Below are 57,671 nucleotides of genomic sequence, written 5' to 3'. Positions count from 1 at the left end.
ATTAAAGCTTTATATGATAAGTCTTTACCAGAGCAGAAGAGTTTGGATTGGTCTAAAATAAAGAAAAAGAGGATTGTTGAGTGTAGAGAAAGACTGGTTTCAATGAGTTTAAAACCAGATAAAATCTTAGTAAATTCTCAATATTATTTACAGCAGATACAAGGGGCTATGCCAGAATGTTACTGTCGGGAAGGTGTCTTTGATAGATTAATAAAAGCAGCGGATAAATTACCTGCAGGTTATAAATTAGTTATTTTTGATGCTTGGAGATCGGATGAATTACAGCTAAGTCTATTTAATAAGTATAAAACAGAACTTAGAAAAGAAATGCCTGAGAAAAGTGAACAGGAATTAACTCAAATTACAGAGCAGTTTGTTTCTTTACCTTCAAAAGATCCAACTCAACCTTCGCCTCATAATACTGGTGGAGCAGTAGATCTTACCATTGTAGATGATAGAGGTAAGCCACTTGAAATGGGGACAAGATTTGATGAAACTAAAGAAGAATCTATTACATATTATTATGAACGGATTATTCAACAAGAAAAAGAATTGTCAAGCAAGGAAAGGAAAATTTTACAGAATAGGCGTCTACTTTATAACGTAATGACAGAAGTAGGATTTACCAATTATCCAAAAGAGTGGTGGCACTATGATTATGGAAATCAAAATTGGGCTTGGATGAATGAACAACCACATGCTATTTATGGAATGACAAAACCTTTTTTTCGTTGGAACTAAAATTAATATTTTTAATCACTAGCGTTGCATTGTAAAATATAAGAAATTACTAGTTTTAAATTAGCTCATTAAACTTAATATAGTTATATTTGTAACCAAAATTTTAAGTGCAATTTAGCTAATAAGATTAAACTTTTTTAGCTAAATCAGCAGTTAATCATCTAAAATCAACATTTAGAAAATATTTCGGAAAAAGGTTAAACTAGTCCAAGAAGATAAGGTTATTTTTTCAGTTTATAAGTTACTTAACTAATGCTCTCAATTAAAGTTATTACTAACTATCATAAATATTGAGTATTTTATTTTTCGAGTTAATTTGAGTAATGAACCACTAAATTTAGTCTTTTTCTTGATCAATTTTAATAAAATGAATAAAATTAATGCACTATAGATTTGAGTAAATACTGCATTTTTATTATGTCCAAAGAACCTTTTAATTTTTAAATGTTGTTTAATCCACTTGAAAAATAGCTCTATTTGCCAACGATCTTTATATAAAGCAGAAATATCTTGAGCATCTAAATCGAAACGATTGATCACAATTTTAATAACTTTTGGATTGTTATTTCTATCTTTAACCTTAATTTTAATTAGTCTTAATTCTTGTTCCATTTTGGTTACTGAAACTTCAGAACCTAAAATGACATCAGCATCTAGCAAGATGTTGTTTTGCTCATCTGATTTATTTAGTGGTATTTTTCTAATATATTTAATTTTAGCATTAGATTTGAGTTTAGTAACAAAATAAATATCTTTTGCAATAAGCTCATCAAACTTTTGATAATCTAAATAGGCTCTATCAAAAATATAAGTGTAACTAGGGTTGAAAGTTAAATTATTTAATATTTCTTTATCATGAATAACTGCATTACTGATAATTATATTTTCTGGAGCTTCTGTATTTAAATCATAAAGAGTATGCAGTTTTATGCCACCTTTAGAACTTCTAAATTTCGCCCAAGGAAATAACGATAAACAGCAACTAACTGTTGAAGAATCAATTAATTTAACAGAACCAATCTCTTTTAAAGCTTTTCTATATCCAGTTTGAGATTTAAGACGTTCAAATAGATGTTGAAAAATATCATAAAATATTTTGTAGTCTCTATCTTCATTTTTTCTAGATATTTGTGATTTACTAATTTCTGGTATAACTTCATTAAGTTTATTATTCCCTTTTAGTTCTGAAACAAAATCTTCTAAACTATCTTTTTCAGTAAGATGATAATAAAGTAAGCATAGTAAATGTTTTTTAGTTTTGAGTTTATGTACTTTATAATCAGAATCGTATTTATCTACCAGATTGTCTAAAAAGTTATTACCTATTATATCTATGAATTTGTATAATAATATGGTATACTCACTAGTACATTTCATTTTTTAGCTCCTTTGTTTAATGAATTGTGCTGTGAGGGCACTCATTCATTTAAGCAGAGGAGCTTTCATTTTGCAAAGGTAAATTTATCTAAAAAAACGATGCAACGCTAGTGTTAAGCACTTAACTATTTAAGTTAGCCAATTAAATCTATTCCATATTTTTGTGATAATTTTTCAACTAATTCATTTTTACAATTACAATAATTATTGCATTTACAGAAATTATTGTTATTATTAATATCGTTTATTAAACTTTCTTTTAAAGAATTATATTTCTTTTTTTTAGAGTCTTTTGTATTTGAAAATTTATTTTTGAAAAAAGCTTCTACTAATTTAAAAATAAAAAACAATAATATTATAAACAGAATATAATCTTTGTAAGAAAGAGTAAATGGTTTATTGTCTAGTGGAATAAAGCTAAAGTAGTTATTTAAAAGATGGTCAGAATATCGATTGAGATAAAATGAACTAACAAAGAAATTAATGAAAACCCATGATGATAAATTTGGTTTTTTGGATTTTAATTCATCTAGTTCTTTTTTTAGTTTTATTAGCCTTCTTTTCTTTTTTTGGATGATTGGATTAAGTTTGCGCTCTATTTTTTCTTTCATTGTATTATCCTCCCTTAATGTGAATTTTGATATAATATTATTTTTCAATAAATGATTTTATTACTTATATAGAAGAAATCAAAGAGGATTTAATCATCTAGACTTCGGGCCAACTCCCACAACCTTAACGGAGACATCACTATAAAAGTCAATAGTCATGTCTCCTATAAAAAACTTATGACAGTTTCCATTCCATTTTCAATGGTGATCTACAACCTGCAACAACCGCAGGACCCGGTAGATCACCATTTTTCATTCCATTTCAACCGTTAATAAGTTTTCTTGCAATAGATAAATCAAGTGAATAATTAGAAATTAAAATCTTGTTTATTCACTTTTAGAACTTGCTAAATTAATTACTTGTTTTATTTTTTATATTTAAAATATTCATACATTGGGATATAAATTGCATAAATATATTAGTGAAGGGATAAAAATATCTTTTAGAAAGGAGGAACAGTTTAATTTTATTATTTTTGGTTGAAGAAATTTTTAATAATTAATGGGATTATATAATAAGGGGGGAAGAAACTTTATGAGTCAAATCAAAAAAGGTTCATGGGTTCAAATTGAACAAACATTATTAGAACCAGGTGAAAGAGCTCCTCAAATTCCTAAAGAAACACAAGAAGTTCCTTTAAAGTTATGGGTTAAGGGCTATCTAACAAAAGATGCTCAACCAGGTGATAAAGTGACTATAAAAACAATTATAGGTAGAAGTTTAACGGGAAAATTAGTTGCTGAAAATCCTAGATATACTCATGATTTTGGAAAGCCAATAACTCAGTTATTATCAGTTAGAGAAGAATTTAATCAATTGTTTGAAGGAGATGATGAATAATGGGTGGTATGAGTTATACTGATTTAATGAATAAAAAAAATGAAATAATGAAAAAATCTCTTGGTATTGATTATCAAAAATTTGAAGGGGAAGGCATTACTTTTGATTATGATGAAATGATGAATCAAGTTTCTTACTCTTTTGATAAGGTAAGAGAAATTCAAGAAGAAACGAAGGTTGGTAATACTCCACTTTATGAATTAGAAAGTATTAATAAGGCTGTAAAAGCTTTATCCCCTCCTGGAAAAGGAGCAAGAATATTTTTAAAGGATGAAGCATCTAATCCATCAGGTAGTTATAAGGCTAGGAGAGCATTTGTTTCTATATATCATGCTGAAAAGGAAGGGTATAACGGGGTAGCGGCAGCAACTAGTGGAAATTATGGGGCAGCTGTAGCTTCACAGGCAAATATGAGAGATTTAAAGTCTATCATTGTGCAAGAGGTTTATGATAGCAGAGATTATGGTCAACCAGAAATATTAGAAAAAGGAAGAAAGTGTGAAACATATGGTGCTGAGGTTTTACAATTAACTGTTGGACCAGAGCTTTTTTATACTTTTCTTAATATTTTAGATGAGACAGGTTATTTTAGTGCTTCATTATATACTCCGTTTGCTATTGCAGGAGTAGAGACTTTAGGTTACGAAATTGCAGAAGAAGTAAGAGAAGTTGCTGGAAAAGATCCTGATGCAGTTGTAATTACAAATGCTGGTGGTGGGAATTTAACAGGAACGGCTCGTGGATTAATTAAAGCTGGAGCTGAAGATACTGAAATAATTGCTTCTAGCGTTGATTTAAGTGGATTGCATATGGCAAGTGATGAAGATTTTAATAAAAAATCATTTACTACTGGTCATACAGGTTTTGGAATTCCATTTGCTACTTCTCCAGATCGTTCTGATGTACCTAGAAATGCTGCTAGGCCTTTAAGATATATGGATAGATATGTAACTATTTCTCAAGGAGAAGTTTTTTATATCACTGAAGCTTTATCTCAATTAGAAGGTATGGAGCGTGGTCCCGCAGGTAATACTTCATTAGCTACAGCTTTTTCTATTGCTCAAGAAATGGATGAAGATGAAATTGTTGTAGTTCAGGAGACTGAATATACAGGAGCTGGAAAACATGTTACAGCACAATTATCTTTTGCTGAAGAAGAAAATAATATAGAAATAAAAAAAGGCAATCCTAAAGAACAGGTTCCTGGAGAAAATATAATTATTCCTAATTCGTTTAAACAAGTTAAAGCAAAAGACTTAAATTTAAAAGAATTAAAAGAATCTTATATTAAATATGCTACAAAGGAAGTTAAAGAAAGAAAATTAAGTAAAAACGAATTAATGTTTTTAGCTGAAGAAATAAATGATGCTAAATTAGTAGAAGAAATTTTGTCTGATTTAGAAGAATAATGACTAATGTTTGTTAGATAAAGGTTTATCTAACAAACATTTAATTAAGAGGGGGGATTAATAGTGGGGGATGAGAATAGTTTTTTAGATATTAAAGATGAACAAAAGCTAGATTTTTATGGTGGAAAAATATTTTCTTTTTTACCTTTTATAGTATTTTTAATTGTAGCTATATCAATTTCAGTTATGAAGGCTCCTGATACTAAAGGTATGTGGGTTGGAGCAGTTTTAGGTATTATGATTGCATTTTTCTTTGCTAAAGATAAAGATAAGTATTCACAAACAATTATTGACGGAATGGCAAGTCCAACAGCCATTGTACCAGTTGCAGCTTGGATTTTTGCAGGATTATTTGGCCATTTACTTCAGTCAACTCAACTTGTGGATGGTATTATTTGGGCAGCTTATAATATTGGTTTACAGGGAAGATTATTTGTAATAGTATCTTTTTTAGCTAGTACGTTATTTGCTACTGCTGCTGGAACTGGTTTTGGAACAATAATAGCAGGAATATCAGTTTTATATCCTGCTGGAGTTTTATTAGGAGCTAAGCCAGTAGTTTTAGCAGGAGCTATAGTAGGAGGAGGAGCTTTTGGAGATAATCTTGCTCCTTTATCAGATACTACAATTTGTTCTGCAGCATCTCAAAATACAGATATAGGTGGGGTAGTACGAAGTCGATTTAAATATTCTTCCTTAGCAGGTATAATTACAATAATAATTTTAGCTTTATTTGGTGGGGGAGGATCTACGGCACATGAAATCCCACAAAATCTTTTAGATCAGTATATGGAACCTAAAGGATTGTTAATGATTATTCCTGCTTTATTAGTTATATATTTAGCACTTAAGGAGTGGCACTTAATTTCTGCAATTACTATAGGATCAACATTAGCAATTGTTGAAGCTTTAGCATTAAATTTAATTACTTTTAATCAATTATTTACTATCCAAGATGGAAGTGTTACTGGAATATTAGTAGATGGAATTGGTGGTATGGTAGCTATTGCTATCTTAGCTATGTTGATTATGTCTACAGTTAGAATAATGGTTACTGGTGGAGGTATTGAATTATTATTAGAGGGAGCTAAAAAGATTGTAAATTCTGTAACAGCAGTTGAAGTTAGTATAGGAGCATTAATTACAGGAGTTACGGCAGTTATGGGAATAAATGCTCCACCAATTCTTGCAGTTGGAAGTGCATATGCTAAGCCATTAGGTGAAAAATATGAACTACATCCATATAGAAGAGCAAATATTTTAGATGGTTTGGCATGTACTTTGGTATATTCATTACCTTGGACTCCTGCTTTATTGCTTGTGCAATCACTTGTAAAGGAAGCAAGTGCTAAGTTTGGAGCAGAACACATTCCTACTTTAAGTACAATGGAAATTTTCCCATGGATTACTTACTGTTGGGTAATGTTTATTGTAATGTTTGTTGCTATTTTCTCAGGATGGGGTAGAGAGTATATAGGACCAGATGGAGAGCCTATAAAAACACCTCCATCTGAAATAAGTACATAATTGACTAGATTATAGAATATAAGAAATAACAGCAATATTTTTTAAGCTAAGTAGAATGAAGTTTAAATAGGAAATCAGATTGTAAGGAGTTAATTTAATTAATCTTGAGTGTAGTGGTTAATAAATTATTATTATATTTATAGGCTAGGTTTACATATAAAAATTAGTAGGAGGTGATTAAATCAAGAAGTGGTTATATGTAAGAATTCTCAAGACGCCAGGGTAGCATTTGAAATGTTTGATTAGGTTATTAATCTTGGTCTATAGGTTACTAATAGATATTTACAACGAGTTTAGATTTTTTAATTAAGTTTGGGAATAGAATGACGAGTTATCGACAAAACGTCGCCTAATCGAAAGTTAACGACATCCAGTTTCAGGTGGTTTATTTAATTTGATATTTCTTCCATTTATATTTATTTGGTTCCCATTGTTTAAAAAATTCTTCTTCGTTAATGATATGATTATATATAGGAAGTAAGAACAATTTAATTTTTTCTATTACTGTTGAGAAAGTCAGTTCTTCTCCACCAATTCTTCTTAGAAAGGCAGTCCAAAGTTTTCTTTGTCTATCTCCTTCTATGAATTTTTACAGGATCTTTTTCTAGAGGAGCACCTCGTTTTTGTATAGTTGTAGTAATTGCTTCTTGTAGAACTCTTCCATCAAATGGTTTTGAATTTGCAATAGTATAAATATCGTAAAAATCTTTCATTCTACTATTTATTAGTGATAGACTAAGCATAGATTCAAATTTTTCTGCAATGACTGACTCTAAAGAATAAGCATTTATTTTTGGTCTTTTTAAATCTAATAAACCTGGATAATCTAGTTTTTGAGGATTAGGAACAATTGCATCGCCAAAGCCAATATCTAGTTGTAATTTCTTTCTGGCACTTCCTAGATAAGAAGTTATATTAATTCTTATTCCTTCATATTCGGCTCCTTCAGTTATTACTTCTGCTGTTATAGATTGAGGATCAAATTCCACTCCATCATTACATTTAATCTGACAAATCTTTTGAAAAACATTTTTAATATCTGCTGGATCATTAGAAATATTTTGTGCTAAGAAATCTATATCTTTTGTTGGTCTAGTTTTAAAGTCTGTAGATGATAAAATTAAAATACCACCTTTTAGGAAAAAATTTGACTTATATTTTGATTTTGAAAGCCTATATAATAATCTTTCATGAAAATAAAGTAGTAAAATTTGATTAAAATTTATTCCTTCACTTTTAGCAATATTTAATAATCTATCTTTAATTGAAGCTTCTATATTTTTAGTCATACTAAAATCTCCAGATAATTTTGCATTAAATTTTGTATTCCAGTAATTTCTGCATATTTAAGAAGTTGATTAATGTTTTTATCTTTTCTTTTTAGATATTCATTTAAAGCATCTTTAGCTACATCCATTCCAATTTTATTTCTAAATCTGATACAATCACACACTGTTTTTTCTAGATCATATATTTTGATGGTGTTATTGTTGATTTTAATTTCTTTTATTCCAGTTTTAAATTGTTTTTCTGAAAAATAAAAAACTTTAATTGGGGGATAATCCGGAAGAGCAGGTTTATGGGCATCTCTATGAATAGCTACATAATGTTCCCAAGGATTATAAGTAGTTAATTTATAATATGATAGGGCAGAAATAAGACAAAAAACTCCATTAGGAATAATCTTATTTACTTTAACTAATTCTTCTGTTTCATTAAACCTTCCATTATCCCAATAGTATAAACCTCTTTTTATTTTATTAATTACATTTTTTTCTTCTAATTGATATAGATATGATGTATGAATTCCAGCATTGATTATATCTTTAGTTCTTGCATAGCCACCATTTTTTTTGAATATCTTTTTGATTTTCTCATATTTTTCATGCAATTTAATTACCTCTTGTTATGACTCTCCGCATCTATTATTAAGTGCGGATATTTTTAACATACATTAATCTTATCATTGTATAAAGTAATAAGCAAATATTATTTTCAGATTAAAAATATTGGCGTCACCTTGTCGCCATTATGTCGTCAGACTAAAGGGCAATATTTTATCTTAGTTTGATTATTATTAAATTTTTAGCGTGACTATAGGCTTTATTGGACTTATATATGTTAGTTGTATTAGAAAAAACCTCCCGGGGAGGATTCCAAAATTCGTTCAAGTCCTGCTTCCCGTGCCATTTCTATTTTTTGTCCCCTTTTTTTGAAGGGGATTTTTTAGTTTTTGAAAGTGAAAATTTTACCGAAGATAGCCAAGAAAGCCTTTTTCATGAAGATATGAAAGTAGATGAATTGGCGAAAAGATAATCTATGATTATCTTTAGTAAATAAAAAATTAGTATTACACATACTAAATCCTGAAAGAAGAAAGGTAGGTGAGAAAATGAATAAAACTTATATAATATCTACTCCTGGCTCTCAGCAAGGAGTAGCTGATACTTTAGCTCGAAAAAGCGGGAGAATTTATTCAAAAGTTGTTTCGACTGTGTTTAAATTAAAGCAAAAGAAAGATATTTGGTTAAGCAAAAATGATATGGAAAAGTTAATAAAACTATATTCGGAAGATTTTGGGCTACATTCACAGACTAAACAAGGCATTGTTCAACAATATTATGATAACCTAAAATCATATTTTAAATCTAGAGATAAAATTGAGAATAGCAAGCCTCCATATCGAACTAAAAAATATAATAAAGTAATCTATAAACGAGCAGCGATAAAATTAAAAGAAAATGGAGTCCTAAGACTATCCAATGGTAGAAAGGGGAAAGCATTTAAAATTGAAGTACCCTCTTTGACTAAAGAACCCAAGTATGCAGAATTCATTTATAACTCAAATTTAGATAAACACCAGCTTCATATAGTAATAGATATAGAAAACGATAAAAGAAAGTATAAATCTGATAAAGTGCTAGCAGTAGATTTAGGAGTAATTCATCCGAAACAAGATTAATGATGTATTGCAAAAATATACATCATCCTTGATTGGCTCTTGTTTAGAAGAAAAAGTGAGCACGATAGTAATTGGAGATGTGAAAGGAATTAGAGAGAATATAGACTATAATTCAAAAGCAAATCAAAAAATCCATCAATGGCTGGCTAGAAAGATTTATAATTTAATAGAATATAAAGCTCAATCAATAGGAATAGAAGTTAAGCTCCAAGATGAAGCATATACCAGTCAGACCTGTCCTAAATGTGGTAATCGATATAAACCTAAAAATCGCAATTATAAATGCAAAGAGTGTGGATTTGAGTATCATCGAGATGGAGTAGGAGCAATTAATATTTGGAAGAAGTATCTTTAGAAAGATAATCTTTCTCAAGTAGAAGGCGGATTGACATCGCCCACAGGTATTAGGTATGAGCCTAATCTGTGTTGTCCTAGCAAGTGGAATGCTAGCTCTAATAGGGCGGGGTAGCCATGAATGTTGCTAGGGAAGAGACCTGATAGGTCTTAAGAATCTTCGTTCGTGACGATAGGAACGGGCGGAGAGTATATCAACTATGCTTAGTGCTTTAATAGTTGTGGTCAAGAAATATAATCCCCAAGCTGATTCTTATTTTCAGACAGGAAGTATTATTTTGGCTGAGGTAGATGATATTTTGGATAAGATTTTATTGGAGTATCCAGATAGTCCGACTTTAAATAAAGTAGATGATGTAGTTGAGAAATTGCTTACAGAGTTAAAAGAAGCAGGCTATTAAATTGACCAGTCTACTAAGGCTAAAATTGAGAATAGGGTTAAAGGACAGTTGAAGCGAGATGAAAAGGCTAAGGTATCGTGGCAGAATGGAGAGTGGAAGTTTGAGAGGGAGAGTTAAATATGAGAGCAGTCATTGATAAAATTGTAGGTGATTATGGTCTGTTACTGGTAGGTCCAGAAAAAGTAGAACTTAATGTTCCTAAAGAAGAATTACCATCTAATATTGAAGAAGGTGATTGGCTGAGATTAGATTTTAAATTAGATAAAAAGGTTACTATAAAAAGAAGTGAGGAGCTGGAAGATTTGTTATATAGTTTAATAGATAGTTGATTTTTTTGACCTCCTGGGGGTTGGCCGGGGGGATATATAAATAAAATATTTTATTATTATCCTTGACAGAATAGTTATATTATAGTATTCTTTTTATAAGATTATACCAATAGGGGGTATGGGTATAAGATTAAAGTATAATTTTCTACTAATAAAGTTATCATAATAATAGTTTAACTAAGGAGGAATAGTATGAAAAATACACAGCAATTAGAGCGAAGTACTTTAAAGATTGCTGATATGACTTGTGCTAGTTGTGCACAAAAAGTAGAAGAAGCACTTAATGATAGATGAAGATAAATATTGTGTGGATATATTAAATCAAATTGCTGCTGTTAAGGGTGCTTTAAATAAAGTAGGTATGTCTGTTTTAGAAGCTCATACTAGAGGTTGTGTGACTGATACAATTGTAGAGCAGGATGAGGCAGAGGACAAGATTGAAGAATTAATGGATGTTATTTTTAAATTTACTAATAAATAAGTTATGAGTCGTCAGTCGTGTGCTGTGTGCGGATGCTTTTTATCACGAAAAGTTTCTATGAAACTTGTAGGATCAGCAGATTTTCACGGAGAGTCCAAAGGACTCGTAGGAATTCAAAACCTTTAAATTCAAAATCTAATCCCCTTATCATTGCTATATTTTAAGGGGTTGAACTAGATCTGTAATTTTGAATTTGAATTAGCACATGGCACATCCTACAGGTCTAGAAAACAGACCTTCCGTAATAAAAACCATTTGCAGATAGCTGATAGCTGTGGCACTAAAGTGCCACTTTAAATAAAAAGGGAGGAATTACTAATGAAGGAAGTAACTATTGGTGTAGCAGGTATGTCTTGTGGTCATTGTAAGAATTCAGTTGAGGGAGCATTGAATGATTTAACTGAAGTTGAATCTGCTGAGGTGGATTTATATACTGCTGCAGTAACAGTTGAATTTGATGAATCTAAAGTACAAGAGAATGCCCTTAAGGCAGCTATTGAAGATGCTGGCCCTTATGAAGTAAAGTAAGACTTTTGGTGGCTACTTCCTAGTTAGGGAGTAGCCCTTCTGTTAAGATATTAAACAAATTTATTATTTTGTTAATACTTCTTAATATTTATTCTATATACCATAAGTAGCTAAGGAGTTGATATTATGATGCATGGTTGGGATTATGGAATGAGAGGATTTTTGGAGGAGGGATGATAATGATGGGGATTTTTTGGTTAGTTATTATTGGACTAGTGATTTATTTAGTAAAGAATAATAATAATTCTTTAAACAATAATCATCAAATTAAATCTAAAGAAGACCCAATGGAGATTGCTAGAAAGCGATATGCCGAAGGTGAGATAACCAAGGAGGAATTACAAGAGATTAGAGAGGAATTAAAAAAATAGATCATTGTTTTAATTAAATTGAAAAAGACGAGATATAATTTATTTTTTTATTAGTAATATACCCTGAATTGGTATTTTGTTAGTCATAATAATTGGATTCAAATTAATAAATGCAAGGAGGGGCGATTATGGGGTTAATAGGTTATATAATATTATTGGGTAATGCATAGGGGTGGCGGTTGTTGTGGAGGACATCATGGTTCTAATTCTGCTAAACAGAATAATCATGGTGGAGAGAATAAAAAGAGTGGTAGTAAAGTAATTGAGATGGTTTATGATCCTGTTTGTGGCTTGCATATTGAAAAAAGCAATGCCATTTCAAGAAGAATTGAGGGAAGAAAATATTATTTTTGTAGTGCAGAATGTGCTAATAACTTTATAGAGGATAGTGCTTAAACAATAAATTAATTGATTAAGGAGCGAAGAGAATGCAGACTATATTATTCAGATTAGGCCCTTTTTCAGTCAGTTTATTTGGTACTTTTATTGCTTTAGGGATATTAGTTGGATTCTATATTTTAAATAAAGAAGCTATTCGTAAGGGATTAGACCAGGATACAATTTTTAATTTAGCCCTGTATAATATTATTGTGGGAATAATTGGAGCCAGATTATATTATGTAGTAGCTTTTAATCCAGCTTATTATCTCAATAATCCCATTGATATATTTATGATTCAACAGGGTGGGCTATCTATTCAAGGAGCCTTGCTAGTAGCTATTTTGTTTAGTGTAAGTTATATCAAATATAAAGGATTATCTTTTTGGAAAGTAGCAGATACTTTTGCCCCAGCAATAATTTTAGGGCAGGCTATTGGTAGAATTGGTTGTGATGTATTTGGTATTCCAATGAAGAATAACTTTTTTTGGGGAGTAGAAATTAACAATCAATTACTTCATCCAGTGCAGATATATGAGTCGTTGCTAAACTATATTTTATTTATGTTAGTGTGGAATTATAGAGATAAAATAAAATATAATGGGCAATTATTCTTGTATTATTTGATTGGTTTTTCAATTAATCGAGGTATTGTAGAATTCTTTAGAGTTAATCCTATAGTACTAAAACCATTTACAATTGCTCATGTTACTAGTCTATTTATAATTTTGGTTGCTTTAGTTGCTATAATTTATATTAGTAATCATAATACTAGTAATTTTAAATTAGATAGTATAAATAAGAGAGGAAGATTAGTAGATAATATTCTATTAATAGGAGTTATGGTTTTATCAGTTATAACTTATTATAGTATCTATTAAGCTTATCTTCCTTTTTTTAATAAATTCTATATACCCTACCTTTGTATTGTATTTAATATTGAGGAGGAGGTAAGAATAATGAAAGAGATAGGTAAAGTGATAGTTAATAAAGGGAAAGTAGCCATAGTAAAAATTGAGCGTCATTCAGCTTGTAGTAAATGTAAGAAGAATTGTGAATTAGCTGAAGATCATGAACAAGATGAATTGTTAGTAGAAGTTAATAATGAAGTAGGAGCTTATGAAGGACAAAGAGTAAAATTAGAATTAGAAGGAAGTAATTTAGTTTCAGCTGCATTGTTGGTATATTTATTTCCACTTTTAGCTTTGATAGGTGGTTATTTTATAGGGAACAAATTTATTATTGAGCAAGGTGAAGTAGGAGGAATTATAGGAGCAATTGTATTTTTAGTTTTGTCTTTTGTAGTAATAAAAATATTAGGAAGGAAAATGAATCCTCAATCTAAAATAACAGAAATTATTGATTAAAAATCAATTTTAGGGGGATAAAATGGGTCAACTAGTAGCAGGTATTATTTTAATTGGAGTTATAGCAGGAGCTTTTTATCTAATTGGAAGTAAGCTGGGAATTATGGATAATGACAATAGTGATGATGATTATAGTTGCCATTAAGATTAGTTGAAAGGAGTAATTATTATGTCAGATAAAAGAAATAATCATGGTCCCCATATGTGGCTGATGTTAATTTGTTGTTTGATTATGTTAGGTAGTTTTTGGTTTTTGATTGATTCAAGTAATGAATTAGAAAGTAGTTGGAGTTGGTTAATACTATTATTATGTCCATTGATGCATTTATTTATGATGAAAGGTCATCATGACCATGATGAAGGAAGTAAAATTTACAGTAAATGATATGTCTTGTGGACATTGTAAATTAGCAATTGAAAAAGAATTAAAAAAGTTAATTGCTGTTAAAAATGTAGCAATAGACTTAAATAATAAAATAGTAAAAATTAATTATAATGATGATATATTAGATATTGTAGACTTAAAAAGAGCAATTGAGGAAGCTGGATATTATGAAATATGATTATGGTTTATGGAAGATAGTTATAGTGAATATAATGTGGGTACTGTTATTTATTATTAGTTTTGTTCAACCTAAGAAAAAAAGAGAGTGGCGGTCTATGGGGGTAATAAGTGCTTTTTTGTAGCACTATTTACAGAAATGTATGGGTTTCCCTTAACTATTTATTTTTTAACTTCTGTGTTAGGTTATAAACTGCCCGTTTTAAATCCTTTGGCCCATGAGAGTGGTCATTTGTTAGCTAGTTTTGGTGTAGGAGTGGACAAAGCAATCATAGTTTGTCAAATAGGAGGTTTGATTTTTGGATTGGGAATGCTGATTATTGGAATAGGCTGGTGGCAGATACATCGTAGTAATGGGGAGCTAGTGACTGATGGAATCTATAGTTATGTTCGACATCCTCAGTATTTAGGAATTTTTTTACTAACAGTAGGGATGATGATTCAATGGCCAACTATTTCAACTTTAGTAATGTGGCCTATTTTGATTTACTCTTATTATCGTTTAGCTAAAAAAGAGGAAAGAGATGTGTTAAATGAGTTTGGGCAAGAATATAAGGAGTATAGAAAGAATACGCCTGCATTTTTTCCGTTGCAGCTTAAATAGATATAATTAAATTATTGCGTAATTAGTATATATTCAGATGCTAGGCATATACTTACAATGGATATACCCCTATGGTGTATTAAAAAGGAGGTATTTAATGGAAAGTATATATCTAGTGTCTTTTATTATCGGATTGTTTTCTTTTCTTTCTCCTTGTATAATTCCTATGATTACAGTTTATTTTAGTTTAATTACAGGACTTTCGTTAGAAGAATTAGAGTCTATTACTATTCAAAGGAAGATGAAACGACATATAATTATTAATACTTTAATTTGGCAGGAGGTTTAGATTCTGGATATAAATTTAGAATATTGTAAAATATAAAAATTAAAAAAATTCATTTTTAAAAGTGATAGGTCTATTTCAAGTCGGTTACATAATATAACTTAGTAGTTGGAATAATAATCTATAGGTAATAAGATTAGTATTGAGGAGAGATAAAATGTCACCTAAAATAATAGCAATTTTGCCTCCATTAATAGCAATTATTTTGGCTTGGTGGACTAAAAAGATCATTCCCTCATTATTATTAGGATTATTGGTTGGTTCATATATAATTTCACCAGGGGTATTCTCTGGAGTTGCTAAGATGGTTGAGTATATAGAAGCAACATTTTTGGATCGAGGTAATCTAGATGTTCTACTATTTTTATATGTCTTTAGTGGTTTTGTAGGATTATTGAAGTTGTCAGGAGGGATTAAAGGGTTTAATAAACGAATAGAAAGAATTACACATACTAAGAAAGGAACTTTGCTAGCTATGTGGGCAATTGTTCCAGTTACTTTTCTTGATTGTGCTTATCGTCTAGTGGCAACTGGTTCAATCTTTAAATCTTTGATTGATAAACGAGGAATTTCAAGGGAAAGATTTGCTTATATGCTCAATAATTCTGCTAGCCCAGTAGTGATTATGATTCCAATAGCTACTACTTTTGTAGGCTTTTTAGTAGGAACAGTGGCAACTGGCTTACAGGCAGCAGGTTTAAATAGTTCTCCTTATATTACTTTTTTAAGGAGTATTCCTTTTAATTTTTTCAGTATTACTTCAGTTTTAGTAGCCTTAGGATCAATTCTATTTAATATAAACTTTGCAGTTATGGGGGATTTAGAAGCTAAGAGGCAAAAACAGAATAGAAGGATTGCCGTGGATATGGAGATGGGTTCAATGACATCTTCAGTTGAGAAGCAGGAAAAAAAGAAAGCAAATATTTGGAATTTAATTATTCCTATTACTTTATTATTATCATTAAGTGTTTATTTGATGTGGTGGACTGGTCAAGATGAAGGAAGAAGTTTTTTTCAGGCGATTATGAAGGCTGAGGCTTCACGGGCAATGTTTCTTTCGTTAGTGATAACTACAATATTTTCAGCTAGTTTTTATTTGTTACAAGGATTTTCTTTAGATAAACTAACAGATAAATTCTTTGAACAAGGGAATAAAATCATCCACACTATTGCTATTTTAGCAGTAGCTTGGCCTATTGCAGATATTACTAACGATTTAGGGTTATCGAAGTTGATCACATCAACTTTAGGTAATAATCTATCAGGAAGCCTAGTACCAGTTATTGTTTTTGTAATAACTTCTTTTGTAACTTATTTTATTGGTTCATCTTGGGGAAGTTTTGCTTTGTTAATGCCAATTGCTATTCCTTTAGCTTCAATTACAGGTGCTTCAATCCCAATGGTTATTGGAGCAGTTTTTTCTGGTGGTACTTTTGGTGATGTAACCTCACCATTATCAGGAATGACAGTTATGGCAGCAGGTGCTGCTGAAGCTGATCATATGGAGTATGTTAAGGCACAACAGCCTTATAATTTAACTGCCTTTGGATTGGCAGCCATTTTATTTCTAATAAGTGGATTTATTTGGAGCTGATTTAAGAAATAATCTTTAAAGAAACTTATTATTTTTTTAATACTTTCTTAATATTTATCTCCTATACTATAAGTGTAAGATAAAGAAAGGCTAAAAGTTTATAAATTAATGATTGAGATGCAATTGGAGATCAGAGATATGATGAGCCCTGAACAGTTAGAAGTTATGGAAGATTACGGAATGATGGGTTATGGTGGGGGATCAACATAATAAACTTTTAATGTAAGGAGGTGAATTTGATGTGGTCAGATTTTTGCTCAGGACTATATAATTATGGTCTTAGTGGTTGGCAATCTGTAGGGCTGATGTTATTACACCTAGTTTTATTTGGAGGGGGAATATATTTAATAGTTCGATTAATAATACCTAAATCTAATAGAGAAGATGAAGCTATGCGACTTTTGAAAGAAGAATTTGCTAAAGGATTAATTAGTAAAGAAGAGTTTGTTGAAAGAAGAGAAGTACTAGATAAATAGGTAATTTTTTATTCATATAATACCCTACTGGTGTATTGTATATAAATAAATTAAGGGGTTGATAAAATGAAAGAGTTTAAGATTTCTGTGGTAGTGTTATTGGTTTTAGTCTTATTTAGTTCTAGTATAGTGCTGGCTAATGATGATTTTGATACTAAAGAATGGACTCGTAGTTCTAGAGGTGAAGGTGTTTGGATTGATACAATATTTAATCCAAACCAATTAGAAAAAGATATTATTGAATTTAAGGTATACTTAACGACTCACAGTGGTAATTTACTAGACTTAAATTTGGATGAAATCAGTAAAGTAAAGACTAGTTTAGGGAAAGTCAGGCAAAAAAACATTAGTTGGGAATGGGAGAGGGAGTCTAGTCATCACCCAGTAGGAATAATTAAAGTCAATAATCAAAATCAAAACTTATTCAATCTCTCAACTGAGACTATAGAATTAACTATTGATAGTATTAGAGGTATTAAGCATACATTAAGATGGGAATTGGAGGCTAAGTCTAATGAAAATTATGCTTACATTTCTAATGCTACTAGTGGAACAGTATCAGTAGTAAACACTAAGCAGCATAAAGTTATTAATACAATTAAAGTAGCAGACCAAGCTTCTCATGGTCTTGCTGTAGATAATCTACATAATCAACTTTATGTAGGTGATTATAGTGGTGGGAATCTATATGTTTTTTCATTACCAGAAGGTGAATTAATTAAGAAGCTGAATGTTAATAGTCCAGTTCACGGAATAGATATAAGTCCTAATAATAAGCATCTTTATTTAGCTGGAGGAAGTAAGGGGAGTAGTGGTAATGTATTAGTAGTTGATACTGCTAACAATATAATCAACAAGAAAATTATCACCAATGGAGCTGGTCATATTAACTTCAGTCCTGATGGCAAGTATGCTTATGTAAGTAATGTAGATCGTGATGAAATTAGTGTAATTGATACAGCTAAGCAAGAGGTTTTAAATAAAGTTCAGGTGGGGGATGGCCCTAATGAAGCCATTGCTTCTTTAGATAACAAGTATCTCTATACAGCCAATTTTAATGAAGGAAGTATGACTGTAGTTGAGACTGGTACTTGGAAGACTAAGTTAACTAAAAAAATTGATGAAGGAACTCATGGAATTATTATTTCGCCTGACGGTAAGTATATTTGGCTAACTAACCGCGGTACCAATACAATTACTATCATTGATACTGATAACTATGAGATTATTAAAGAGTTAGAGATTGAAGGATATGCTAATCATATCTCCATGAATCCAACAGGAGACTTTGTTTATATTACAGATGTAAGAGATAATCAAGTAATTGTTTTGGATGCTAGGAAATTTACTAAGATAACTGAATTTAGTGTTGGCAATGAACCTCATGAGATTGTTTTTAATTAATTTGAGATGAGAATAGTTAATGCTAGACTTTAAGCATAATTAGATATGTTTTTTGGAACTAATTGAATTATTTAGTGACTTTAAGTTATATTTTGAAGTTAATTGCTTATATGATATATTAGAATTAGTTAAAGAATTTATCCTATTATCCAGCTAATATTGAAATTTATGCTATAGATTTTAGTCAAAAAAACTAAAACTAAAGTTAATCTCTTACAGATAGATGTACAAGATTCAGAGTTTGAAGCTGAATACTTTGATATAATAGTATCTAGTTATGTTTTTTGTTCTGTCCCTGATCTGGTACAAGGATTTAAAGAATTAAAACGAGTTTGTAAGCCAGAGGGCAAGAACATATGCGTACTGAATTTAAACTTTAGGGAAAGGTAATAGATTCAATTAATTGGGGTAGCTTATTATTGTAGGGAGCTAATATTAATCGTAGAACAATAGAAAATATCAAACAAGCTAATTTAGAGATAGTAAAGGAAGAAGATCTATGGTTTGATGTGTCAAAGAAATAGTACTATCTCCTGAAGTTTAATGAAGATTGGGGGATTAAAGTGAAGAAGTTTATTCGTAATTTAGTTGTAGTAGCAGTTGTTTCTTTAGTATTACATGGAATTTGGGAGTTTGTTCAATGTGGAGTTTTTTATACTATGGAAGGGCAAAGTATACTTGAGCAATATGCATTAATGATAAGTGCTACTAGTGGTGATGTGGGAATAGCAGTTGGATTATATTTAACCTTAGTCTTCACTAGTAGGGATCTTAATTGGTTAATGAAGCAGAGGAATCGTAAAGATTATGTAATTAGCATCTTATATGCTTTATTTGTCAGTTTTTATTTTGAAATTCATGCTTTATATCATAATCGCTGGGGGTATAGTGGTCAGATGCCTCTGTTTCCGGGGACTAATATTGGGCTATTACCTGTGATTCAATTACTGATTTTATTACCACTTAGTTTTATAATTTCTAGATATATACTAAAGAAAATGTTTTAAGATAATAGAATAGTTAATCAATATAATGAAAAAATCACGGGCCAAATCCCAACAACTTAACGGATACATCACTATAAACTTCATAGTCATGTATCCTATGAAAAATTTATGACAGTTTCCATTCCATTTCTAATGGTGATCTACAACCTGCAAAAATCGCAGGACCTGGTAGATCACCATTTTTCATTCCATTCCAACCGTCTGTGCAATTAAAAGTTGCTGATCATTAATAGGACGTCGTGAACTATGTGATTAGGAGATATTAAAACGTCACCTAATCGAAAGTTAACGACATCCAGGTGCAGTATTTGTCGTCACCTTGTTGCCATTATGTCGTCAGACTAAAGGGCAATATTTTACTTTAGTTTGATTATTATTAAATATTTAGCGTGGTTATAGGCTTTATTGGACTTATATATGTTAGTTGTACTAAAAAAACTCCCTAGGAGGATTCTAAATACAGGTGTTACGGGTTCAAGTCCTGCTTCCCGTGCCATTTCTATTTTTTGTCCCCTTTTTTTGAAAGGGGATTTTTTAATTTTTTGAAAGTGAAAATTTTACTAAAGCATAAAAGTGATTTAAAATCTTTAAGTAGAGAACTTTTTAGATAAAAAAGGAAAAAGATATAATTTGCAGAAAAAATAATTGAAGAAGGGAGGCTTATTTGAATGGCTTTGATAGAAAAAATTAAAAGTGACTTAAAAAATCATCAGAGATCTTATAAATTCATTGTATATAAGGCATTTTTAAATTTAGCTAATAATATTGGTGAGGTGGCAGAAAACAAACTTATAAAATACTTTAGAAACTTTTATTTACAATTAAAAAAACAAGGAGTAAAAGTAGAAGCTGAAAGTGCTACATCCAAAATTACTAATATTGAACAAACTAAATTTAAATCAATAAAGAGTTATGTGAATCGGATGCCATTAGATAAGATTGATTATTTAAAGAAAGAAAATGATATAATCTTTATGAAACAAGAATTATGGGACCAGTTAACTCCAGTTGATATCGAGAAACTAAAATCATATATTAACCAAAAGATAAAAAAGTATTATAAAGAACGAGTAGGAGAAAATATTGAAATATCAAGTAATAAACAGTTAGAAAGGGGCCAAAACTTGTTAAGAGATAACTTTAATCAGATATTAAATACCTATTATCAAGCAAGAAAAAAAGAAGATTTTGCCGGGCATAAACTAGGTGATTTATTTAGACATCAATTACCTGAGTTATTAAATGATCGGATTGCTGATTTTTCATTTGATAATCAGTATGAAATAAAAGGTTCGATTGGCCAAGGGAATTGGGCTAGAGTTCCTTGGTTTGCTATTATGGACGAGGATATAACTACAACTACTCGGGATGGTGTATATGTAGTATATTTATTTTCTGATGATATGAATAAATTATATTTAACTTTTAATCAAGGGGTAACTAATAGAAGTAAAGAAGAACAAATCAAGTTACGAAACGAATTACGAGAGAAATTAAACTTACGCTCCTTTAGTTGTGATAATCATATAAACTTAACTGACCGAGGTATTGGACAAGACTATGAAGAGTCTACAATTGGTTATATTGAATATGAAAAGGGTCAGTTGCCTCCAGAAGATACTTTACTAAATGATTTAGAAACTTGTTTAGAAATCTATAATGAATATAAGAAAAAATATATTAGAAGTGAACAAGTATCAGAAAGTTTATCTAACAAGGAAGTTGTAGAGAGAATAGAAGAATATATAGCTGGGCAGGGATTTACTTATCCAGAAGGATTAATAGAAAATTTCTACTTATCATTAAAGACCAAGCCTTTTGTTTTACTAGCAGGAATATCAGGAACTGGGAAGACAAAGTTAGTTGAGTTATTTGCTAAAGCTATTGGGGTTACTGGAGATCAATTTAAGATTATTCCAGTTAAACCTGATTGGAGTGATAGTTCAGATTTGTTAGGCTATAACAGTATTAAGGGCCAATTTAATCCCGGGCCAATGATTGAGATTATCCAAAAGGCTATGGTTGATCAAGATAATATTTATTTCATCTGTTTAGATGAGATGAATTTGGCTCGAGTAGAGTATTACTTTAGTGATTTGTTAAGTGTGATGGAGACTCGAGAACAGGTTAATGGTGAAATAAAATCTAATCAGTTATTAACAGCAGAAGACTTTACAAATGAAGAGGATAAAGAAAAATATGCTGGATTATACTTACCAGAAAATTTGTATTTTGTAGGGACGGTTAATATGGATGAAACTACACATCCTTTCAGCAAGAAAGTGCTGGATAGAGCTAATACTATTGAATTTTCACAGGTTAATTTAGATTCATTTGATCTTAACTTAGTAGCTCAAGAACCATTAACTAATGTGAGGAATAGTTTTCTTAAAGCAGAATATTTAACCCTAAAAGACTGTGCTAAAGAGGAGCAAGAATTCATAGAACAGGTAATAGCAAAATTGACTGAGATTAATGATATCTTAAAAGAGAATAATCTACATATTGGTTATCGAGTGAGAGATGAGATCTGTTTTTATATGTTATACGCTAGAAGAGAAGAGTTACTTACTTTTGAGTCAGCTTTTGATCTACAACTGATGCAGAAGATACTACCTCGGATTCAAGGTAGTTCAGTGCTGATTAAAGAAATTTTAGTAGAGTTATTTGAAGTTGCTAGTAGTACGACTAATTTTTCTCAAAAAGAGAGGAGAATAGGAGACAAATTAATTAGGTATCTAGAGCGAGAAGAAGTTGGCCCTTATCCCGAGTCAGCTGAAAAATTAGCTTATATGATCAAACGATGGGAAGAAGATGGATTTACAGCTTATTGGCTGTAATAGTTAGGAGGAATTAATAGTGGCTTATCAAGGCAAAGACCAAGAACTTATTGATATAAAAACTGATAAATTTACTTTGACTATTAAGGGCCAACCTGTACATCCTGATATTAAACAGTTATATTCGCAACAAGAAGATAGTGATGTTAAAGCTACATTAGAAGTAAGTGCTACTAGTTGTGAACTAAAAGAGTTTTGGCATTTTGATTCTAAGGAAGGATTGGTAGAATATAAGACTTCGCGAGTTAGTCCTTTTTTTTATGAGTGGCAAGATTATCAAATAGTAATTCAAAGTAGTCAAGAGGCGGATGTGGAGTTTTATCATCAAAATAGACAGATTAGAGAGGCAGTAACTCCTTTAAGTAATAACCAGAGTATTTTAACTGGACAGATCAATTTTCGTAATGATGTAGGCTACTCTGAGTTGGAAGTTAGAAGTGAGGGTAGGACATTATTAACTCTTAAGCTAGAAGTTTTTCCTTCTAAGGTTGATTATCAAGAAGACTATCATAATCTTCTTGAGGAGGTAAATCAAGAAGTATATAATTTAGCCTATGACTTTTTGAGAAAGACATTTCAGGATATGAGGTTAGCAGAAGAGAAGAATATTAGTGATATTGAATTTTTTACTATTCTACGCCAAATATTTAGTAACTTCAAGCAAGCTTTTAGAAGAATAGAACAAGCTCCTCATCATAATTTAAAGGAAGCTCGTCAGGTTAAACCAGCCGGTAGAGTTAAGAAGGTAAATCATAAAAGCGTTAAATGGGTAAGAAAGAATCCTAGATTTTATGACGAAGAGTTAGGGTTGCCAGTTAAAATGCTGGATATAGATAAACAAGTTAATTTTAATACTTTTGAAAATAAGTTTGTAAAGTGGATTATCTCTGAAACTAGTAAGCGGATTAAGGAGTTTATTGTTAAATACAAAACTAATAGTTCGAATATTGAACCTGAGGTAGTGGAGTTGGCCCAGAATATGATTAGAGATTTAGATTTAATGATCAGTCGTAGCTTTTTACAAGAAGTTGGTGATTTACGTAAGATTGATTCATTATCTTTAGTTTTACAGATGGCTCCTGGATATAGAGAAATTTATAAGTACTATTTAATGCTCAAAAAAGGGCTTTCTCTAAATGGGGAATTATTTAATTTATCAATTAAAGAAACGTGGAAACTATATGAATACTGGTGTTTTCTCAAGTTAAATCAAATTTTACGTAATAAGTATAAGTTAGTCCAAAATAATCTAATTGATTTTGACTACTCAGGTATTTATGTAACTTTAAAGACTTCGAGCAATGCTTCTGTAAAATATGAGAACCCTAAAACTGAAGAGAAATTTACTCTATCTTATAATTCATTAGAATCTAGAGGGATAACTACGGGCCAACAGCCAGATAATGTACTAGCTTTACAAAAGGAAGATAGTACTGTTGAATATAAATTTGTTTTTGATGCTAAGTATAGAATTAATCCTGCCTACCCAAATACATCCTATCAATCGAAATATCAAACACCTGGGCCTGAGGAAGAAACAATTAATACTATGCATCGTTATCGGGATGCTATTGTTAGTCAAGAAGAGGACGATTTTAAGAGAGGTATGGCTGGAGCTTATGTTTTATTTCCTTATCATAATGAAGAAGAATTTAGAGAACATCATTTTTATCAAAGTATTAATCAAGTTAATGTTGGAGCTTTTCCTTTTTTACCGCAAAGTATTGAATTAGTTACAGATTTTTTAGAAGAGTTAATTGAAGAACCTTCTGCTGGTAATTATGAACGTAATTTATTGCCAACTGGTACAGCAGAATACCAACAACAAATGAGTTTTAAGCAGAATGTTTTAGTTGGAGCATTAAGTAAGAAAAAGCAACTAGATATAGTTTTAGCAAAGAACTTTTATCATATTCCCTGTAAAAGAGTTGATTTAGCAGATCATAAATTAAAGTATATAGCAATTTATCAAAGTAAAAATAAATTTTCTAGTGATTATGGTATAAAGTATTATGGTAGAATAAAGAAATGGGAAGTAAAGCAGAGAGAAAAGATAAATCTTCCTTTAACTAAAAATAATCCTAAGCAACCTTATTATGTTTTCTATATAGACCAGTGGAAAGAGTTAAATAATCCTATTCTACCAGATGGTTATGGTGTTTCTGGTAGTCATATTTATACTAATGATATGTTACTTCATAAAGCTGAGACTTTATCAGAATTAAGTATTAAAAATTTAAAACAATGGCGGGTTTGGTTAGAGTTAAGTAGATTAAGAGAAGAATTGGAAGTTGAAATTAAAGAGGAGCATATAAATAATAATACTCAATTAAGTGGCTTTAAAATAGATGATATAGTAGTAAAAGTAACGGATGATAATATAATTATTGAAAATCAAACAGAAAAAATAGAGAGAAGTTTTAAGGATTTCTTATTAAATACTAGAGGAGTAATGAAAGAACTATTTTAGAGGTGAAATCAATGAATACGATAGATTATTATAATCAACATGCAGTAGACTTTTATGAAAATACAGTTAATGTAGATATGAGTGCTCAATATGAAGAATTTTTAGAGCATGTAAAGGATAATGGTCATATTTTAGATGCTGGCTGTGGTTCAGGCAGAGATAGTTTATATTTTTTAGACCAAGGATATCAGGTAACAGCTATTGATGCTTCTAAAGAATTGGTCAAATTAAGTTCAGAGTTAATCGGCCAAGAAGTTTTACAGATGAAATTTCAAGATATGGAGTTTAAAGAAAAGTTTGCTGGGATTTGGGCCTGTGCTTCCTTGCTTCATGTTAGTAGAGAAGAGATTGAAGAAGTGTTTAGAAAGCTTACTAGAGCTTTGGTTACAGATGGAGTAATTTATATGTCATTTAAGTACGGAGATAGAGAAGTTTATAGAAATGGGAGATTATTTAACTATTATGATGAAGATTCTTTTAGAAAGTTAAAGAATGATTTTGCTGAGTTAGAAGTGGTTAAGATGTGGAAGACTGCTGATGTTAAAAAAGAAATAAAAGATGAGTATTGGCTTAATGTGTTACTACAGAAGACTTTATAAATATAACAGGCCTACTCCCACTAGATATTTTCATATTATTATCTGTGGTGTTCTTCAGCATCTTCTTTAGTTTCATGAACTGTACCACGTGGGTGCTCAGGTGGAGCATAAATAGAGTATAATTTAAGTGGTGTACGACCTGCATTAATCAGATTGTGCCATTTACCAGCAGGGATAAAGATTGCATAGCCATCATAGACTTTTGCTTCAAAATCTAACTGTTTTTTTCTATCCCCCATTCTAACAATTCCTCGCCCTTTCTCAATGCGTATGAATTGATCAAGGTTAGGATGCAATTCTAAACCTATATCATCACCAGCATTGATGCTCATTAATGTAAGTTGTAAATGTTCTCCTGTCCATAAAGCAATGCGGTAATAATCATTTTGCTTAGTAGCCTCTTCAATATTAACTACAAAGGGACATGGTCCATAATCCTTTAACTTAGTAATTTGTTTCTGGGGACGTGGGTTAATTATATAATCATCATTCATATTAATCATTCCTTTCGTAGACTTTTTAATATTGTATGTTATATGTTTAGATATGTTCTTAGATTTACAGATTAGGTATAGTTATTTTAGGGTGAAAATTTGTCATATTTTATCAGTTTTATTATTAAAGTAGTCTCTTAATTTAGAATTTTCAATAAATACTTGATTTTTTGTTGAATTAGGTTTACAATATTATTGTAACAGTTAAACAAAATGTTTTAGATGTCATATATAAGTGATAGATTTAAAAATAATTATTTATTATTCGTTAGGTGGTGAATAAAAATGAGTAATCTAAGTGCTTTTAATACTTTGGGGCCAATAATGGTCGGTCCTTCAAGCTCTCATACAGCAGGGGCCGTCAGAATAGGGAATTTAGCTAAAGAAATAGTTGGAAACAAACTAAAAGAAATAAAAATCTATTTACATGGTTCTTTTAAAGAAACATATCATGGTCATGGTACAGATAAAGCCTTAATTGGTGGATTATTAGGATTCTCTACAGAAAATGATCTAATCAAAAGATCCTTTGAAATAGCAAAAGAACAAGGGATCCAATTTGAATTTTATCCAATTGATTTAGATAATGTACATCCTAATACTCTAAAATTAGAAATAACAGATTCAAATAAAAATAAAACTACTATAGTTGCTTCATCAATAGGAGGGGGTAGCGTAGTAGTTACCAAATTAAATAATATAAAAGTAGAATTAAAGGGAGAATATTATACTTTAATTACACGTCATCAAGATCAACCAGGTATGATAGCTAAGATCTCAAAAATCTTACAAGAATATGATTTAAACATAGCTAAAATGAAAGTTCTAAGAGAAAAAAAAGGAAGTCTAGCAACTGCAATAATAGATTTAGACCAAAAAATAAAAGATCATATTTTAGAACTAATTGCAAAAATCCCACAAATTAAATCCATTAAACTAGTTAACCCCATCGAATAGGAGGGCTTTACATGTATGACTTTAATACAATTTCTGAACTGATTAATTTAGCCAATGAAAACGAAATTTCAATTGCAGAAGTTGTTATTAATAGAGAACAACAACTAACTGAAAAATCTCGAGTTGAAATAAAAAAGAAAATGGAAAAAAATTTAGAAGTCATGAGAAATGCCATTAAAAAAGGATTGACTGAAGATGTAACTTCAATGAGTGGTCTAACAGGAGGAGATGCTAAATTAGTTGAAGCTGTCAGACAAAAAGGAGAAGCAATAACAGGAGATATTGTTTCTAAAGCTATTGCTAGAGCACTAGCAGTATCAGAAGTAAACTCATCTATGGGAAAAATAGTAGCAGTACCTACAGCAGGTTCCTGCGGAATTTTACCTGGAGCTCTTTTAACAATAGCTGATAATAATAATTTAGAAACAGAAAAAATTATTGAATCACTATTTGTAGCTTCTGGAATTGGAGTAATAATTTCTGAACAAGCATCAGTTTCTGGAGCTGCTGGAGGATGTCAAGCTGAATGCGGATCAGCATCTAGTATGACAGCTGCAGCAATCACTTACCTTTTAGGAGGAACTAATGACCAAATAGCCAATGCTACAGCAATTTCTCTTAAAAATATTTTAGGACTAGTCTGTGATCCAGTAGCAGGATTAGTTGAAGTACCTTGCATTAAAAGAAACGCTATGGGAGCTAGTAATGCTTTAACATCAGCAGAAATAGCTTTGGCAGGTATTGAAAGTGTAATTCCTGCAGATGAAGTAATAGTAGCAATGAAAAAAGTAGGAGACGCTTTACCTAATGAACTAAAAGAAACCTCTTTAGGAGGATTAGCCACTACTCCTACTGGTTGTAAGATAAAAGAAAATTTGAGTAGTGATTCTTAAATTCAATAGAAAGAAAGGAAAATACTTATGAGAATATTAGTAGACGAAAAAAGAAAAGTACATCCTTACTTAGAAAATTTAAAATCAATTGGTATTAGTCTTCATAAAACACTAGGTAATAAATCTGAAATAATTATTCATGATTTAAGTAATCCAGAAAACTCAGTTATATTTATAGCAGGTGAATTAACCGATAGAGATTTAGGTGCACCAATTACTGACCTAGTTTTACGAATAATTAAAAATAAAGAGGATCCAGATGATATTTTAAATTACCAAACTAAAAGTGAAGATGGTCGCATATTTAAATCATCTACTATGTTTGTTAAAGATGATAATAATGAAATCATTGGTTGTCTTTGCACTAACTACGATATAACTGATTTACTTTTAGTTCAAAATATTATTGGAAATTTTGCTTCAGTTGATAATAATAAAGGAAAAGAGCAAGACTCTAATTATAAAGAAAACTTTGCAAACAATATTGATGAAGTACTAAACAATATAATTAAAAAAGCTAAAGCACAAGTTGATAAGCCAGCGCCTTTTATGGAAAAAGAAGACAAATTAAAAGTAATTGAGTATTTAGATAAACGAGGTGCATTTACAATTAAAGGTTCAGTTGAAACTGTTGCTGAAGATTTAGGAGTATCTAGATATACTATCTATAATTATTTAAAAGAAATCAAAAGCAATTAAAATATTATATAAATAATCTTAATTTGAAAGGAGTTGATAGCCAATATTTAATAGCCAATATTTATAACATTTTATCTACTATTACATTAAATTAAGGGGTGGAAAATCAATGAAGAAAATTGGATTAGTGCCAAAGTTATTACTAGGTATTGCAAGCGGTGTTGTTATAGGTTCATTTTTTCCAACAGGAATTACTAGATTACTTTACACATTCACTCATATTTTTGGAGAGTTCTTAAGTTATATTGTTCCTTTCATAATTTTAGCTTTTATTATTCCAGGTATTGCTGAATTAGGTAATAAAGCTGGGAAATTATTAGGCTCAACAGTTTTGTTTGCTTATGGGTCAAGTATTACTGCAGGTACATTAGCATATTTGATTGCCAGTAGAGTTGTTCCTGGAATTGTAGCTAGTGCTTCAGTAGCTAATCCTGAAGAAGGAGGATTAGAACCATTTCTTAATCTAGAAATTCCTCCAATGTTAGGAATAATGACAGCTTTAGTAACAGCATTTATATTAGGCTTAGGAATTAATTATTTAAAACATAAAAAAGGTAAAGAAGTACTTTATAACTTTATAAATGAATTTAGAGAAGTAGTTGTTTTGGTAATTGATAAAGTTATTATTAAGTTACTACCTATTCATATTGCAGGAGTATTTGCTAATATGGCAGCCTCTGGTACTGCTTTTGAAACACTACAAGTTTTCGGTAAAGTATTTGCTTTAGCTATAAGTATGCACATCGGCTACTTATTACTAATGTACACAGTAGCAGGAAGTGTTGCAGGTAAGAACCCATTAAAATGTTTAAAAAATATGATTCCAGCTTATACTACAGCAGTCGGTACAATGTCTAGTGCAGCTACAATTCCAGTAACTCTAGAAGGTGTTAAATCAAATAAAGTTACTGAAAAAATTGCAGACTTTGTTGTTCCTTTAGGTGCAACAATTCATATGGCTGGTAGTACAATTACCTTAGTAACATGTGCTATAGCAGTTATAATTATTCAAGGTGGAACACCTCAATTTGGCTCCTTCTTTCATTTTATAGCTATGCTAGGTGTAACAATTATTGCTTCTCCAGGAGTGCCTGGTGGATCTGTAATGGCAGCCTTAGGTTTATTAACTTCGATTCTTGGCTTTGGTGAATCTGCAACAGGATTAATGATTGGGCTTTATTTAGCACAAGATAGTTTTGGAACAGCTTGTAATGTTACTGGAGATGGAGCTATTTCTATGCTAGTCGATGCTTTAGCAAATAAATTTCCAAGTCAAAACGAAGAAGATACTGCTTCTATTTCTGCAAAAACAGAAGCAAATGGATAATATAATAAAAGTAATTATTTAGATAGACATTAAATTATAGAGTATAACAAAATAACTAAATATAACCACTCTATATTATTTTTTTAATATATTTTAGGTTGTTGAATAATTAATTTATATTACTGAATTTAAACATTTAATAACTGGAATATCTTTTATTCAACAACCTATATTAAAATATAAAAAACGAGTCAACATTTTTACATGCTGACCCTAATTACTGCTTAATCTATTAAAATTAACTTCATAGTCTCTAAACTCCATTGCTGATTATTATAAGACCATATAGATTCAATTCTAGCAATTGTATCTGCATTACAAGTTCCTACTATTCTTTGAATTCCTTTCAACTCGTATTTACCATCATTATCATAATCAACTGGTTCTAATTCATTAAAAGGATAAGAATAAGGTCGAATTAGCTTCCTTTGTACTAATACTCCTTTTTGATTATAAACTTTCTGATTTATATAATCATCTTTATTTTCACTAATATCAAGTATTACTTCCTTCTTAAAATCCACAAATTTCAATCTGGCTCTAAAGTTTGGAATAAACTGGCCAGTAACCTTAACCCCTCGATTATTATCTTCATCAAAAACAACTTTAGCTTTAGCATTTTTAAAAGTAGCAATTAAATGATAATAAATACCACCACTTCCTCCACTATTAGCAGTAACCATTACATCATTTACCTTATCACCACTAAATTCTTTAACTAATAATTTAGGTTCATATCCAACAAAGTTCTGATATGTAGCTTTGGTATATTCTTGACTTTTACCATCACGTACAATAATTGTTAAGTTATCTCTAAAAGGACTCTTATTTTTACCAACTTTACTACCTACTAATGCCACTTTATCCTTAATTCCATCTCCTGTTACATCAACTATCTTTGATTCAATAATCTCTATATTCTTTTTTAAATCAAGTTGCGTAAGTAATTCTTTTTTAGCAAAAGTCAAACCATTAGTTGATACTATAAAGATTATAATTACCAATAATATTATTCTTCTACTATATTTCTTCATCTGATTCCTCCTATCATAATATAAAATGAAATCATTTAACTATAATCTATTATACCATTTAGAAAATAGAGAAGAAAGTAAATACTCAGTTAGTTGAGTTATTTGCTAAAGCTATTGGGATTACTGGAGATAGATTTAAAATTATTCCAGTCAAACCTGATTGGAGTGATAGTTTAGACTTGTTAGGCTATAACAGTATTAACGGCCAATTTAATCCTGGCCCACTAATTGGTATTACAAAAAGAGCTATGGCAGATCAGGATAATATTTATTTTGTCTGTTTAGATGAGAAGAATTTAGCTAGAGTAGAGTATTATTTTAGTGACTTATTGAGTGTAATGAAAACTAAAGCAAAAATGAATGGCAAAATAAACAGATTAGAGATGCAGTAACTTCTTTAAGTAACAGCTAAAATATTTTAACAGGGCAGATAAATTTTCGTAATGATATAGGTTATTCTGAGTTAAAAGTTAGAAGTGAAGGAAGTACGTTAGCAACTCTAAAAATAGAAGTTTCCCCCACACATCCTATCAATCTAGATATCAAACTCCTGGTTAAATACTAGAGGAATAATGAAAGAACTACTTTAGATGTGGGATTAATGAATACAATAGATTATTATAATCGAAATGCAATAGACTTTTATGAAAATACTGTTGATTTAGATATGAGTGATCAGTATCAGGCATTTTTAAGATATGTAAAGGAAAATGGTCATATTTTAGATGCTGGATGTGGTTCAGGAAGAGATAGTTTATATTTTTTAGAACAAGGATATCAGATAACAGCTGTTGATGCTTCTCAAGAATTAGTTAAATTAAGTTCAGAGCTAATTAATCAAGAAGTTTTACAGATAAGATTTCAAGAGATGGAGTTTGAAGAAGAGATTGAAGATGTTTTTAGAAAATTTACTTAAATATTTTTTAGAGGTCTGCAAAGCTTTTCAGTCTTGCTTGTGGTCCCTGTAAAAAAATGTGATGAATGGAGTAATTTCTGTAGGCACCCAGAATTAGCCCGACCCTTTTTAGAGTCTTGTGGTATCGATGTCTATGACATAGAAGTTCTCCACAATAAAGAAGAATAGCCTGATCATTTTGCTATGGTGCTTATTGAATAGTAGTTGATCTAAATTAAATTTTTCATCCTTGTTTTTAATTAACTCTGTAAAATAGTTTTTGTATTTGCGGGAGAAATAAACTCCATAAATAACTGTAGGCTAAAGAAAAAATAAAAATAAATATAGGTCTTCCAAGCAAACCTAAATTTTTAGTCCAGCCGCCCATAATTGGAATATTTAAGCCAAGACTTAGAATGTGAATTCCAATTCCTAATCCGATGCTGGAATAAACAATAAGTTTTAATTTGTTCCAGTTGGAGTTTAAGCCGTAACCAATTATTAGGCCTAATAGGCCAGTAGTGAATAGAAAAATAGGGGCTTCTGGCGGTTGAATGAAAAAGATGATTAAGGTAGCGGTGAAGAAAGTAATGTTTACCGTTAAAACGCCTGATAAACCAGCAAGAATAATTGGTACAGTACAGAATATACTAAGCAGATGACCAATACCAGGAAAGAACCCGGCAGATATCTGCAAACAAGCTGCCAAGGTTGCCAGAATTGCTAATCGAGATAATTTAGTTGCAGTCATTTAGGATATCCCCCCCCATAACATTCCCGAGTTGGCCCAGGATATCCATCCGGATTCATTAGATTGGACTACTCCATAGTCTAACAGATATAAGGTATTGCGATTAGGGGCTAGTTTAATATCAATAGGTCTTTATATACCTGTTCCTTTTGGTCTAGGTACCTTGTTAACTATAAAGTCAGTCTCTTGACCGGTTCTAAGATTGATGCGAACCACTCGAAAGCCACGGTGATGATGTTCTTCTTGTTCTTCTTCACCATTATTTACAAAGACATAGCTCCAAATTCAGCTACAAATACTTCGTCTGGATTACCAAAAAGAGAATTTTTAACAAAATCAAATTTCATAGCTATATTGCCGAGGGGAAAGGTATGACTGGGTTGAACAGGAATTTCAGGGCGTTCGGCTAATAAAAAGGCAATTGGTTCAGTTCTGGAGAGTGGGCTACTGGTCTACTGCCTCTTAGATCATACCCTTGATCAATAGTAAATAATCTACCTGTCGGAGAAAAATTTAAACTAAAAGGATTTCTAAACCCATCAGCATGAACTTGAAGGTTAGAACCATCAGGATTAGCAGAATAAATAACGCCGTTACATTTAAGCTGCCCTTCAATTTCTTCGCCCTGAGAGGGAGGAGTTCCAAAAGGTTTAAAGCCACCTGTGCTTACTAAACCTGGAGTATAGGGGGAAAGGGATTAATAGTTTCATAATCTTGTCCGGTAAGTGTAATATCTCTACAGGGGGTATCATGAAATTCAGGTCTTACCAATAACCAGGGTAAGTTATCTAGCCCTACTACGCCTGAATTAGTGGCTGTGCCTACTCCAAAATACATTTTACCTTGAGGGCCAAAAACGATATCTCCTGTCATATAGTCCCCACCGGTAGGAAGATTATCTACTAAAACTTCCCGTTATTTACCATCAGGTGATACTCGTAGGATGCGCCCCGGATAAGCTCCTTCTGCTACATAAAAGTAGCCGTTATGCCAAGTCAATCATGTCAGTGGAGCGCGAAAGCCATGAGCTATTTCTTTGATTTTATTTTTAGAAACTAATTTTAGTATTCTTCCTTGCCTGTTGGACATAGTTGGCCCGTAGGAATAGCCAGTTTCACTAATATAGATATATCCTTGGTGATCAAAAGTCAGGCTGGTGGGAAAACTTAAGCCTAAGACTAGCGGTTCCAGTTTATAATCAGAAGCTATAAAAATATTTTCTGAATTGACTGAGATTCTTGTTTTAGCTGTGGGAACTTTAGCAATGGTTTTACTATTAAACATAATCATTTCTCCTTTCGTTAGAATTTCTATATCTTATTCATTAAATTAGCAGGATGTTAATTTAGGGCCAACTGCTAAAAGTGCCCTTTAGACTAAAGTAATGAATTTATGGAAGTGAACTTAGATCGAACTGGGATTAATTTAATTAATATAAGCCAAAAGACCTCCTAGGATTGTTGTCCTAGAGGTCTTTTTTTCGTTTAAATAGTCAATTATTATTAACTTGCCGTAATTCTTTCAGAAAGAAAGTGAACTAATTGATAAATTAAAAGAACAGATTATAGTTTTAATGTTATAGAAATTGAATGTTTTTAAAATATTTAGGTAATTAAAAGTTGATTTGCTTGTTTAATTCGTAGTTGGTACAAAATATTATTAGTTTGCCGTAATTTTTCCGGAAAAGAAAAGCAATAATTATGAATTGAATTTTACCACCAGTGCCTATATGATAAAGGTAACAACAGAAATAAAGTTGACATATTTGAAATATTTTATAATTTTAGAAAGAGGTGATAAGGATGTTATTAGATTTATTATCTGAAAAACGCATATCTACTAAAGTAAAAGCAGAAGATTGGTATGATGTTGGTAGGGAAGTTGGACAAATTCTTTTGAAGGATAATTTAGTTGAGGACAGATATATAGAGGCAATGATTAAATCAGTAGAAGATAATGGTCCATATATTGTAATGGGGGAAGGGGTAGCAATTTTCCATGCTAGACCAGATGATGGTGTAAAGAAAACAGGAATGAGCTTAATCACTCTTGATTCACCAGTGAAATTTGGTCATGAAAATAATGATCCAGTAAAGATAGCCTTTGCTTTTGGTTCAATTGATGATGAGAAACATGTTGCAGCGATGTCTCAGTTGATGACAATTTTAATGGAAGATGATTCAGTTAATAAAATCTATGAGAAAGATACTTCTAGTGAAGTATTTGCTTATATAAAGCAGATTATAAGTGATGAATAATAAAAAGGAGGGGTTACAATGAAAATTTTAGCTGTTTGTGGAATGGGTTTAGGAAGTAGTTTGATGTTAAGAATGGCTGCTGAAAAGGTTCTTGATCAAGAAGGGATAGAGGGGACTGTTGAAGTGAAGGATACTAGTAGTGCTAAAGGGGAAGATGCAGATATTATTATTGCTGCACCAGATATTGCTGAGCAATTAGAAGGTCATTCTGCTGAAGTGATTGCGATTAAAAATATGACTGATAAAGATGAAATCAAAGAAAAAATTATGGGTTATATTTCTTAGAGCTCAATTATTCAATAATATAATTTAATTACCCAATAATATAATAAAGTATTTTATCGGACTTATTACTAACTTATAGATGTTATATAAGCAAATAAGATATATAATACTTTATTTAACAAACAAGGGGGATTAAAAATGGAATTTTTAGATATTTTAGTTAATGATATTTTAAGTGAGCCCGCTGTTTTAGTAGGATTAATGGCCTTTATTGGTTTGATAGCTGCTAAAAAGTCCTTCTCTGAAATTATGTCAGGTACGTTAAAGAGTATTATTGGTTTTGTTATTTTAGGAGCAGGGGCGGGGGTTCTAGTTGAAAGCCTAAATAATTTTGGGCCAATAATTAGAGAAGCCTTTAATATTCATGGTGTAATTCCAACTAATGAGGCTATAGTAGCAATGGCTCAGGAGACATTAGGGAAAGAAACAGCTTTAATTATGGGCTTTGGTTTTCTAGCCAATTTAGCTTATGCTCGTTTTACTCCCTTAAAGTATGTATTTTTAACAGGACACCATACTTTCTTTATGGCAGCTTTATTGGCAGCTGTATTAGGAACTGCAGGTTTAACTGGGGCTCCATTAATAATTGTAGGGGCAGTAATATTAGGCTTTTTAATGGTTTTAATGCCTGCATTAGCAGATATATATATGAAGGATGTAACTGGTAATGATGATGTTGCTTTAGGACACTTTGGAACGACAGGTTATATTACAGCTGGATTTATTGGTAAGTTAGTAGGGGATCCAGAAGATTCTACAGAAGATATTGAAGTTCCAGAGGCATTAGGCTTCCTTAAGGAGTCATTATTATCAGCCGCTTTAACTATGATAGTTATCTTTTTAATTATTGTTTTTAAAGCTGGCCCAGAAATTGTTGGTGAACATGCAGGAGATCAGAGTCAATTTATGTTTGCGGTAATGCAAGGGATTAAGTTTGCTGCCGGAGTTAGTATTATCATGTCCGGTGTAAGAATGATTTTAGGAGAAATTGTTCCCGCCTTTGAAGGAATCGGTGAAAAAGTAGTTCCCGATGCTAAACCAGCTTTAGATTGTCCGGTTACTTTCAATTTTGCTCCTACAGCTGTAACTATTGGTTTCTTATTTAGTTTCTTAGGTGGAATTACAGGAATGTTTTTCTTAAAACCACTAGGATTAGCTGTAATTATTCCCGGGTTAGTACCTCATTTCTTTACTGGAGCTACTGCAGGAGTATTTGGTAATGCTACAGGAGGAAAAAAAGGAGCTATCTTTGGTTCTTTTGCTAATGGGCTATTGATAACTTTCTTACCTGCTTTATTACTTCCAGTATTAGGAGATTTAGGTTTTGCTAATACTACTTTTGGAGATGCAGATTTTGGAGTTGTGGGTATTCTCATCGGAACAATAGCTAAATTATTTGGTTAAAACAACTATAACTAATTAGAGAAAGGGCTAGCCCTTTCTCTAAATTTTTAAGGGGGAGATTAAATGAAATTTTTTCTTGATACTGCTAATTTAGAGGAAATTAAAGAAGCAGCTAGTTTAGGTGTAGTTGATGGGGTGACGACTAATCCTAGTTTGGTGGCTAAGGAAGGTAATGTTGATTTTCATACTCGAATTCAAGAAATTTGTGAAATAATTGAAGGACCTGTTAGTGCAGAAGTTATTAGTTTGGAAGCTGAAGGAATGATTGAAGAAGCTAGAGAGTTGGCTGAATTGGCTGATAATGTAGTTGTTAAGATTCCAATGACAGAAGAAGGATTAAAAGCAGTAAAAGTTTTAGAGAACGAAGGAGTTAAAACTAATGTAACTCTAGTGTTTTCAGCTAATCAAGCATTGCTTGCTGCTAAGGCAGGTGCAACTTTTATAAGTCCATTTGTAGGTCGATTAGATGATAGAGCACATGAGGGTATGGACTTAATTAGAGAGATTAATACGATTCTTACTAATTATAATTTGGATAGTGAAATTATAACTGCTAGTATTAGAAGTCCTCGTCATGTCAAAGAGGCATCTTTAATAGGAGCAGATATTGCAACTATTCCTTTTGGAGTTATTGAGAAAATGACTAAACACCCATTGACTGATATTGGGATTGAGAGATTTTTAGATGATTGGGAGCAGAAATAATTTTAGTATAAGTGGGTATTACTATAATTGAAGTTTAAAAGGAGGAACTAGGTTTGTTAGAGAGAATATCTAATATAGTTAGAGGCTTATCGGCAGATGCTATAGAAAAAGCAGGTTCAGGCCATCCAGGTTTGCCTTTGGGGTGTGCAGAGATAGGTGCTGTTTTATATAGTGAGATTATGAATCATAATCCCCAAAAGCCTGCTTGGCCAAATAGAGAGCGGTTTGTTTTATCTGCTGGACATGGATCAATGTTACTTTATTCTTTACTACATTTAACAGGTTATGATTTAACTATAGATGATTTGAAGAATTATAAACAGTTACATTCTAAAACTCCAGGTCATCCCGAATATAAAGAAACTCCGGGAATAGAAACTACTACAGGCCCCTTAGGACAAGGCTTTGCTAATGCTGTTGGTATGGCAATATCTGAAAGAATGATGGCCCAAAAGTACAATACAACTAAATTTAATATTATTGATCACTATACCTATACCTTGATGGGCGATGGTTGTATGATGGAAGGTATTACTTCAGAGGCTGCTTCATTAGCTGGACATTTAGGTTTAGGAAAGTTAATCGCTATTTATGATGATAATAATATTTCAATTGAAGGTAGTACAGATATAACTTTTACAGAATCTGTAGCAGATAGATATAGAGCTTATGATTGGCATGTGATTGACGATATTGATGGACATGATATTGCTGAGGTTAAACAAGCAATCAAAGAAGCTAAGAGTATTCAGGATAAACCAACTCTGATAGTAGCTAACACACATATCGGCTATGGTGCTCCTAATAAACAAGATACTAGTGCAGCTCATGGTGCTCCCTTAGGGGCAGAGGAAATTAAGGGAATGAAAGAAAAATTAGGTTTGCCAGTTGAGCAAAAGTTTTATGTATCTGATAAAGTTAGAGAATATTTTGCTCATCGAAATAAAGAGTTACAAAAGTTAAATAAGAAGTGGGCAGAGAAGTTTACACAATGGGCTAAGGCCAATCCAGAGTTAAAAGAAGAGTGGGATCAGGCTCAGAACCTAGAGCTGCCTGATAATCTTGAAGAACTAGTTGACCACTTAGAAATAGAAACTCCGACTGCTACTAGAGATGCTTCCGGTTCATTTTTAGAAAAGATTGCTGATGAAGTTCCTTATTTAGTAGGTGGATCAGCAGATTTAGGCCCATCTAATAGGACATATCTAGAAAGATATAGTGATATTCAAAAGAATAGTTTCTCAGGGCGTAACTTTAGGTTTGGGATTAGAGAGCATGCCATGGGAGCTATTGCTAATGGACTCGCTTTATCTGGTTTAAGACCTTTTACAGCTACATTTTTAGTATTTTCAGATTACATGCGAGGAGCTATTAGAATGTCAGCCTTAATGGGGCTTCCTGCTATTTATGTCTTTACTCATGATTCTATTTATGTAGGTGGAGATGGGCCAACGCATCAACCAGTTGAACATTTAGCTAGTTTAAGGGCTATTCCTAATTTATCAGTAATTCGTCCAGCAGATGGAGAAGAGACAAAAGAAGCCTGGATTAGAGCACTGAAAAAAAGTGATGGGCCAACTGCTCTTATATTATCTAGACAAGACTTACCTCATATTAGTAAAGTAAGTAGTACTAGTAATTTCAATAAAGGTGGGTATCTGGTAAGTAAAGAGCAAGAAGAAAGTTTAGATGTATCATTATTAGCTACTGGTAGTGAAGTTGCTTTAGCAAGTGAGGTAGCTAGCTCATTACGTGAGAAAAATTTAAATGTAAGAGTTGTCTCAGTACCAAATAGAGAAAAATTCCTGGCTCAAGATCAGGATTATATAGCTTCTACCTTGGGAGATAGGAATGTTTTAAAGGTTATAATAGAAGCCGGAGTCAGCCAAGGTTGGTATTCAATTTTAGAAGGTGAGGATTATGTTATTAGCATAGAAGATTTTGGGTTAAGTGCTTCGGGAGAAAAGGTTGCTCAAGAATTTGGTTTTAATGTTGAAAAAATTGCTAATGATATTATAAAAAAATTGGATTAGAAGCATTTTAAAGCTCTTGTAATTAATTACAAGAGCTTTTCCCTTTAAATAAAGTGAGAATGAGGAGGTAAGAAGTTGAGTTTAAAGCCACGGGTTTGTCAATTGTTAAAGTATTTAATTAGTCAAGAGCAAGAAGTCTCTATTAAACAGTTAGCTAATAAGTTTAATGTTAGTAGTAGAACAATTAGATATGATCTAGATGATATTGAGTCTAGTATCGCTTCTTATGATGCTAAACTAATAAGAAAGCCACGAGTAGGGGTTTATTTAGAGGGAGCAGAAGAAGAATTAAATAAGATTCAAAAAGAATTAATTGATATTCATGGACTGGAAAGAATTTTATCTCCTAAAGAGCGCCAGTATCTGATTTTATTTAGGTTATTTCAAGCTAAAGAACCGATTATTATCAAAGAATTAGAAGTAATGTTACGCATCAGTAAGTCAACAATAATTAAAGATTTAGATGAAGTCGAAAACTGGTTATCTAAACACAATCTAACTCTGATTAGAAAGACAAATTATGGTTTGGAGATCAAGGGTGAAGAGATAGATATTAGGCATGCTATGATGAATGTTTTAGAAGAAACAGCAAATAAAAAAGAATTAGTTGGTTTTTTACGACGAATTCAAAAACAAGCATTAAAAGATAGAAACCTAGAGCCAGGATTCTTTAAAGAGTTTGATAAATTAGTATCTGGTATTGATTTAACTAAGATTGAAAGTGTAATTTCTTTTGCTGAAAAACAATTAGGATTTCAATTTGCCGATGAAGCTTATGCTAGTCTGTTAGTTCATTTGGCTTTAGCAATCAGTAGATTATTAGAAGGGGAAGATATTGAGCTACCTGAGGAACGATTAGAGGTTATCAAAAAAAGTGATGAATATAAGATCGCCAAGAAGATAGGAAAAATCATAGAACAAATTTTTGAAATAAGCATTCCCGATTCGGAGATAGGTTATGTCACCTTACATTTAATGGGAGCTAAATTATGGCAAAAAATAGGTGATGATGATTATGAAAAACTCGTTGACGAAGATTTAGACCAAGAGCTGATTATTTTAACTAAAGAAATGATTAAGATAGCTGAAGACTATTTAGAAGTCAAGTTGATTGATGATACGCAATTAATAATTGGTTTAGCGTTACATTTAAAACCAACTATTAATCGAATCAAATATGATCTACCATTAAAGAACCCTTTACTGTTAGATGTTAAAAGTAGGTATGGGGAAATATTTAAAGCAGCTCAAAGAGCAGCTAAGATATTACAGAGCAAGTTACAAAAATCAATTAGTTCAGATGAAATTGGATATATTACCCTTCATCTGGGAGCTGCTTTAGAGAGGAGTAAATCTTTACAGTCTAGTAGGAAGTTAAGGGCAGTTTTAGTCTGTTCAAGTGGAGTGGGAACAACTAATTTGTTATCTTCTAGATTAAGTAAAGAATTTTCTGAGATTGAGATTTGTGATGTTTTTTCGGTTATCCAATTAGAGAATAATGAAGTAGATTTAGAAAATATTGATTTAGTTATTACAACTATCCCCTTAGAACTTGATGATGTTTTAGTATTACAAGTTAATCCGCTATTGAGTCAAGAGGATAAGAAAAATATTAAAGCAATTATTCATAGTAAGCAAGATGTTTTTGCTGCTACTGAAACTACAGATGACTCTAAATCTAAAACAGATCATTCCTTTGAGATTGAAGAAGTAATTGAGGTTATAGAGCAAGAAGCAATTGTAGGGGATAAAGATATGTTAAAAAAAGATTTAAAAGATTTTTTTGCTTCTAAAGGTGTTAAAGTTCTGGATGAAGTGGATAATACAGTTGATAAGCAAAGTATAGAAGAGAGTGGTAAGGGACTATTAGAATTATTAGTTAAAGATAATATAAGGGTAATTGATAAAATAGATGATTGGAGAACAGGAGTTAGAATGGCCGGACAACCTTTAGTAGACCAAGGGTATATATTAGAAGAATATGTTAAGCGAACAATAGAAATCGTTGAAGAAAAAGGTGCTTACGTAGTAATAGCGCCTCATATTAGTTTAATCCATGCTAGACCTGAAGATGGAGTTGTAAATAAGAGTATGGGGCTAGGAATTATAAAAGAAGGAGTTAATTTTGGGCATGACTATGATCCTGTTCATCTAATTTTTACGCTAGCTCCTGTAGATGAAGTTTCTCATCTTTCTGCTTTATCTGAATTGTTAAAATTAATTGATGAATATGATTTTGTAGAGGAAATGTTGACAGTAGATAGCAAACAAGATGTTATAACTAAGATAGAAGGAATGTTAAATTGAAATAAGAAGATTAGTTAAAGTGAGGGATAAAATGAAGAATTTAAAAGGGAAAATTAGAGAACTTAGACAACAGCTAGAAGATAAAATCAAAGCAAAAATAATCTATTAAATAGATTATTATGTGATCTAAGTGAAAAAATGGATGATAAAATTTTAGATTATTATCAACAAATTAAAAACAGATAATTTATTTTACCCTTGGCCTTATTATAGTGCTGAGGGTACTTTTATTTAGAGGGGCTTATCTATTTTTTCAGGCGCGAAAAGAAGACGAGTAAGGTACCAAATAGTCCTAATATAGTTAGAAATCAGTTTGATAGTATTGGCTAGAATTCCAAGTATAACTCAGTTTATTACTTTATCGTTAGTCAATGAGAAACCCTCCCTATATATTCAATCGTCAATTTGATTTAAAGTATTAATTATGCTGTTGCAGGCTATATTTTAAGTTTTTTCAACAAAAATATAATCTAAATTAAGAAAGTTTAGTGCTAGTATTATACCTTTTAATAATCCAACCATTAAGTAGGCCAAAGAGAAGATGCAGGAATAAAGCTAAAAAATTAGGTAATGGTGTTGCTAAATTAACACTAGTAATGTGTAATTTAAGCATAAGGCCATATAGAAAAACGTAACTACCTAAGCCCACTAGTAATCCTTTAAAGCTTTCATAATTATTACCTGTTCTTCTGATAATATAGACTAGTAAAACTCCGAGAAAAACTGCGACTGTATAATCTGTAACATAACCTACAATTAGTACTAAGGGATTAGAAAGTACTTCTTGTTTTATAAATAACCCAGCAGCTAGCTGATCAAAAGTATATCTTGTTCAGCTAAAATGATGAAAGAGGTTACTAAGTATTGTTTTAGGAAGATTGCTGATAAAGCCTGCAATTGCTCCAAGTACTATAGGTTCTATAAGTGTTGTTGATTCTTTCATAAGTCCGATTCCTCCTGCAGCTGATTTTTATTATAAAATTTTTCTTTAATGTTAGTATATTAGAATACTAAAGTTTTATTAACAAGCAAGCAGTTAAACAATGTTATACTCTTGAATTAATTGTCAATTATTGATTTATAATAGTGATTTTTTTAGTGAATCCCTAATTAATGGGTTATTTATATAATAGAAAGGGGTTAAATATGAAATAAGAGGAGACTAAATTTTATGATAGTTTAATGTTTAAAGTTAATGGTACAATCATAGTATTACTGATTGTATTTATTTCTTTATTAGGGTTTATGATTAATAATTATGTATCCCAAGAAATAACTAAATCAGCACAAAAATAATTTGGAAGTAGCCAAGGATTTAGAACAAGAAGTGCGATCTTTTTTAGAAGAAACAGAGATTACATTAGATATGTTATTTAAATTTTCAGCGGTAAAGAAGAATGATACCGAAGAGATGACTAAGTTATTTGAGGAAATTGCTCAAAATCATCCTTACTTTTCTTATTTGTATTTAGGAACTACTAATGGTGGTATGAAGTCCTTCCCCAAAGATGATTGGAGTGGATTTGATCCTCGGGAGAGACCATGGTATAAAAGGGCTAAACAAGAAGGAGAAATGATTTGGACTGATGTGTTTGTAGATGCAGCTAGTGGCCAACCAATTATTGGTGTGGCAGTACCAATTAAAGATCAAACAGGAGAATTGATTGGTGTTTTAGGTGGGGATGTAAGGTTAAAGACTTTAAGTCAAAAGATTGTTAATAAAAAGATAGGTGAAAACGGTTATGTCTATATGGTTAATCAGGAAGGAAGAATTATTGCTCATCCTGAGCAGAAATTAGTGGAAGAAGGTTATGATATTAATAATGACTTCAATCTAAATCCTTTGTTGGAACAAGGGCAAGGATAAATAGAGTATCAAGATGTTGATACCAAGGAAGAAAAATTAGCTTCCTATGTAACAGTTGATAAACTTGATGGAGCTATTTTTGCTCAGTTACCATTTGAGGAAGTTTATCAGACTAGAGATAAGCTCCAGAAGTTAATTTTATTCTTTAGTTTTATTGTAGCTATAGTTTTAGGGATAGTAATTTATGTTATAAATAATAAATATTTATTAAAGCCGATTGATAAGTTGATTACTAAAATCCCCCAAATAGCTGCAGGAGATTTCACAGTTGATATTAAAACAGATAGAAAAGATGAATTTGGACAATTAGAAAGATCAGTAAAGCAGATGAAAAATAGTTTAAGAGATATAATAGTTAAGCTATTGGATACAGTTGAAGATCTATCAGCTTATAGTGAAGAATTATCAGCTTCAGCAGAAGAAGGTGATGCTACAATAGATTCTACTAATGAATTAATTGCTGACATGTCGGCTAGCATTCAACAGATTTCAGCTAGCACGCAAGAAGTAACTAGTTTTGCTCAACAGGCTAGTTCACAGACTGAGGTAGGTGCGGAAAATATTGAACAAGCAGTAGATAATATGCAAGAGATAAATAGATCAGTAGAAGAGGCAGTAGCGGTAATTAAGGATTTAGATAGTAATTCAGAAGAGATTGGTAAGATTGTAAAGATGATTACTAATATAGCTGAACAGACCAACTTATTGGCTTTAAATGCAGCTAGTGAAGCAGCTAGAGCTGGTGAACATGGCCAAGAATTTGCTGTAGTGGCAGATGAGATTAGAGAGTTAGCATAAGAAACTTCTCAAACAACAGAAGAAATTGCTAGTTTAGTTGAGGAAACACAAGAAAAATCGAAGTTAGGTTTAGAAGCAGTTGAGAAAGTAAAAGAAAAAACAAATAAAGGAGAGGAAATAGCTCATAAAACAGGAGAAGTATTTAGTGATATTAATGAAGCTACTGAAGAGACAGCAGCCCAGATCCAACAGACTGCTAGTGCTACACAAGAGTTAGCTGAAAATAGTGAGCAAGTTAATTCAGCTACTGAATCTTCCCAAGAACTGGCGAGTATGGCTCAAGAGTTGCAAAAATTAATAGAAGAATTTAAAGTATAAAGTTTAGAGCTGGCTACTATTTGACAATGAATGCTATCTGATGCTAAAATGTATGCTAGGTGGATCTATTACTAAGGAGGGATGATTAATGACCGCTCAAAAAGCAGAAGAAAAAAAGTTTCAGACTGAAACTCAAAAGATACTTGATTTGATGGTTAATTCTATTTACACTAATCAGGAGATTTTCTTAAGAGAGTTAATTGCTAATGCTTCCGATGCAATTGATAAAGTTAAATTTGAGTCACTAACAGATCAGGATATTTTGGAAGGAGATTCCGATTTTGAGATCTGGCTGGATGTAGATGAAGAGAATAATATCTTTACTATCCAGGATAATGGAATTGGAATGACTTATGATGAAGTTATAGAAAATATTGGAACTATTGCTCAGTCAGGTTCGCAGAAGTTTTTAGAGAAGTTACAGGAGACTAAAGCTGAAGCTGAGGATGATGAGGCTTTAGATCTGATTGGTCAGTTTGGAGTTGGTTTTTATTCTTCCTTTATGGTAGCAGATAAGGTGACGTTAATTACTAGAGCGCCTAAAGGAGATACAGGAATCAGGTGGGAGTCAACAGGTGATGGTACATATACTATAGAAAAAGTTGCTAAGGCCAAGCGAGGTACTACCATTAAGCTACATCTAAGAGATGAATTCACTGCTGGTGGTGAGGAATTAGATTTAACTAAGCGCCAGAATGTAGAACATTTGGTCCAGAAACATTCTAATTATGTAGAGTATCCTATTAAGATGAAGGTTTATGAGGAAGATGAGGAAGGTACAACAACCGAAGAAGTAAAGACTTTAAATAGTATGAAACCATTATGGGTTAGAAATAAAAGTAATATTAGCGAAGAAGAATACAATGAATTTTACCAAGAAGTCTTTACTGACTGGACGGAACCATTAGAAGTAATCCATAGTCAAGTAGAAGGATTAGTAAAGTATTCTACTTTGCTTTTTATTCCTCAGCAAGCACCATCTAATATTTTCTCTGAGGATTTTGATCAAGGGTTGCGACTATACTCTAAAAATAATTTTGTTATGGATAATTGTTCTAAGTTATTGCCTGATTATATGAGATTTGTCCGGGGGTTAGTGGATTCGCCTGATTTCACTTTAAATCTTTCCCGACAAGTTCTCCAGGATGATAAGCAGTTAAAGATAATTAGTAAAAACTTAAAGAAGAAAGTTTTCCAGCGCTTAAAGAGTATGTTAGAGGATGACCGTGAGCAATATAAGCAGTTTTGGAGTGAATTTGGTCAGTTAATTAAGAGTGGCGTTAATATGACTCATGGTCAAGACCAGGACAAGTTAGTTGATTTAATGTTATTCCCTTCTTCTGATTCTGATAGTCAAATGACTACGCTAACTGAGTATGTTGAACGAATGGAAGAAGATCAAGATGTGATTTATTATGTAACTGGTGAAGATGAAACAACAGTAGCTAAGCTGCCACAGATGGAGCTATTACAGGAGAAAGGATTAGAGGTACTGTATTTCTTTGATGAGATTGATGAATTTGCAATTAATAATTTAAGAGAATATGATGATATAGAATTCAAATCAGTTCTACGAGGTGATTTGGATTTAGAGGATGCTGACGAAGATGTTGAGGAGCAAGAAGAGCAAGCCGAAGAGTTACTAACAGCAATTGAAGAGAATTTAGCAGATAAAGTTAGTGATGTTCGCCTGAGTAAACGCTTAAAGTCCAGTGCAGTCTGTTTAGTGAGTGGAGATGCTGGATTAAGCATGTCGATGGAGCAAGTACTTAAGCAGATGGATCAAAATATGGGCCAAGCCGAGCGGATTTTAGAGATCAACCCTGATCATGAGTTATTTGCTAAGTTAGAAGAGATTCATGAAGATGAGGGTAATTCAGATCAGTTGGCCCAGTATAGTGAATTATTATATAATCTAGCTTCCCTAGTAGAAGGATTTACGCCCGATGATCCAGTTAACTTTAGTGACCAGATTACTGAGTTAATGGTGGAAGCTACTTAAAGATAAGTTGAAAAAATAATAGTAATAGATTAAACTCCGGGCCAACTAAGGCCCGGTTTTTTTGATTTTAAATGATTATTTTTGCAGGAAATTTTTTTATTTTGTAATGAGTTTCAGGTTTAGTTAAGATTTTAGAATGGGCTACATGAGAGAATTTTCTCTCATGTTTTCTATTTTTTTGTGGTTTAATTATTGCTTCTATAAAAATTCTACTCAAGCTGATTTAGAGCAGACATTGGACAGTTTAAAAAGGAAACTCCTGAAATAAATTGCATGAATTTTTTTGCAAATTGAAGTTTATTGCAGACTAGTTATTTCAGCAAGATGATTTTTAGGAATTAATTTACTAGTAATTATTTTCTAATTAGCTTAAATTAATAGGTTTTAGGAAGAATATTTACAAAAAAATTAGTCTTTTACGACTTTGGTATTTAACTTGCAGTATAAATAAAGTGAGTAGTTATCAGCGAGAAGTTAAAATGAATAAAGATGATAGATAAAGACGCTTGTGGGCCAAAACAAGCAATTAGTACAGCTAAAACCAGGCTAATAGAACCTATTTTAGTCGGAAATAAACCTAAGATATTATTGCAACCAAACAAGTTGAAGCTGCAGCTAAAAGGGCGGTTAAATTAGTGAGCGATGGAGAAGCAGAATTCGTAATGAAAGGGTTAGTTAGTACTGCTAAGTTATTGCAAGCAGTTATAAATGGAGAATATAGCTCCTAATTTAGAAGAAAAGGTATAAATAACGGAAAATGCTATTCAAGTAGCCCAAGCATTGGAAGTTAACCGACCTAAAGTGGCTATAGTAGGAGCAGTAGAGAAAGTTAAGGAGAAGATGCCGGCTACAATGGATGCAGCGATTTTATCTAAAATAGCAGATAGAGGCCAAATAAAGGGAGCGAGAGTTGACGGGCCTAGCTTTTGATAATGCAATCAGTCTGGAAGTAAAAGAATCAAGGGGATTGAGAGTGAAGTAGCAGGCAAGGCGGATGTTATTGTGGTGCTAGAATTGAAGTTGGTAATGTGTTATATGAGTCATTAATGCATTTATCTGAGGCTTAGTTTGGTGGGGTATTAATTGGTGCAACTACGCCAGTGGTTTTATCTTCACGGGCTGATAGTGCTAAGAATAATTAAATTCAATTATCTTAGGAAAAGTAGTGGTGCAGAATAAAAAATAAGGTAGGGAGGAATCAATCATGGATAAATTTGATTATTTGGAGGAATATGATTACGAACAGATTGTATTTATACAGGAGAAAGAGACCGGCTTAAAGGCAATTATTAATGTTCACGATACCACTTTAGGTCCAGCTTTGGGTGGTACTAGAATGTGGGATTATGAGAGTGAAGAAGATGCTTTATTAGATGGACTGCGTTTATCTAGAGGGATGACTTATAAGAATGCAGCTATGGGGCTTGATTTTGGCGGCGGTAAGACAGTAATTCTTGGTGATGCTCGGAAGGATAAAAATGATGAAATGTTTAGAACCTTTGGTCGTTATGTTGAAAGTTTAGGTGGGCGCTATATTACAGCTGAAGATGTAGGGATCAATGTAGAAGATATGATGTTGGTTAAGAAGGAAACTGATAATGTTGCCGGGCTACCGTCTTTAAGTGGTGATCCTTCTCCTTACACTGCTTATGGAGTTTATTGTGGAATGAAAGCAGCTGCTAAGAAAGCTTATGGTAGTGATGCTTTAGCAGATAAAAAGATTGCTGTTCAGGGGGTAGGGCATGTTGGTTATCATCTTGTTAAACATTTAGATAAGGAAGGAGCCCAAGTAGTTGTTTGTGATTTATACGAAGACAATATCAGTCAGGTAGTAAAGGATTTTGAGGTGGAAGTAGTAGATCCGGATGATATTTATAGTGTAGATTGTGATATTTTTGCTCCTTCTGCTTTAGGTGCTATTATTAATGATCAAACCTTGGAAACTTTAAAATGTGATGTAATTGCTGGTTCGGCTAATAATCAGTTAGAAGATCCAGAGAAACACGGAATTGAACTAGAAGAAAAAGGGATGATTTATGCTCCGGATTATGTGATTAATGGTGGAGGAGTAATTAATGTAGCAGAAGAATTTGCTGCTGGTGGTTATAATCCAAATAGAGCTGAAAGTAAAGTGGAAAAGATTTATGGTAAGATTGAACGAGTGTTTGAGATTGCTGATCGAGATAACATTCCAACTTATAAAGCAGCAGATGTTATGGCCCAGGAAAGAATTGATAAGGTAGCTAAGTTAAATAGTATTCGGAAACCGGGAAGATAAAGAGTAGGAGGAATAAGCAATGTCCAGTTGAAATCTATCCTGGAGAAAATGAGTTAGAGGCGTTGGCCCAAGGAGCATTACGAGTGTTACAAGGATAGGAAGAAGTTAAATTTTATTGGTGATAATAAGGAACATCAGTTATGTAGAAAGGAGGAGTTGATCTGCGGTGGCACAGGTAAAGATCAATTCTCAAAAGTGTAAAGGGTGTAAGTTATGTACTACAGTTTGTCCGCAAGAAATAGTGGTTATGTCTGATCAGAAGACTAATGCTAAAGGATTTCAGCCTGCTGAAATAACTGATCAAGAGCAGTGTATCGGCTGCGGATTTTGTGCCGCTATTTGTCCAGATTTAGTGATAGAGGTTTATAATTAAGGCGGACTTAGTATAGATTGATTTAGTAAATCAAAGGAGGTATGAAGATGGGGGACAAAACATTAATGAAAGGAAATGAGGCGATTGGAGAAGCAGCTATTCAAGCTGGTTGTAGTCACTTTTTTGGTTATCCAATCACCCCGCAAAATGCTCTTCCCGAATATATGTCGCAAAGGTTACCTGAAGAAGGAGGCGTCTTTTTACAAGCGGAAAGTGAAGTAGCAGCTAGTAATATGGTTTATGGTGCTGCTGGAGCAGGAGCTAGAGTAATGACTTCTTCTTCTAGCCCGGGAATCAGTCTTAAGGCAGAAGGTATTTCTTATATTGCAGGAGCTGAACTTCCGTGTGTAATCGTTAATATAATGCGAGGCGGGCCAGGTTTAGGAGGAATTCAACCTGCTCAATCTGATTATTTTCAAGCTACTAAGGGTATGGCTCATGGTGATTTTAGATTAGTAGTTTTAGCTCCTCATTCAGTTCAAGAAGCAGTAGATTTAACGCAGGAAGCATTTGATATTGCAGATCAATATCGCAATCCAGTTATGATTTTAGGGGATGGTTATCTCGGGCAGATGATGGAACCGGTAGAGTTTAAAGATATAGGTCGTAATAATTTACCAGCCAAAGACTGGATAACTGATGGAGCTAAGGATCGAAAGAAAAATATTATTAATTCTTTATATCTAGATGCTGAAAATCTAGAAGAACATAATTGGAAATTAAATGATAAGTATGAAGAGATTAAAGAAAATGAAGTTCAATACGAAATAGAGAATATTGAGGATGCAGAAATAGCAATTGTTGCTTATGGTACAATGGCTAGAATAGCTAAAGCAGCTATTAAGCAACTCAGAAAGGAAGGAATCAAAGCAGGTTTGATTCGTCCGATAACTTTATTTCCTTTTCCGGAGCAAATAATTAATGAAGTGGCAGATCAAGTTGATAAATTCTTGACAGTTGAAATGAGTACTGGTCAGATGGTAGAAGATGTTCGTTTAGCAGTCAAAGGAAAAAAACCAGTTGAATTTTATGGTCGGACTGGAGGAGTGGTTCCTGACCCAGAAGAGATAGTTGATAAAGTAAAGGGGGTTCGGAAGTGATGAAAAAGATAGCAGGCAAGCCAGATGCATTAACAGATAAAGAGTTTCATTATTGTCCTGGCTGTACTCATGGTATAGTTCATCGAGTTGTAGCAGAAGTAATTGATGAATTAGAGATTCAAGAAGAAACAATTGGTGTTGCTCCAGTAGGTTGTTCGGTATTGGCTTATGAATATTTTGATTTAGATATGCATGAGGCTTCCCATGGTAGAGCTCCAGCTGTAGCTACAGGGATTAAACGAACTCATCCTGATAAACCTGTGTTCACTTACCAAGGAGATGGTGATCTGGCTTCTATTGGAACAGCAGAGATTGTTCATGCTGCTAATAGGGGGGAAGAAATAACTACTATCTTTATCAATAATTCTATTTATGGAATGACTGGCGGGCAGATGGCCCCTACTACTCTAGAGGGCCAAAAAGCTACTACTGCTCCTCGGGGGAGAAATGTAGAGGAAGCTGGTTTTCCTTTTCAAGTTTCGGAAATGCTATCTACCTTAGATGGATCGGCTTACATTGCTCGAGTAGCAGTAGATACCCCTCAGCACATTAAGCAGGCTAAGGAAAGAATTAAGAAAGCATTTAAAATTCAATTAGCAGGTAAGGGATTTGCCTTAGTAGAAGTATTATCTACTTGTCCTACTAATTGGGGACTTACTCCAGTAGAATCAATAAAGTGGTTACAGGAAAATATGATTCCCGAATATCCTCTCGGAGAGATAGTGTCTGAGGAGGTGCAAGGATAAGATGGAAGAAACAAAATTAGTTATGGCTGGGTTTGGTGGTCAAGGTGTAATGTTAATAGGAAAGCTATTAGCTTATTCAGGAATGAAGGAGGAACAAGAAGTTTCTTGGATTCCTTCTTATGGTCCAGAAATGAGAGGTGGTACAGCTAATTGTAATGTAATTGTCTCTGATGAGTTGATAGCTTCTCCAGTAGTTTCGCAACCTGATATAGCTGTAATAATGAATAGACCTTCTTTGGATAAATTTGTGCCTAAGGTTAAAAGTGGCGGTAGTATATTTGTTAATACTTCTTTAATTGATAAAGAAGTAATCCGCGAAGATGTTAGTGTTATTGAAGTTTCAGCTAATGAAATTGCAAATGAGCTAGGAAGTAATAAAGTAGCTAATATGGTGATGTTAGCGGCAGTTGTGGCTAAGATTCAGCCAGTGAAATTTAGTTCAGTAGTTTCGTCTTTAGAAGAGGTGTTACCGGAGCATAGATATGATTTATTGTCCTTGAATCAGAAAGCTTTAGAAGAAGGAAAAAAGTTAGTTGATTAGATGTTAATAAAAGTTAGGGAGGAGCAATACTAAGTTTGCTTATCCCTAACTTTATTATATTATATAAGATTATAAGGAGGAAGCCAAGCTTCTTATTAGGGAGAATGGAGTAGAAAGGAGTAAACAAAAATGGCAGATAATACCAAAACTCAATGGGGGTCAAGAGTAGGGTTTATTTTAGCAGCAATTGGTTCAGCTGTAGGATTAGGAAATATTTGGCGATTTAGTTATGTTGCTTATGATAAAGGAGGAGGAGCTTTTTTAATTCCTTATTTCTTTGCTTTATTAACAGCAGGATTGCCTATTTTAATTCTAGAGTTTGGAGTTGGGCATAAGAATAAAGGATCAGCCCCTTTATCTTTTGCTAAGATGAAAGAAAAGTGGGAATGGTTAGGTTGGTGGCCTGTTTTAGTCTCTTTTGCTATTTCGACTTATTATTCAGTTATTATTGCGTGGGGGTTAAATTATATTACCTATGCATTTGGCAGAGTTTGGGGTAGTAATCCTGGGGAGTTTTTTAATGTAACTCACTTACAGATAACTTCTGGAATAGACAAAATCGGTGGGATGAATATCACAATTTTAATAAGTTTAGTTTTAGTTTGGTTTATTAATTTTATAATTTTGTATAATGGTATTGAAGGTGGAATTGAAAAAGCTTCTAAAATATTTATGCCTCTTTTGGCTGTTTTTATGGTGATTATTATAATTCGGGGGATTACCTTGCCCGGAGCGATGTCAGGAATAAATAAGTTTTTAGAACCCGATTTTAGTGCTTTGTTAAATGTTGATGTTTGGTTAGCAGCTTACGGTCAAATCTTCTTTACTTTGAGTATAGGTTTTGGGATTATGATAACTTATTCGAGTTATTTGCCGGATGATGCTGATTTAGTTAATAATGCCTTTATTACTGGTTTATCTAATTGTCTTTTTAGTTTTATTGTTGGAATAGGAGTTTTTGGAGTAGTAGGCTATATGGCACTAGAGACTGGTCAGCCAATATCTGAAGTGGTAGCTCAGAGTATTGGATTAGCTTTTGTAGCTTTTCCGAAGGCTATCAATTTGCTACCAGGGTTTCAGTCCTTATTTGCTATCCTCTTTTTCTTATCTTTATCAATTGCTGGTTTTTCCTCCATTATTTCCATTACTGAAGCAGTTATAGCTGCTGTAAGAGATAAGTTTGATTTAGCTAGAAAGAAAGCAGTTACAATTGTTTGTGGACTTGCGTTTGTAGTTAGTCTACTATTTGCTACTAGAGGAGGATTGTATTTCTTAGATATTATAGACCATTGGATGATGAATTTTGGGATTGCTTTTGTTGGTTTAGTGGAGTGTATTTTTATAGGTTGGTTTTATAAAACCAGTAAGATTAAGAATTATGTTAATTCCCAGTCTGATTTTGGAGTAGGAGACTGGTGGTTAATTGTAATTAAATATATTACCCCTGTTATATTAGGTATCTCCTTTATTCGTAATATAATCCAAGAATTTGCTAAACCTTATAGTGGTTATTCTATAAGTGCTTTAGTTAAATATGGCTGGTTAGTAGCTGCAGCAGCTATAATTGGGGGAGTTATTTTAAGTAAGCAATCTTGGCAAGGGAATAAAATAGACGAATTAAATGTAACCGATTTTCATGAATCTAAAGGGGGTAATTAATATGTCATCTAGTGCTTTGATGATGTTTTTATTTGCTATATTAGTGTTGGGTGGTGGATTAGTACTTTGTTTTAAGCAAATTAATAATTAGGATCTAAAGCTCTATTGCCACGTGGCAATAGAGCTTTAGTAATTAAAAAGTTATAAAAATTGAAAGTATTTTCTAGGAAAATACTTTTTTTTATGCAATTATTATTAATAGAGGTTAAACTAAAATATTTAAATATTGTTATTTTTTTGAAAAAATAAATCAGGAGGGGGAGAATGAGAAATGCTATTGTAATTGAGGACAATGAGGATAACAACTTATTAGTGGATTACTTAAGAGCGAGTTCTATTTGGAAAGTTTTAAGAACTATTTCTTTGGCTGAAATAGATTCTACGAAATTGAATTTAGAACAAGTTGATGTTATTTTTTCTAGTCTTACTCCAGAAACTTTAAAAGAGAAGTTTGATATTTCTGAAAATGGGATTATAATAATTAGTTCTGATATCTTTGCTTGGCTAGCGAAACAAGAGGAGTATAATGATTTAAGGGCCAACTATAATTTCAAGACTATAATTAATTCTACTCATAATGCTATAATTGCAGTAAATAATGAAGGGCAGATAACTTTAATTAATAATTCGGCGAGAGAATTATTAGGAAAAGATATAAAATATATAGGCCAACCAATTGCAGAAGTAGTCCCTAATACTAGACTTAATAAAGTTTTAGCAACTGGTCAAAAAGAAATTAATGAACTGCAATTAATTGGAGAGAAAAAAATAATGACCAATCGAGTTCCAGTCAAGAATGAAGCAGGTGAAGTTATAGGAGCTGTAGCAGTTTTTAGAGACATAACAGAAGTAAGGGAAATGGCAAGAAAAGTAACTAATTTAAAAGAAATAAAAGTTATATTGAAAGAAATTATTAATGCTACCCAAGATGCTATTTCTGTAGTTGATGAAAATGGGAGAGGGATTATGATTAATCGGGCTTATACTGAAATTACTGGTTTGACTGAAGAGGATGTAATTGGCAAACCAGCTACAGTAGATATTGCTGAAGGAGAAAGTATGCACTTGCAAGTATTAGAAACTCAAGAACCAGTTTTTGAAGTCCCACTGAAAGTGGGACCAACAGGTAAAGAAGTAATAGTCAATGTATCTCCCATTATAGTAGATGGAGAATTAAAAGGAAGTGTAGGAGTCATTCATGATGTTTCTGAAATTCGAAAATTAGGTAAGAAATTATCTGAGACTAAAAAAGCATTGCGGATGTTAGAAGCAAAGTATACTTTTAAAGATATTATTGGAGAAACGAGGGAGATAATTTCTGCTATTAATAAGGCTAAAAAAGCTGCTATAACTCCAGCTACTGTTTTATTACAAGGAGAAAGTGGGACCGGGAAGGAACTTTTTGCTCATGCTATTCATAATGCAAGTAATAGAACGGAAGAAAAATTTATTCCAGTTAATTGTCCAGCAATTTCTGAATCATTATTAGAGAGTGAATTATTTGGTTATAAAGAAGGAGCTTTTACTGGAGCTAAAAAAGAGGGAAAGAAGGGATTATTTGAAGAAGCAGATAGAGGAACTATTTTTTTAGATGAGGTAGGGAAATTAGATTTTAAGTCTCAGGCTAAATTATTAAGAGTTTTACAGGAAAATGAAATAATTAGAGTGGGGGGGACTGAAATTATAAAAATAGATGTTAGGGTGATTATTGCTACTAATTCTAACTTATACCAGAAAGTAAGAGAGGGGTCATTCAGAAAAGATTTGTATTATAGATTAAATGAATTCCCAATTACTATTCCTACTTTACGCCAGAGAAAAGATGATATTCCAGCATTAGTGAAAATGTTGTTGAGATGTTATACTCAAGACTATGGTAAATTAGTAAAGGATATTACGCAAGAAGCTTTAGAAAAATTGACTAATTACAGTTGGCCAGGAAATGTAAGAGAACTGGAGAATATAATTGGTCGTAGTATAATAAATATGGAGCGTTATGAATATATAATTAAACCGGAGCATATCCCACCACTAGAGGATAATAGTAAAGAAGAGGAATCTAGTTTATTCTCTAACTCTAAATTAGACGTAGAGAATAAGACTTTAGACAAAATTGTAAACCAAACAGAACGTCAGGCAATAATTACAGCTTTAGAAAAAAGTGATGGACATAAAAAGCAAGCTGCTGCATTATTGGATATATCAGTTAGAAGTTTATATTATAAATTAGATAAATTTGAATTAGATTATTAAGTTTAGAAAAGTAGAATATATTCTACTTTTTTGCAAATAATATTACCAGAGGTGGTTAAAGTAGATTATTTCAAGTATATTAGTTTATTATTATGTTTTATTGTATTGGTTACAGGAATTATGTTATTTACTAACGAGCAACAAGATCAACCACAAACTGAGTTAAGAGATTTTTCCTTATATTCTGAGATTAGTCAATTATTAGAGTTAGTAGGATATGATCCTGATGAAGGAATACAAGAAGAAATAGAAACTGAAATCAGGCAGTCTATAAGGAAGTCTCAAATTATATCAGATGTTGAATATAACGAAGGAATTGCTTATTTAAATCTAACAGAAAAAATTTATAAACTGAATACTTTTAAACAGTTTGATCTTATTGAAGCACTGATCACTGATGCTTCAACTATATCGGAAGTAGAATCTATCCAGTTTTTGATTAATTCGCGGAGATTGAGTATATCTCCTTTTTTGGATACTACTCAGCAGATCAAGGCTCGAGAAGAAGCTGCTAAGGTAGCAATTATTATTGATGATTTAGGCAATAGAGCTAAGGGAACTGAAGAAATATTTAAGCTAAAGCAGAAAATCACCTGTGCTATTATGCCTTTTGAAAAGAAATCTACTGCTGAAGCTGAGGAAGCTATAAAACGAGGTTATGATGTAATTATCCATCTGCCTATGGAAGCAGAATTGGATCGACCTAATTGGTTAGGACCGAAGCCTATTTTGACAGATTTATCTGATCAAGAAATCAAGACTAGAATGAAAGAAGCAATAGCTGATATTCCCCAAGCTGTAGGATTTAATAATCATACTGGTGGTAAAGCTACTGCTAATAGACGAGTTATGGAGCAGGTTTTACAAGTTGCTAAAGAGGAAGGTTTGTTAGCTATAGATAGTAAAACCACTCCTAAAAGTGTTATCCAAGAAGTAGCTTATAAGTTAAATGTACCAGTCTTAGAGCGAGATGTCTTCTTAGATCACCACAAAGACTATGGTTATATCCGCAAGGCGCTGTTAAGATTAGCTGGGCAGGCAATTAGACAAGGACAGGCAATTGGGATTGGCCATGTTGGCCCGCGGGGAGGTAAGGTAACTGTCTTAGCTTTGCAGAATATACTACCTAGATTAGATCAAGCAGGGATTAGATTTGTAGGAATTGATGATTTAGAAAAATGAATTCAGAATTAAATACTTAAAACATCTGGAGAAGAAGAGTTAGAATTTGATATCAGCTAATTTAATAAATTAGTAGTGATTTGACCTCCTAGGGGAGTTGGCCCTTAGGAATTTTTTCATTTTTTGCTTTAAATGATTTTATTATCTAAAAAAGAAGGGAAAAATTATAATTCACAGAAATAATTGAATAATGTTAAGGTGAAGAAATTATTAATTTTACTACTATAAAAGCTGAAAAAGATGAAACAGGATTCTTAATAATCGATGATACTTTAACTCCTCAATCAGAAAATGATAGCCAAATTGAAGGACTTGGTTATTATAAAGCGCCAAGTTCAGCTGATGATTTCTATTATTTTTAAGAGTATCAAGGATCAGTTGGCAACATTGATTGTGCGAAAGTCTTATTATGTTGGGAAATTGAAACAAGTTACCATTACTTTAAAAGCGAATTGGGACTTATTGATTACAAAATCCATTTTAGATACTGGCAAATAGTTTATTTAGACTATAACTATCTGGAAATATTAAAGGTTCTATCCATTAAGAAGAAAATTTAAGCTATTTTTTTGAGGTTTGGTCACCTGATGTGATACTAGAAAGTAAGCAACTTTTCCTTTCTTGAATTGGAAAAATCTTTTTTTAATAAAGGCTTGATATATTTTTAACGAAATGTTAAAATACTTATAGAAGAAATGAACAGGCGAGGAAAATTATTGTTCATTATAATTACTTTTTTTTATAGCAAAGATTGTGAATAAAATAATTTTAGTATTATCTTTTGCTAAAAGTTAAAGGTTGAATTAGTAGAAGTAGAGAAATATTTTTAATTATATAACTTATATAACTAACAATATTTTAGTATTTGATAATAATAAATAAAGAAGCAAGGGGAGAGGGATAATGAAAACAGCAGTATATCCTGGGAGCTTTGATCCTGTGACTAATGGACATTTAAATATAATTAAAAGAGCTAATAAAATTATTGATAAG

Annotated in this window: 63 protein-coding genes and 2 pseudogenes (1 of these 65 running past the window's edge); 56 read left to right on the top strand and 9 right to left on the bottom strand. The window is 32.0% G+C overall.

The window, feature by feature from the left end:
* Window positions 1–741 carry the 3' portion of a M15 family metallopeptidase gene (locus tag ACYQ3D_RS05995; RefSeq protein ID WP_459837085.1) on the top strand. 12 nt of this gene lie to the left of the window's left edge, so only the last 741 of its 753 coding nucleotides appear in the window; its start codon lies beyond the left edge, outside the window; the stop codon is at window positions 739–741.
* Window positions 742–999: 258 nt separating this feature from the next.
* On the opposite strand, the gene ACYQ3D_RS05990 is transcribed toward ACYQ3D_RS05995, so the two are convergent.
* Window positions 1,000–2,118 (bottom strand): IS4 family transposase, encoded by a 1,119-nt coding sequence (locus ACYQ3D_RS05990; RefSeq protein WP_459837084.1) that lies wholly within the window; start codon window positions 2,116–2,118, stop codon window positions 1,000–1,002.
* Between the two features lie 134 nt (window positions 2,119–2,252).
* Entirely contained in the window at window positions 2,253–2,729 is a 477-nt protein-coding gene (locus ACYQ3D_RS05985; RefSeq protein WP_459837082.1) for a hypothetical protein, read from the bottom strand.
* A 535-nt stretch (window positions 2,730–3,264) separates the two neighbouring features.
* Here ACYQ3D_RS05985 and ortA point away from each other — a divergent pair.
* The 3 genes from ortA (at window position 3,265) to ACYQ3D_RS05970 (ending at window position 6,506) form a co-directional block, all read left to right on the top strand.
* Window positions 3,265–3,570 carry a 2-amino-4-oxopentanoate thiolase subunit OrtA gene (gene ortA / locus ACYQ3D_RS05980; protein ID WP_459837081.1) on the top strand — a complete coding sequence of 102 codons (306 nt, stop codon included), beginning with the start codon at window positions 3,265–3,267 and terminating at the stop codon, window positions 3,568–3,570.
* Window positions 3,570–4,979, top strand: a complete 1,410-nt coding sequence (ortB, locus tag ACYQ3D_RS05975) for a 2-amino-4-oxopentanoate thiolase subunit OrtB (protein WP_459837079.1) — start codon at window positions 3,570–3,572, stop codon at window positions 4,977–4,979. Before ortA ends, ortB begins: the two co-directional genes overlap by 1 nt.
* Before the next feature lie 63 nt (window positions 4,980–5,042).
* Window positions 5,043–6,506, top strand: a complete 1,464-nt coding sequence (locus tag ACYQ3D_RS05970) for a Na+/H+ antiporter NhaC family protein (RefSeq protein ID WP_459837078.1) — start codon at window positions 5,043–5,045, stop codon at window positions 6,504–6,506.
* A 569-nt stretch (window positions 6,507–7,075) separates the two neighbouring features.
* On the opposite strand, the gene ACYQ3D_RS05965 is transcribed toward ACYQ3D_RS05970, so the two are convergent.
* Both ACYQ3D_RS05965 and ACYQ3D_RS05960 read right to left on the bottom strand, forming a co-directional pair.
* On the bottom strand, window positions 7,076–7,795 hold the full coding sequence (locus ACYQ3D_RS05965; protein WP_459837076.1) for a nucleotidyl transferase AbiEii/AbiGii toxin family protein: 720 nt from the start codon (window positions 7,793–7,795) through the stop codon (window positions 7,076–7,078).
* Window positions 7,792–8,397: a type IV toxin-antitoxin system AbiEi family antitoxin domain-containing protein gene (locus ACYQ3D_RS05960; protein WP_459837074.1), complete on the bottom strand. Its 606-nt coding sequence runs from the start codon at window positions 8,395–8,397 to the stop codon at window positions 7,792–7,794. The genes ACYQ3D_RS05965 and ACYQ3D_RS05960 overlap by 4 nt, the downstream gene beginning before the upstream one ends.
* Window positions 8,398–8,898: 501 nt before the next feature.
* Here ACYQ3D_RS05960 and ACYQ3D_RS05955 point away from each other — a divergent pair.
* The 24 genes from ACYQ3D_RS05955 (at window position 8,899) to ACYQ3D_RS05840 (ending at window position 25,519) form a co-directional block, all read left to right on the top strand.
* The gene (locus tag ACYQ3D_RS05955; protein ID WP_459837073.1) at window positions 8,899–9,468 is read left to right on the top strand and encodes a nuclease/transposase family protein; all 570 of its coding nucleotides are present in this window, start codon (window positions 8,899–8,901) and stop codon (window positions 9,466–9,468) included.
* A 7-nt stretch (window positions 9,469–9,475) separates the two neighbouring features.
* Window positions 9,476–9,823, top strand: a complete 348-nt coding sequence (locus tag ACYQ3D_RS05950; RefSeq protein WP_459837072.1) for an RNA-guided endonuclease TnpB family protein — start codon at window positions 9,476–9,478, stop codon at window positions 9,821–9,823.
* A 199-nt stretch (window positions 9,824–10,022) separates the two neighbouring features.
* A complete protein-coding gene (locus tag ACYQ3D_RS05945) occupies window positions 10,023–10,223 on the top strand; it encodes a hypothetical protein (RefSeq protein WP_459837070.1) in 201 nt (66 codons plus the stop codon).
* A 119-nt stretch (window positions 10,224–10,342) separates the two neighbouring features.
* Window positions 10,343–10,552: a DUF3006 domain-containing protein gene (locus ACYQ3D_RS05940; RefSeq protein WP_459837069.1), complete on the top strand. Its 210-nt coding sequence runs from the start codon at window positions 10,343–10,345 to the stop codon at window positions 10,550–10,552.
* 192 nt (window positions 10,553–10,744) lie between these two features.
* A complete protein-coding gene (locus tag ACYQ3D_RS05935; protein ID WP_459837068.1) occupies window positions 10,745–10,846 on the top strand; it encodes a cation transporter in 102 nt (33 codons plus the stop codon).
* Entirely contained in the window at window positions 10,836–11,033 is a 198-nt protein-coding gene (locus ACYQ3D_RS05930; RefSeq protein WP_459837067.1) for a metal-sensitive transcriptional regulator, read from the top strand. The genes ACYQ3D_RS05935 and ACYQ3D_RS05930 overlap by 11 nt, the downstream gene beginning before the upstream one ends.
* A gap of 318 nt (window positions 11,034–11,351) precedes the next feature.
* Window positions 11,352–11,561, top strand: coding sequence for a cation transporter (locus ACYQ3D_RS05925; protein WP_459837066.1), 210 nt, complete (start codon window positions 11,352–11,354; stop codon window positions 11,559–11,561).
* A 179-nt stretch (window positions 11,562–11,740) separates the two neighbouring features.
* A complete protein-coding gene (locus ACYQ3D_RS05920; protein WP_459837065.1) occupies window positions 11,741–11,932 on the top strand; it encodes an SHOCT domain-containing protein in 192 nt (63 codons plus the stop codon).
* Between the two features lie 162 nt (window positions 11,933–12,094).
* Complete coding sequence (locus ACYQ3D_RS05915) at window positions 12,095–12,328, top strand: YHS domain-containing protein (RefSeq protein ID WP_459837063.1); 234 nt, start codon at window positions 12,095–12,097, stop codon at window positions 12,326–12,328.
* A gap of 32 nt (window positions 12,329–12,360) precedes the next feature.
* Window positions 12,361–13,191: a prolipoprotein diacylglyceryl transferase gene (gene lgt / locus ACYQ3D_RS05910; protein WP_459837061.1), complete on the top strand. Its 831-nt coding sequence runs from the start codon at window positions 12,361–12,363 to the stop codon at window positions 13,189–13,191.
* A 78-nt stretch (window positions 13,192–13,269) separates the two neighbouring features.
* The gene (locus ACYQ3D_RS05905) at window positions 13,270–13,677 is read left to right on the top strand and encodes a SoxR reducing system RseC family protein (protein WP_459837059.1); all 408 of its coding nucleotides are present in this window, start codon (window positions 13,270–13,272) and stop codon (window positions 13,675–13,677) included.
* 22 nt (window positions 13,678–13,699) lie between these two features.
* Complete coding sequence (locus ACYQ3D_RS05900) at window positions 13,700–13,822, top strand: hypothetical protein (protein WP_015326185.1); 123 nt, start codon at window positions 13,700–13,702, stop codon at window positions 13,820–13,822.
* Between the two features lie 24 nt (window positions 13,823–13,846).
* Window positions 13,847–14,062, top strand: a complete 216-nt coding sequence (locus ACYQ3D_RS05895; protein WP_459837058.1) for a DUF2933 domain-containing protein — start codon at window positions 13,847–13,849, stop codon at window positions 14,060–14,062.
* Window positions 14,025–14,240, top strand: a complete 216-nt coding sequence (locus tag ACYQ3D_RS05890; RefSeq protein WP_459837057.1) for a heavy-metal-associated domain-containing protein — start codon at window positions 14,025–14,027, stop codon at window positions 14,238–14,240. The genes ACYQ3D_RS05895 and ACYQ3D_RS05890 overlap by 38 nt, the downstream gene beginning before the upstream one ends.
* An 87-nt stretch (window positions 14,241–14,327) precedes the next feature.
* Window positions 14,328–14,843, top strand: a complete 516-nt coding sequence (locus ACYQ3D_RS05885; RefSeq protein WP_459837055.1) for a methyltransferase family protein — start codon at window positions 14,328–14,330, stop codon at window positions 14,841–14,843.
* 97 nt (window positions 14,844–14,940) lie between these two features.
* On the top strand, window positions 14,941–15,132 hold the full coding sequence (locus ACYQ3D_RS05880; protein WP_459837053.1) for a hypothetical protein: 192 nt from the start codon (window positions 14,941–14,943) through the stop codon (window positions 15,130–15,132).
* A 154-nt stretch (window positions 15,133–15,286) separates the two neighbouring features.
* Window positions 15,287–16,723: a Na+/H+ antiporter NhaC family protein gene (locus ACYQ3D_RS05875; protein ID WP_459837052.1), complete on the top strand. Its 1,437-nt coding sequence runs from the start codon at window positions 15,287–15,289 to the stop codon at window positions 16,721–16,723.
* A gap of 239 nt (window positions 16,724–16,962) precedes the next feature.
* Window positions 16,963–17,199: an SHOCT domain-containing protein gene (locus ACYQ3D_RS05870; RefSeq protein WP_459837051.1), complete on the top strand. Its 237-nt coding sequence runs from the start codon at window positions 16,963–16,965 to the stop codon at window positions 17,197–17,199.
* Between the two features lie 66 nt (window positions 17,200–17,265).
* A complete protein-coding gene (locus ACYQ3D_RS05865) occupies window positions 17,266–18,603 on the top strand; it encodes a YncE family protein (protein WP_459837050.1) in 1,338 nt (445 codons plus the stop codon).
* A gap of 177 nt (window positions 18,604–18,780) precedes the next feature.
* On the top strand, window positions 18,781–18,993 hold the full coding sequence (locus ACYQ3D_RS05860) for a class I SAM-dependent methyltransferase (protein ID WP_459837257.1): 213 nt from the start codon (window positions 18,781–18,783) through the stop codon (window positions 18,991–18,993).
* Between the two features lie 173 nt (window positions 18,994–19,166).
* The gene (locus ACYQ3D_RS05855; protein WP_459837049.1) at window positions 19,167–19,610 is read left to right on the top strand and encodes a hypothetical protein; all 444 of its coding nucleotides are present in this window, start codon (window positions 19,167–19,169) and stop codon (window positions 19,608–19,610) included.
* A gap of 668 nt (window positions 19,611–20,278) precedes the next feature.
* Window positions 20,279–22,450, top strand: a complete 2,172-nt coding sequence (locus tag ACYQ3D_RS05850) for an McrB family protein (protein WP_459837048.1) — start codon at window positions 20,279–20,281, stop codon at window positions 22,448–22,450.
* Window positions 22,451–22,469: 19 nt separating this feature from the next.
* Window positions 22,470–24,920: a DUF2357 domain-containing protein gene (locus tag ACYQ3D_RS05845; protein WP_459837046.1), complete on the top strand. Its 2,451-nt coding sequence runs from the start codon at window positions 22,470–22,472 to the stop codon at window positions 24,918–24,920.
* Between the two features lie 11 nt (window positions 24,921–24,931).
* A complete protein-coding gene (locus ACYQ3D_RS05840; RefSeq protein WP_459837044.1) occupies window positions 24,932–25,519 on the top strand; it encodes a class I SAM-dependent methyltransferase in 588 nt (195 codons plus the stop codon).
* 38 nt (window positions 25,520–25,557) lie between these two features.
* Here the strand turns inward: ACYQ3D_RS05840 and ACYQ3D_RS05835 are convergent, their stop codons facing one another.
* Window positions 25,558–26,013, bottom strand: a complete 456-nt coding sequence (locus ACYQ3D_RS05835) for a cupin domain-containing protein (RefSeq protein WP_459837042.1) — start codon at window positions 26,011–26,013, stop codon at window positions 25,558–25,560.
* 285 nt (window positions 26,014–26,298) lie between these two features.
* Here ACYQ3D_RS05835 and sdaAB point away from each other — a divergent pair, with 285 nt between their 5' ends.
* The 4 genes from sdaAB to ACYQ3D_RS05815 all read left to right on the top strand — a co-directional run bounded on the left by sdaAB (window position 26,299) and on the right by ACYQ3D_RS05815 (window position 29,889).
* Entirely contained in the window at window positions 26,299–26,970 is a 672-nt protein-coding gene (sdaAB, locus tag ACYQ3D_RS05830; RefSeq protein ID WP_459837040.1) for an L-serine ammonia-lyase, iron-sulfur-dependent subunit beta, read from the top strand.
* Window positions 26,971–26,981: 11 nt separating this feature from the next.
* Entirely contained in the window at window positions 26,982–27,863 is an 882-nt protein-coding gene (gene sdaAA, locus ACYQ3D_RS05825; protein WP_459837039.1) for an L-serine ammonia-lyase, iron-sulfur-dependent, subunit alpha, read from the top strand.
* Window positions 27,864–27,890: 27 nt separating this feature from the next.
* Window positions 27,891–28,562, top strand: a complete 672-nt coding sequence (locus ACYQ3D_RS05820) for a helix-turn-helix transcriptional regulator (protein WP_459837038.1) — start codon at window positions 27,891–27,893, stop codon at window positions 28,560–28,562.
* 109 nt (window positions 28,563–28,671) lie between these two features.
* The gene (locus ACYQ3D_RS05815; RefSeq protein ID WP_459837037.1) at window positions 28,672–29,889 is read left to right on the top strand and encodes a dicarboxylate/amino acid:cation symporter; all 1,218 of its coding nucleotides are present in this window, start codon (window positions 28,672–28,674) and stop codon (window positions 29,887–29,889) included.
* A 224-nt stretch (window positions 29,890–30,113) separates the two neighbouring features.
* On the opposite strand, the gene ACYQ3D_RS05810 is transcribed toward ACYQ3D_RS05815, so the two are convergent.
* The gene (locus ACYQ3D_RS05810) at window positions 30,114–30,923 is read right to left on the bottom strand and encodes a hypothetical protein (RefSeq protein WP_459837036.1); all 810 of its coding nucleotides are present in this window, start codon (window positions 30,921–30,923) and stop codon (window positions 30,114–30,116) included.
* A gap of 179 nt (window positions 30,924–31,102) precedes the next feature.
* Here ACYQ3D_RS05810 and ACYQ3D_RS05805 point away from each other — a divergent pair, with 179 nt between their 5' ends.
* Genes ACYQ3D_RS05805 through ACYQ3D_RS05795 form a run of 3 tightly spaced genes read left to right on the top strand, consistent with a single transcriptional unit; the run spans window position 31,103 to window position 31,839 of the window.
* The gene (locus ACYQ3D_RS05805; RefSeq protein ID WP_459837035.1) at window positions 31,103–31,315 is read left to right on the top strand and encodes a hypothetical protein; all 213 of its coding nucleotides are present in this window, start codon (window positions 31,103–31,105) and stop codon (window positions 31,313–31,315) included.
* A 23-nt stretch (window positions 31,316–31,338) separates the two neighbouring features.
* Window positions 31,339–31,488, top strand: a complete 150-nt coding sequence (locus ACYQ3D_RS05800) for a DUF2357 domain-containing protein (RefSeq protein ID WP_459837256.1) — start codon at window positions 31,339–31,341, stop codon at window positions 31,486–31,488.
* A gap of 36 nt (window positions 31,489–31,524) precedes the next feature.
* The gene (locus ACYQ3D_RS05795; RefSeq protein WP_459837034.1) at window positions 31,525–31,839 is read left to right on the top strand and encodes a class I SAM-dependent methyltransferase; all 315 of its coding nucleotides are present in this window, start codon (window positions 31,525–31,527) and stop codon (window positions 31,837–31,839) included.
* A gap of 235 nt (window positions 31,840–32,074) precedes the next feature.
* On the opposite strand, the gene ACYQ3D_RS05790 is transcribed toward ACYQ3D_RS05795, so the two are convergent.
* The 3 genes from ACYQ3D_RS05790 to ACYQ3D_RS05780 form a co-directional block, all read right to left on the bottom strand.
* Window positions 32,075–32,569, bottom strand: a complete 495-nt coding sequence (locus ACYQ3D_RS05790) for a YybS family protein (RefSeq protein WP_459837032.1) — start codon at window positions 32,567–32,569, stop codon at window positions 32,075–32,077.
* 669 nt (window positions 32,570–33,238) lie between these two features.
* The gene (locus ACYQ3D_RS05785; RefSeq protein WP_459837030.1) at window positions 33,239–33,442 is read right to left on the bottom strand and encodes a hypothetical protein; all 204 of its coding nucleotides are present in this window, start codon (window positions 33,440–33,442) and stop codon (window positions 33,239–33,241) included.
* Between the two features lie 126 nt (window positions 33,443–33,568).
* A complete protein-coding gene (locus tag ACYQ3D_RS05780) occupies window positions 33,569–33,853 on the bottom strand; it encodes a hypothetical protein (RefSeq protein WP_459837029.1) in 285 nt (94 codons plus the stop codon).
* Between the two features lie 518 nt (window positions 33,854–34,371).
* Between ACYQ3D_RS05780 and ACYQ3D_RS05775 the strand changes: the two genes are divergently transcribed.
* From ACYQ3D_RS05775 to ACYQ3D_RS05675, 21 genes and pseudogenes are all read left to right on the top strand, one after another.
* Window positions 34,372–34,827 (top strand): PTS sugar transporter subunit IIA, encoded by a 456-nt coding sequence (locus ACYQ3D_RS05775; RefSeq protein WP_459837028.1) that lies wholly within the window; start codon window positions 34,372–34,374, stop codon window positions 34,825–34,827.
* An 18-nt stretch (window positions 34,828–34,845) separates the two neighbouring features.
* Window positions 34,846–35,112 carry a PTS sugar transporter subunit IIB gene (locus ACYQ3D_RS05770; RefSeq protein WP_459837027.1) on the top strand — a complete coding sequence of 89 codons (267 nt, stop codon included), beginning with the start codon at window positions 34,846–34,848 and terminating at the stop codon, window positions 35,110–35,112.
* A 138-nt stretch (window positions 35,113–35,250) separates the two neighbouring features.
* A complete protein-coding gene (gene ulaA, locus ACYQ3D_RS05765) occupies window positions 35,251–36,516 on the top strand; it encodes a PTS ascorbate transporter subunit IIC (protein ID WP_459837026.1) in 1,266 nt (421 codons plus the stop codon).
* A 63-nt stretch (window positions 36,517–36,579) separates the two neighbouring features.
* Window positions 36,580–37,221, top strand: a complete 642-nt coding sequence (fsa, locus tag ACYQ3D_RS05760; RefSeq protein ID WP_459837025.1) for a fructose-6-phosphate aldolase — start codon at window positions 36,580–36,582, stop codon at window positions 37,219–37,221.
* 53 nt (window positions 37,222–37,274) lie between these two features.
* Window positions 37,275–39,254 carry a transketolase gene (gene tkt, locus ACYQ3D_RS05755; protein ID WP_459837023.1) on the top strand — a complete coding sequence of 660 codons (1,980 nt, stop codon included), beginning with the start codon at window positions 37,275–37,277 and terminating at the stop codon, window positions 39,252–39,254.
* A gap of 75 nt (window positions 39,255–39,329) precedes the next feature.
* Entirely contained in the window at window positions 39,330–41,561 is a 2,232-nt protein-coding gene (locus ACYQ3D_RS05750; RefSeq protein WP_459837022.1) for a BglG family transcription antiterminator, read from the top strand.
* A gap of 1,297 nt (window positions 41,562–42,858) precedes the next feature.
* Entirely contained in the window at window positions 42,859–43,428 is a 570-nt protein-coding gene (locus ACYQ3D_RS05745; RefSeq protein ID WP_459837020.1) for a cache domain-containing protein, read from the top strand.
* A gap of 225 nt (window positions 43,429–43,653) precedes the next feature.
* Window positions 43,654–44,544 (top strand): annotated as a pseudogene (locus ACYQ3D_RS05740) (methyl-accepting chemotaxis protein).
* Window positions 44,545–44,632: 88 nt separating this feature from the next.
* The gene (gene htpG, locus ACYQ3D_RS05735; RefSeq protein WP_459837019.1) at window positions 44,633–46,546 is read left to right on the top strand and encodes a molecular chaperone HtpG; all 1,914 of its coding nucleotides are present in this window, start codon (window positions 44,633–44,635) and stop codon (window positions 46,544–46,546) included.
* A gap of 747 nt (window positions 46,547–47,293) precedes the next feature.
* On the top strand, window positions 47,294–47,476 hold the full coding sequence (locus ACYQ3D_RS05730) for a hypothetical protein (RefSeq protein ID WP_459837255.1): 183 nt from the start codon (window positions 47,294–47,296) through the stop codon (window positions 47,474–47,476).
* A gap of 274 nt (window positions 47,477–47,750) precedes the next feature.
* On the top strand, window positions 47,751–48,824 hold the full coding sequence (locus ACYQ3D_RS05725; RefSeq protein WP_459837017.1) for a Leu/Phe/Val dehydrogenase: 1,074 nt from the start codon (window positions 47,751–47,753) through the stop codon (window positions 48,822–48,824).
* Window positions 48,812–48,922 (top strand): annotated as a pseudogene (locus ACYQ3D_RS05720) (butyrate kinase); the annotation flags it as partial. The gene ACYQ3D_RS05725 and the pseudogene ACYQ3D_RS05720, both read left to right, overlap by 13 nt.
* A 68-nt stretch (window positions 48,923–48,990) precedes the next feature.
* A complete protein-coding gene (locus tag ACYQ3D_RS05715; RefSeq protein ID WP_459837015.1) occupies window positions 48,991–49,197 on the top strand; it encodes a 4Fe-4S binding protein in 207 nt (68 codons plus the stop codon).
* 47 nt (window positions 49,198–49,244) lie between these two features.
* Entirely contained in the window at window positions 49,245–50,297 is a 1,053-nt protein-coding gene (locus ACYQ3D_RS05710; RefSeq protein WP_459837013.1) for a 3-methyl-2-oxobutanoate dehydrogenase subunit VorB, read from the top strand.
* Window positions 50,297–51,043: a thiamine pyrophosphate-dependent enzyme gene (locus ACYQ3D_RS05705; protein ID WP_459837011.1), complete on the top strand. Its 747-nt coding sequence runs from the start codon at window positions 50,297–50,299 to the stop codon at window positions 51,041–51,043. The genes ACYQ3D_RS05710 and ACYQ3D_RS05705 overlap by 1 nt, the downstream gene beginning before the upstream one ends.
* 1 nt (window position 51,044) lies before the next feature.
* On the top strand, window positions 51,045–51,584 hold the full coding sequence (locus ACYQ3D_RS05700; protein WP_459837010.1) for a 2-oxoacid:ferredoxin oxidoreductase subunit gamma family protein: 540 nt from the start codon (window positions 51,045–51,047) through the stop codon (window positions 51,582–51,584).
* 129 nt (window positions 51,585–51,713) lie between these two features.
* Entirely contained in the window at window positions 51,714–53,243 is a 1,530-nt protein-coding gene (locus ACYQ3D_RS05695) for a sodium-dependent transporter (RefSeq protein WP_459837009.1), read from the top strand.
* A 1-nt stretch (window position 53,244) separates the two neighbouring features.
* The gene (locus ACYQ3D_RS05690; protein WP_459837008.1) at window positions 53,245–53,334 is read left to right on the top strand and encodes a MetS family NSS transporter small subunit; all 90 of its coding nucleotides are present in this window, start codon (window positions 53,245–53,247) and stop codon (window positions 53,332–53,334) included.
* A gap of 173 nt (window positions 53,335–53,507) precedes the next feature.
* Entirely contained in the window at window positions 53,508–55,496 is a 1,989-nt protein-coding gene (locus tag ACYQ3D_RS05685; RefSeq protein WP_459837007.1) for a sigma-54 interaction domain-containing protein, read from the top strand.
* Window positions 55,497–55,526: 30 nt separating this feature from the next.
* Window positions 55,527–56,678 carry a divergent polysaccharide deacetylase family protein gene (locus ACYQ3D_RS05680; protein ID WP_459837006.1) on the top strand — a complete coding sequence of 384 codons (1,152 nt, stop codon included), beginning with the start codon at window positions 55,527–55,529 and terminating at the stop codon, window positions 56,676–56,678.
* Between the two features lie 903 nt (window positions 56,679–57,581).
* On the top strand, window positions 57,582–57,671 hold a 90-nt coding region (locus ACYQ3D_RS05675), incomplete at its 3' end, for an adenylyltransferase/cytidyltransferase family protein (protein WP_459837254.1).

The organism is Halanaerobaculum tunisiense, from assembly GCF_054657635.1.
Note: the sequence above shows the minus strand (reverse complement) of the source record. Positions and strands in the feature narration are given on the sequence as shown.

What these genes read in the sequence shown, in the direction of transcription:
- ACYQ3D_RS05695 (WP_459837009.1), top strand. Translation starts at nt 51,714, where the DNA reads ATGGCAGATAATACCAAAACTCAATGGGGGTCAAGAGTAGGGTTTATT.
- ACYQ3D_RS05965 (WP_459837076.1), bottom strand. Translation starts at nt 7,795, where the DNA reads ATGACTAAAAATATAGAAGCTTCAATTAAAGATAGATTATTAAATATT.
- ACYQ3D_RS05790 (WP_459837032.1), bottom strand. Translation starts at nt 32,569, where the DNA reads ATGACTGCAACTAAATTATCTCGATTAGCAATTCTGGCAACCTTGGCA.
- ACYQ3D_RS05900 (WP_015326185.1), top strand. Translation starts at nt 13,700, where the DNA reads ATGGGTCAACTAGTAGCAGGTATTATTTTAATTGGAGTTATAGCAGGA.
- htpG (WP_459837019.1), top strand. Translation starts at nt 44,633, where the DNA reads ATGACCGCTCAAAAAGCAGAAGAAAAAAAGTTTCAGACTGAAACTCAA.
- ACYQ3D_RS05685 (WP_459837007.1), top strand. Translation starts at nt 53,508, where the DNA reads ATGAGAAATGCTATTGTAATTGAGGACAATGAGGATAACAACTTATTA.
- ACYQ3D_RS05835 (WP_459837042.1), bottom strand. Translation starts at nt 26,013, where the DNA reads ATGAATGATGATTATATAATTAACCCACGTCCCCAGAAACAAATTACT.
- ACYQ3D_RS05955 (WP_459837073.1), top strand. Translation starts at nt 8,899, where the DNA reads ATGAATAAAACTTATATAATATCTACTCCTGGCTCTCAGCAAGGAGTA.
- ACYQ3D_RS05930 (WP_459837067.1), top strand. Translation starts at nt 10,836, where the DNA reads ATGATAGATGAAGATAAATATTGTGTGGATATATTAAATCAAATTGCT.
- ACYQ3D_RS05700 (WP_459837010.1), top strand. Translation starts at nt 51,045, where the DNA reads ATGGAAGAAACAAAATTAGTTATGGCTGGGTTTGGTGGTCAAGGTGTA.
- ACYQ3D_RS05815 (WP_459837037.1), top strand. Translation starts at nt 28,672, where the DNA reads ATGAAGAAAATTGGATTAGTGCCAAAGTTATTACTAGGTATTGCAAGC.
- ACYQ3D_RS05770 (WP_459837027.1), top strand. Translation starts at nt 34,846, where the DNA reads ATGAAAATTTTAGCTGTTTGTGGAATGGGTTTAGGAAGTAGTTTGATG.
- ACYQ3D_RS05905 (WP_459837059.1), top strand. Translation starts at nt 13,270, where the DNA reads ATGAAAGAGATAGGTAAAGTGATAGTTAATAAAGGGAAAGTAGCCATA.
- ACYQ3D_RS05810 (WP_459837036.1), bottom strand. Translation starts at nt 30,923, where the DNA reads ATGAAGAAATATAGTAGAAGAATAATATTATTGGTAATTATAATCTTT.
- ortA (WP_459837081.1), top strand. Translation starts at nt 3,265, where the DNA reads ATGAGTCAAATCAAAAAAGGTTCATGGGTTCAAATTGAACAAACATTA.
- ACYQ3D_RS05895 (WP_459837058.1), top strand. Translation starts at nt 13,847, where the DNA reads ATGTCAGATAAAAGAAATAATCATGGTCCCCATATGTGGCTGATGTTA.
- ACYQ3D_RS05940 (WP_459837069.1), top strand. Translation starts at nt 10,343, where the DNA reads ATGAGAGCAGTCATTGATAAAATTGTAGGTGATTATGGTCTGTTACTG.
- lgt (WP_459837061.1), top strand. Translation starts at nt 12,361, where the DNA reads ATGCAGACTATATTATTCAGATTAGGCCCTTTTTCAGTCAGTTTATTT.
- ACYQ3D_RS05780 (WP_459837029.1), bottom strand. Translation starts at nt 33,853, where the DNA reads ATGTTTAATAGTAAAACCATTGCTAAAGTTCCCACAGCTAAAACAAGA.
- ACYQ3D_RS05865 (WP_459837050.1), top strand. Translation starts at nt 17,266, where the DNA reads ATGAAAGAGTTTAAGATTTCTGTGGTAGTGTTATTGGTTTTAGTCTTA.
- ACYQ3D_RS05890 (WP_459837057.1), top strand. Translation starts at nt 14,025, where the DNA reads ATGACCATGATGAAGGAAGTAAAATTTACAGTAAATGATATGTCTTGT.
- ACYQ3D_RS05705 (WP_459837011.1), top strand. Translation starts at nt 50,297, where the DNA reads ATGAAAAAGATAGCAGGCAAGCCAGATGCATTAACAGATAAAGAGTTT.
- ACYQ3D_RS05850 (WP_459837048.1), top strand. Translation starts at nt 20,279, where the DNA reads ATGGCTTTGATAGAAAAAATTAAAAGTGACTTAAAAAATCATCAGAGA.
- ACYQ3D_RS05870 (WP_459837051.1), top strand. Translation starts at nt 16,963, where the DNA reads ATGTGGTCAGATTTTTGCTCAGGACTATATAATTATGGTCTTAGTGGT.
- sdaAA (WP_459837039.1), top strand. Translation starts at nt 26,982, where the DNA reads ATGTATGACTTTAATACAATTTCTGAACTGATTAATTTAGCCAATGAA.
- ACYQ3D_RS05985 (WP_459837082.1), bottom strand. Translation starts at nt 2,729, where the DNA reads ATGAAAGAAAAAATAGAGCGCAAACTTAATCCAATCATCCAAAAAAAG.
- ACYQ3D_RS05725 (WP_459837017.1), top strand. Translation starts at nt 47,751, where the DNA reads ATGGATAAATTTGATTATTTGGAGGAATATGATTACGAACAGATTGTA.
- ACYQ3D_RS05945 (WP_459837070.1), top strand. Translation starts at nt 10,023, where the DNA reads ATGCTTAGTGCTTTAATAGTTGTGGTCAAGAAATATAATCCCCAAGCT.
- ACYQ3D_RS05795 (WP_459837034.1), top strand. Translation starts at nt 31,525, where the DNA reads ATGAATACAATAGATTATTATAATCGAAATGCAATAGACTTTTATGAA.
- ACYQ3D_RS05915 (WP_459837063.1), top strand. Translation starts at nt 12,095, where the DNA reads ATGCATAGGGGTGGCGGTTGTTGTGGAGGACATCATGGTTCTAATTCT.
- ACYQ3D_RS05840 (WP_459837044.1), top strand. Translation starts at nt 24,932, where the DNA reads ATGAATACGATAGATTATTATAATCAACATGCAGTAGACTTTTATGAA.
- fsa (WP_459837025.1), top strand. Translation starts at nt 36,580, where the DNA reads ATGAAATTTTTTCTTGATACTGCTAATTTAGAGGAAATTAAAGAAGCA.
- ACYQ3D_RS05935 (WP_459837068.1), top strand. Translation starts at nt 10,745, where the DNA reads ATGAAAAATACACAGCAATTAGAGCGAAGTACTTTAAAGATTGCTGAT.
- ACYQ3D_RS05710 (WP_459837013.1), top strand. Translation starts at nt 49,245, where the DNA reads ATGGGGGACAAAACATTAATGAAAGGAAATGAGGCGATTGGAGAAGCA.
- ACYQ3D_RS05990 (WP_459837084.1), bottom strand. Translation starts at nt 2,118, where the DNA reads ATGAAATGTACTAGTGAGTATACCATATTATTATACAAATTCATAGAT.
- ACYQ3D_RS05820 (WP_459837038.1), top strand. Translation starts at nt 27,891, where the DNA reads ATGAGAATATTAGTAGACGAAAAAAGAAAAGTACATCCTTACTTAGAA.
- ACYQ3D_RS05775 (WP_459837028.1), top strand. Translation starts at nt 34,372, where the DNA reads ATGTTATTAGATTTATTATCTGAAAAACGCATATCTACTAAAGTAAAA.
- ACYQ3D_RS05920 (WP_459837065.1), top strand. Translation starts at nt 11,741, where the DNA reads ATGATGGGGATTTTTTGGTTAGTTATTATTGGACTAGTGATTTATTTA.
- ulaA (WP_459837026.1), top strand. Translation starts at nt 35,251, where the DNA reads ATGGAATTTTTAGATATTTTAGTTAATGATATTTTAAGTGAGCCCGCT.
- sdaAB (WP_459837040.1), top strand. Translation starts at nt 26,299, where the DNA reads ATGAGTAATCTAAGTGCTTTTAATACTTTGGGGCCAATAATGGTCGGT.
- ACYQ3D_RS05875 (WP_459837052.1), top strand. Translation starts at nt 15,287, where the DNA reads ATGTCACCTAAAATAATAGCAATTTTGCCTCCATTAATAGCAATTATT.
- ortB (WP_459837079.1), top strand. Translation starts at nt 3,570, where the DNA reads ATGGGTGGTATGAGTTATACTGATTTAATGAATAAAAAAAATGAAATA.
- ACYQ3D_RS05690 (WP_459837008.1), top strand. Translation starts at nt 53,245, where the DNA reads ATGTCATCTAGTGCTTTGATGATGTTTTTATTTGCTATATTAGTGTTG.
- ACYQ3D_RS05925 (WP_459837066.1), top strand. Translation starts at nt 11,352, where the DNA reads ATGAAGGAAGTAACTATTGGTGTAGCAGGTATGTCTTGTGGTCATTGT.
- ACYQ3D_RS05785 (WP_459837030.1), bottom strand. Translation starts at nt 33,442, where the DNA reads ATGACAGGAGATATCGTTTTTGGCCCTCAAGGTAAAATGTATTTTGGA.
- ACYQ3D_RS05880 (WP_459837053.1), top strand. Translation starts at nt 14,941, where the DNA reads ATGGAAAGTATATATCTAGTGTCTTTTATTATCGGATTGTTTTCTTTT.